The organism is Rudaea sp. 3F27F6 (assembly GCF_005503555.1).
Classification (GTDB): Bacteria; Pseudomonadota; Gammaproteobacteria; order Xanthomonadales; family Rhodanobacteraceae; genus Rudaea.
Genome location: NZ_SCNG01000005.1, coordinates 281,591 through 339,261, shown reverse-complemented (window position 1 = coordinate 339,261; position 57,671 = coordinate 281,591). Strand labels below are relative to the sequence as shown.

The following is a 57,671-nucleotide window of genomic DNA, read 5'->3' as shown; positions in this document are numbered from 1 at the left end:
GCGCGGGAATTGCTCGACTACCTCACCGAGCAGGGCAACCCCTGGGCGATCGCAACGAGTGGACGCATGGAAACCGCTGGGCACAATCTCGCCTCTCTCGGCATCGATCCAGCCAAGGTGCCCGTGGTCACGCGCGACCAGGTCAAATACGCCAAGCCCGACCCGGATCTGTTTCTCACCGCGGCCGAACGCCTCGGCGTCGACATCCGCGACTCGCTCATTCTCGGCGACAGCATCTGGGACATGATCGCGGCCAAGCGCGCGCGCGGCCTCGGCGTGGGCCTGCTTTCCGGCGGCTACGGTGAAGACGAACTCAGTAAGGCCGGCGCATTTCGTGTTTACGCCGATCCGGCCGACTTGCTTCTGCATATCGACGAGGTTGCGGCGCGGGCCTGATCGATTCGAGCCGGGACGCCCGGAGCGGAAGCCGTCGCTGAAAAGTGCGGCTGAGCATGGCCGCTCCCGAGGCTCGCGATCACAGAAGAAAGCGCGCAACAGCGTGATCGCGAACTGTTTCAAACGTGCGAACCCATTGCGCACCAGGACCGGGCAGCGCCCGATCGAGCGCGAGGCGCTTGATCTGCGATAGCCGCCGGTAATCTGCGGACCTTCTGGACTTGTTCAGAATCCCCGCAGATCGCATAAAATAAGCCCATGAAGTCCGAAACCGTCCGCTTGTTTCAGACCCTGCCGCATCCTTGCGGCTACTTCGCCGAGCGGACGGCGCAGAATCTCGTCATCGATCCTTCGGCGCCGCATCTGCCGCGCATGTACGCGCACGCGCTGACGCGCGGCTACCGTCGCGCCGGCGGCCATGTCTACCATCCGCAGTGTCCGCAATGCCGCGCCTGCGTGCCGGCGCGCATTCCGGTCGCGCAATTCAGTCCCGATCGCAGCCAGCGCCGCAACCTCAAGCGCAACGCCGACCTGGAATTGAGCGTGGTGCCCGCGCGTTACAGCCACGAATATTTTTCTCTGTACCGGCGCTATCTCGACGCGCGCCACGCGGGCGGCGGCATGGACAATCCCGATCCGCAGGACTTCACGCGCTTTCTCTACACCGCGTGGAGTCCGACGTCGTTTATCGAACTGCGCGATGCTGCCGGAGAACTGCTCGCCGTCGCGGTCACCGACATCACTACGACCGGCCTGTCCGCGGTCTACACGTTTTACGATCCTGCCCACGAAGCGCGCGGCATCGGCACGCATGCGATCCTGCGCCAGGTCGAGATCGCGCGCGAACGCGGGCTTCCGCACGTCTATCTCGGCTACTGGATCGAAGGCCACGCGAAGATGGATTACAAAGCGCGATTCCGCCCGCTGGAGCTGCTGACGGCGGAGGGCTGGAAAGTTTTGTCGTAAGGCTGCGGCGTTCGCGCGCCTCGCGCGAACACGCTCATCCGTTTCGCGCGGCGTTCTTTCTCTTTGCGATGCAGGAAAGCAGCGCGTGATAAATCGCGCTCCCAACGCGAATTCTATGTCTGCGCTGCAGGCGCCACGACCGGAGCGGGAGCGGGAGCGGGTGCCGCCACCGCCTTTTCGCGCACACCGAAACCGAAGCCGTGCTCGCTGTGCAGCGACACGACGAGTTTGATGAAGGCATGCGGCACCAGCAGTTCCGCTTCGACCGCACGGCCATCGGCGCTGCGCCCCTGCACGGTCAGGGTGAAGAACGGGCCGGCCGGATCGACCTCCGAACAGACGATATGCGGTCCAACCGCGGGCACGTCGGTCAGATACGGCTTGATCACCGGCCCAAGCGTTTCGATCGCCTGCGGAAATAGAAACACGGCGAAGCTGGTCGTATCGTTCATGCGGATTCCGGTCATTGCGATTCGTCCGCAGTATAGCGAAAGGGCGACGCACCAATATCGGGTCTAGTATGCTGCGCCTTCCCCGATCTCCGCGAACATCCATGCTGCATCGCCTCTTCGCTCTCCTCCTGCTTTCGCTCGCCTCCGTCGCCCAAGCGGCTCCGCCCGACGAAACCTGGATGAGCGTCCTGCTCGACGGCCGCAAGATCGGCCACATGCACACAACGCGCACCGTCGCCGGCGCCAGCGTGCGCACCGTGCAGACGATGCAGATCGAGATCGAACGTTCCGGCCTCAAGGTCGGCATGAGCACGAGCGAGACCGACGAGGAAACGTCCGACGGCAAACCGCTGCGCTTCGAGTCGCGCACAAAAATCTCCGGCATCGAAAGCGTGCAAACCGGCGTCATCCGCGCCGACGGCAAGCTCGAAGTGACGACCGAAGTCGGCGGCGCGAAGCAGACGCGCGTTATCGATTGGCCGCGCGGCGCGGTGCTCGCCGAAGGCCTGCGCCTCGCCGAAGAGAAGCACGGGCTCACGCCCGGCTCGCGCTACAAGACGCTCACGTTCCAGGCCGAGAATCTCGAAGCGGTCGAGGTCGACTCGCGCGTCGCCGATAAGCAGACGATCGAACTGCCCGACGGCAAGCACGAACTCGTGCGCATCGAACAGGTCATCGAACTCGGCGGCTCGCCGACGCGGACCGTGTCGTGGGTCGAGGCCGACTTCACGGTGCGCAAGCTGCTCGTGCCGATGATGGGCTACGAGCTGACCATGCTCGCATGCCCGCAGGCCTGCGCGACGGCGCCGAACCAGGCATCGGACATCCTCGTGCGCACCCTGCTCTCTTCGCCGCGCGCACTGAGCGCGGAAGAGCGCGCAAACGGCGTCAGCCTCGTCGTCAGCGCCACCGATGCGAGCGGCGAGCCGCTGCAGTTCGCCACGACCGACGAACAACAGGTTTCGAAGACCGGCGACAAGATCCAACTGCGCATCGCGCCGCTCGGCGCCGCGAACACGACGCCGGCGCGCGAAGCCAAGCCGACCTCCATCGACACACAGCCGAACGACTGGCTGCAAAGCGCAGCCCCCGAAGTCGTCAAACTCGCACACGACGGCGCGGGCGCAGTGAAGACGCCGGCCGCGCAGATGCAGAGCCTCGAAGACTTCGTGCGCAAATTCATCCGCAACAAAGACCTCAGCGTCGGCTACGCGTCGGCGCTCGAAGTCGCGAAGAACCCCGAAGGCGACTGCACCGAGCACGCCGTGCTGCTCGCCGCGCTCGGCCGCGTGCTCGGCATCCCGACGCGCGTCGTCGACGGCCTCGTCTACATCGACAGCTACGCCGGTAAATCCAACGTCTTCGTGCCGCACGCCTGGGCGCAGGCCTATGTCGACGGCCGCTGGCGCAGTTACGACGCCGCGCTGCAAGGTTTTGACGCAGGCCATATCGCGCTGTCGACAGGCAGCGGCGATCCGTGGCGGTTCTATGCCGGATTCAACACCCTCGGGCGCGTCCGCATCGATTCGATCGAGCCGCTGCGCCCCTGATCGGCATCAGGCCGGCACGCCGCGCGCACGCACCGGCGGCGGAAAGGCCAGCGCAATCGCCGCGGCGCCGAGGCCGACCATCGCCGATGCAATGAACAACCACGCGTAGCTGTCGTTGACGTCGTAGATCCAGCCGCCGACCAGCGGCCCCGCGGCCATGCCGAGGCTCGACAGCATGATCGCCGCACCGAATACCGTGCCGAGAATGCGCGGCCCGAAGTATTCGTGCGCGAGCACGGCGTAGAGCGGCATCACTCCGCCGTAAGTGCCGCCGAAAATCACCGCGAGCGCATAGAACTGATCGAGCCGGCTGGCGAAGAGATAGGCGGCGATCACCAGCGCTTGTATCGTCAACCCAGCGACCAACACCGGCTTGACCCCGAGCCGGTCGGCGAGCAGTCCGTACGCGAGCCGGCCGCCGAGTCCAGCCAATCCTTCAACGCTGTAGATGCTGACCGCGGCCATCGGCGCGATGCCGCAGGTCATCGCGTAGGTGACCATATGGAAGATCGGCCCAGAGTGCGCCATGCAGCAGGCGAAGAAGGTCAGGCCGAGCACGATGAACTGCGGCGAGCGCAGCGCGGCGAATATCGCGCTGCGCTGGTCCTGCCCGCCCGCGTCGTCAGTCGGTGCGGCGGCCGCAATGGCCGGCGCACGGCGCACCAGCAGGGTCGCCGGCAGCAGCAAAATCCAGGCGGCGATGCCGATCGTCAGCATTGCCGGGCGCCAACCGTGAGCGTCGATCAGCCAGCGCGCGAACGGCGACACCGTCATCGGCGCCACGCCGACACCGGCGGATACCAGGGCGACGGCGAGGCTGCGATGCGTGTCGAACCAGGCCATCGTGGTCGCGATCAGCGGCGCGAAGAACGTACTCGCGGCAACGCCGACAAGCACGCCGTAAGTCGCCTGAAACAACGGCAGTGACGTCGCCCGGCTCGCGAGCACAAGAGCGAGGCCGAGCAGCACCGCGCCGATCGTCACGACGATGCGCGCGCCGTAGCGGTCGCTCACCGCGCCCCAGACGAAACCGCCGAGGCCCATGACGAGAAAGTTCAGCGTCATCGCACTCGATATGCCCGCGCGCGACCACGCCGTCTCGGCCGCGATCGGTTCGAGAAACACCGCGAGCGAAAACATCGCGCCGAACGCGACGCAGGTCATCAGCGCGCCGGCGCCGACGATGACCCAACGATAGGAAGTGCTCATGCGTTTCTCCGGGAAAGAGCGGAAGCCGCCCCACTCTACAAACGTCCTGCATCCGAGCGGGAGCAACAAAGCCGTCGCGAAGATTCCGTCCCGACTCAACAATCAGACGACTCAGCGCGGCCCAATTCGACACGCGAGAGCTTCCAATCGTCGACGCCCAGTCTCTTTTTTACATTCAATAATCTCTTTTATTATTTGATTTTCATCAATTTTCTCCACTAACCAAAACCATTTTTCGATCGTCGTGAATACCTGTTGAATAATTGATATCTTTTTGATATCTTTTCCTCACCCACAGGAGAGACCACCATGAACGAGCGTTCCGTTTCCGCGCCATCCGGCATTCCCGCTTTGATCGGCTTGATCGTATTGCTGCTGGCCGATGTGGCCTGGCTGATCTATGGCGTTCAGGGCAAGAGCGTGTGGATCATCGTGGCCGCTATCCTGATCGCCTTCGCCCTGCTCATCTGTCTCTGCGGTTTCTTCACCGTGGCGCCGAACGAAGGCAAGGTGCTGCAATTCTTCGGCCGCTACGTCGGCACGGTGCGCGACCCAGGTCCGCGCTGGGCCAATCCGTTCTACTCGAAAACTAGCGTCTCGCTGCGCGTGCGCAACTTCGAATCGTCCAAACTCAAGGTCAACGATCTCGACGGCAATCCGATCGAGATCGCCGCGGTCGTCGTCTGGCAGGTGGTCGATACCGCCGAAGCGCTGTTCCAGGTCAACGACTACGAAGACTTCGTACACATCCAGAGCGAGTCCGCGCTGCGCCAGATGGCGCAGAGTTATCCGTACGATTCGCACGACTCGGGCGGCATCTCGCTGCGCAGCCACGGCAAGGAAGTCGCCGACCATCTGCAGAATGAAATCCAGGAACGCCTCGCCAGCGCCGGCGTCAAGGTGATCGAAGCGCGCATCACTCACCTCGCCTTCGCCCCCGAGATCGCTCAGGCGATGCTGCAGCGCCAGCAGGCCAGCGCGATCATCGCTGCGCGCACACGCATCGTTGAAGGCGCGGTGACGATGGTCGAGATGGCGCTCGACCAGTTGAAGTCGCGCGGCGTCGTGCAGCTCGACGAAGAACGCAAGGCGGCGATGGTGTCGAACCTGCTCGTCGTGCTCTGCGGCGAGCGCGGAACGCAGCCGATCGTCAATACCGGGACGCTATACAACTAAGCGGGGCGTGCCATGACGGACAAGCTCACCGAATTGATCGTGGCCAGCGCCGCCGGCATCGTGATGCTCATCCTCGCGATCGTGATTCGTGTGCGCGGGCCGCGCGGCCTCGTCCACGGCGTGGACTGGGAGCGGGTTTCCGATGTCCAGGGTCTCGGCCAGTTCGTGAGCATGATGGTCAGCGTCCTTGCGGCGCTGATCATCGCGCATGGCATCGCGCTCTACGCTTTTTTCCAAGATGATTCGAAGCGCAACATCGCCACCGTCCTTTTTGTGGTGTGCATTTGCCTCATCGTGCTCGCACTCCTGATCGGCAAACTGCGCTACCAGGACAAACCCGCCGCACGGAAAACCAATGGCCGCCGATAAGAAAGCCTATCCGCTGCGCATCAGCGCCGACGTGCTCGACGCCGTCCAGCGCTGGGCCGACGACGAACTGCGCAGCGTCAACGCGCAGATCGAGTACGTGCTGCGCGACGCGCTGCGCAAGGCAGGCCGCATGCGCAACAGCATTCCCCCGGTCGACGACAGCGAGGACAAGCAGCCGTGAGCGAAACAGTCGTGAACGAGATTGCGTTGAACGATAGGCCCGACCATCGCAATGGCGCAATCGCGCTGGTACTCGGCGCGAGCGGAGCGATTGCATCGCTGCTGGTCCTGCCCTATGCCCTCGCGATGACGCAGAAAGCGTGGCCGCCGATCGGAGGGATTCTGGTGACGTTCGGCGCCAATTTCGTCGTGATTGCCCTGCTTGCCTACATCGGTTTGCGCGCAGGACAACGTTTCGGATTGGACAGCCCGGCAATTCGTCGCTGGCTCGCCGGCGCCTCCGCCCCGCCGTCATCGCGGTGGATTCTGGCGATCGTCGTCGGAATTGTGGCTGCGGTCGCAGCCGGCCTGCTACAGGCAATACTGCCGCTGCCCGCGGACGCCATCGACGTGAGCCATATCCCCGCTTCGTGGAAGGGGCTGCTCGCGTCATTCTATGGCGGCATCGTCGAAGAAACGGCGTTCCGTCTGTTCCTCGTCTCCGCCCTCGTGTGGCTGGCGACGCGCATTCTGTCACCGCGCCCGTCGGTCTATTGGACGGCGATCGTCATCGCCGCGATCTTGTTCGGCGCGGCGCATCTGCCAAACTGGTCGGCCGTCTCGGAAGTACCGCTCAATCCGGCGATCGTCATCAGCATCATTTCAGCCAACGCCGTCTGCGGCATCGCGTTCGGCTGGCTGTTCTGCCGCTACGGTATCGAACACGCCATCGCTGCGCACTTCAGCACCGACATCGTGCTGCATGTGCTTCTGCCCCTGATCATGCCGCAAGGCTGAGCACGGCATTTGCCGCGCGATTCCCTATACTCCGATCGTCAATGAACCAGACCAGCGAAATCGATTTCGTCAGCGCCGCGTTCGCGCTCGGCGTGCCACGCGACTACGGCCGCGTGCGCGGACTGCGCCGCGTGCGCGAGCCGCGGCGGCTGGCGAGCATCGGCCGCGATACGCAAGGACGCGAACAGTACCTCGCCCCGCACGCGGCGCGCGCGTGGATGCGCATGCGCGAAGCCGCGGCGCAAGCCGGCGTCGAACTGGAAATCGTCTCCGCGTTTCGCGGCATCGAATACCAACTCGGCATCCTCAAACGCAAACTCGACCGCGGCCAGTCGATGCAGGAAATCCTGCGCGTCAGCGCCGCACCAGGCTACAGCGAGCACCACACCGGCCGCGCGCTCGACATCACCACACCCGGCTACACAGCACTCGAAGAAGAATTCGAACGTTCACCGGCGTTCGCGTGGCTGCGCAAGAACGCCGGGACATACAAATTCAGTTTGAGCTACCCGCGCGGCAATCCGCACGGCATCGCCTATGAGCCTTGGCATTGGTGTTGGCACGACAAACGCTGACGGCTTGGTTGAGGCGCGACTAGCGCGCATGGCATCTTGCGATCGCACGAAGTTTTTGCTCGTCATTCCCGCGGCTCTCAACAGCCGAAGGGCTGGTCAAGCGGGAATCCAGCCCTTGCTCTGCTTTGGTTTGTTTAAGAGCAGAGCTTCCACTCGTCCTACGGACGAGCGGGTTACTTTCTTTGCTTGCCCAAAGAAAGTAACCAAAGAAATGCACCCCGGGAGCCGCGCCCTCCGCGCTACGCGCTACGGGTTCGCGAGGTCATGCCGGGGTTCGCTCGATGGACATCCTGTCCATTCGCGAACTCGCGCGCATCCTGCGCGCGACCCTACGGGCGAATCCGTCATGCCCTCGCCGCGACTGACGGGGACCCGAGGTCAAAAGCCAGGTCAAAAGCAGAGCCGGGCACGACCAATTGCGCGCCCACGAAAGCAGAGGGCCTGCTTCTTGCTCTAGCTTCGGCGCGCACGATGCGCGCTGCCCTGGCTTCTCCGGGTCCCCATTACATTGCGGCGGCAGCGGACGATAAGGCCCGCAGGGTCGGCGCGATGGATCGCGCCGATTCCGCTATTGCACACGGATGTGCAATTAGCGGAACCCGGCCGATGTCGCGGACCCGGAGCGCAGGATGCGCGTAGGGCGCAATGTTCTGGGGGGTGTTTCTTTGGTGACTTTCTTTGCACAAGCAAAGAAAGTTACCCGCTCGTCCGCAGGACGAGCGGAAGCCTTTGCTTCTAGACCAACAAAAAAACCAAAGCAAAGTCGCTGGATTCCCGCCAAAAGCGTGCGGGAATGACGAGCGAAAGAAGCACAAATCAGCGCGTGCAAGCGTGCCTCAACACGACACCGCTCTTCGCCCCGGTGTATTTGCCCGCATCGATCGCCAGCTTGCCGTTGACGATCACGGTATCGATGCCCTCGGGCGCCGCGGTCGGATGGGTCCAGTCGGCGCGGTCCTGCACGCGGTCGTAGTCGAGCACGATCACGTCGGCGCGCAGACCTTCGCGCAGTTCGCCGCGATCGGCGAGGCCGAGGCGCGCGGCGGGCCATGAGCTCATCTTGCGCACGGCTTCTTCGAGCGTCAGCACGTGGCGCTTGCGTACGTATTCGGCGATGACGCGCGGGAACGTGCCATAGGCGCGCGGATGCGGCAGGCCGAGCGCGTCGACCTCGCCGAATTTTTCGGCGGCACTGGCATCGGTGCCCACGCTGGTCCAGGGCTGCTTCAGCGCGGTTTCGATGTCGGCTTCGTCCATCATGAAGTACAGCGCCATCGCGCGCTTCGGCAGCGCGTCGAGCAGGATGTCCCAGGCCGCGTCGGCCGGGTCCTTGTTCATCGCCTTGCCGATCTCGGCGAAACTCTTGCCGTGATACTGCGCGTACTTTTCGTTGAACGAGTTGGCGAGCACGACATGCTCCCAACCGCCTGCCGCTTCGACGAGGTTCGACCAGCCCGGCAGTGAACCGGCGGCGACTTCGCGTTTCAACTGCGCGCGTACCGCCGGATCGCGCAGCTTCTTCCATGCCTGCTCGGCGCCGTCGGCGAACAGATGATTCGGCACGGTGATGTCGATGCCGGTGCCGCCTGCGGTATACGGATACAGATCGCCGGCCACGTCGACGCCGCGCGCACGCGCCGCATTGATCTTGGCGATCGCTTCGGGCATCAGCTTGCCCCAGCCGGGCGCCCACGCCGCCTTCATGTGGAAGATCTCGACTTTGACGCCGCCCTTCTCGCCGATCGCGATGGCCTCGTCGATCGCGTCGAGCAGCTTGCCGCTCTCGTCACGCATATGGGTCGAGTAAAAACCGTTGCAGGCGCTCGCGACCTTGGCCATCGCGATGAGGTCGTCCGTGGTCTGGAAAGAGTCGGGCGGATAGATCAGGGCGCTCGCGATGCCGAAGGTGCCGTTCTTCATCGCCGTCGCGACGAGGCCCTTCATCGCCTCGAATTGCGCAGGCGTCGGCCTGGCCGCGCCATCGCCCATCACCTTCACGCGCGCCTGCGCGGCGCTGTAGTAAGTGCCGAAATTGACCGCGATGCCCTGCTTTTCAAGCTGGGTGAAGTACTCGGGAATCTTCTCCGCATCGACCGGCGTACCGCCCTCGCCCGCGATCAGGCTGGTGACGCCCATGCGCAGCTTGTTCTCGGCAGCGCCGTTCTTCAGCAGCACTTCGCCCGACTGGTCCATCATGTCGATCAGGCCGGGCGCGACGTACTTGCCGCTGGCATCGATTTCGCGCACGCCGGCCGCGTCGATCTTGCCGATGCGCGCGATGCGCCCGTCCTTGATCGCTACGTCGGCGCGTACGAAGGGATTGCCCGCGCCGTCGAGCACGCGGCCGTTGCGAATGACGATGTCGTAGACGGGCGTGGCAGCCGATGCGATGCCGAATGTCATCAGCGAACACGCGGCCATTACCAGGGACGACAAGATCATTCGTTTCATGTTTTCGCCTCTCAGGAAGATTTTTTCGGCGCGGCGTCGAGGGTTTCGATCGTCGCCGACGACGGCCGCGCGGTCGCCTGCAGGCGCTTGGCCGCGGCTTCGGCTTCGTGCAGGACGCGCAGGATGTTGCCGGCGGCGAGCTTGGCGAGATCGGCGTCGTTCCAGCCGCGACGCGCCAGCTCGACGAACAGCACCGGATACTTGTCGACGCCGTCGAGGCCCTGCGGCGTCGACGGAATGCCGTCGAAGTCGGAGCCGATGCCGACGCAGTCGATGCCGCAGACATCGCGGATATGTTCGATGTGGTCGGCCACCATCGCGATCGTCACCGGCGGCAGCGGATGCGCCTTATCCCATTCGGCCAGCGCGGCCTTGGCGCGATCGGGCTGGCCGATGTACAGGCCGGCGAACGGCGGCGCGTTGTTGCGCGTCTGCTCGGCGGCGCGGTCGGCCTCCCAGCGCGCGCGCTCGGCGGAAACGTACGGCGGTGCGAAGTTGACCATGACGATGCCGCGGTTTTTCTTCACCAGCGCGAGCACGTCGTCGGGTACATCGCGCGGATGATCGACCAGCGCGCGCGCACTCGAATGCGAAAACATCACCGGCGCGGTCGAGACGGCGAGTGCCGCCTTCATCGTTTCCGGCGAAACGTGGCTCAGATCGACGAGCATGCCGAGGCGGTTCATTTCGCCGACGACCGCACGGCCGAAGGCGGTCAGGCCGTGATGCTTCGGCGTGTCCGTCGCCGAGTCGGCCCAGTCGTTGTTCTGCGAATGGGTCAGGGTCATATAACGCACGCCGAGCGCGTACATCTGGCGCAGCGCGGGCAGCGAATTGCCGATTTGATGGCCGCCTTCAATGCCGATCAATGCACCGACGCGGCCGGCCTTGCGCGCATGCAGCAGATCGTCCGCCGTGCCGGCCATTTCCATGTCGGCCGGATAGCGCGAGACCATGTTGTGCACGATGTCGATCTGCTCCAGCGTGGTCTGCACCGCCGCGGCGCCGGTCAACGAAGACGGAATCCACACCGACCAGAACTGGCCGCCAACATGGCCCTTGCGCAGGCGCGGGATGTCGGTCATCAACGGCATCCAGTCTTCGGATGCATCCGCGGGGCGCGGCAGCTTCAGCGTGTCCGCGCGCAGGTCCACGCCGTCGGCATTGCCGAAGCGCTCGCGGATGCCCCACGGCAGATCGTTGTGGCCGTCGATCAGCGGCGTCGCCGCGAGCACGCGCTCGACCCGCGCGGCGAGCGCGGCGTCGGTTTCGGCGGCGGCCAGCGGAGCACAAGCCGCGACGGCGGCGCAGGCGGCGAAGGCGTACTGGATAGTCGAACGCAGAGTGTTGTTCATGGTGTCTCGCGGTTGGCCAGGAAGTGGAACCCATCCCGGTGTGTTCGCTTCGCACCGCGCACAGCGGCATGAAGCAAACGGGATCCCGGTCGGGTGCGCCTATTTTGACTTTTCCACGGGCGTAAACGACAGGTCCTGGTAGTCGTAGCTGAAATCGGCGATCGGCGACACCGGCTTCATCGTCACGCCGGTGATCTTGCCGTCGGCATCGAGGGCGAAGGTCACGTAGGCCGGCTCTATCGTCTTGTCGGTGAAGCGCGTGACGAAGCTGTCGTACTGCCAGTGGTCGAGCGCGCCGTTCATGCGCGGCGTCGATTTGAAATCGATCGAGAGCTTGCCTTTCGTCTGCGAGACTTCGATCTGGCCGTACCACGGATCGGCATAGGTGCCGACGTAGCGCGCGAGCGGCAGCGACGGACCGACCTTGGCCGGCTTGGCGGCGTCGGCCTTGTAGGCTTCGAGACCTTTCGCGGCGCGTTCCTTCAGATAGGCGCTGAACTTCGCCGGCCAATCGTTCGGCGGGAATCCGAGATAGTGGTCGTAGAGTTCGTAGAGCAGCCCGGCGTAGATGCCGCTGTCCTCGCTGTTGATCATGATCGCGAAGCCGACGTTCTTGCCCGGGATCAGCGCGACGATGGTCTGGAAGCCGAGCACCGCGCCGGAATGCTGCAGCACCTTGGTGCCGCGGTAGTCCTGCACGCCCCAGCCGAGCGCGTAGGTGCTGAAGTTCGGCACGGTCAGCTTGAGCGACTCGGGCCGCTTGCTCGTCGGCACGAATACTTCGGGCGTCCACATCTGCGCACTCTGCGCTTCGGAGAACAGCCGGCCCTCGCCTTCCGGCAGCTTGCCGCGGTTGAGCTGGATGATCAGCCAGCGCGCCATGTCGTTGGCGCTGACCGCGAGGCCGCCCGCCGGCGCGGCGTTGCGGCCGAGGCCGTCGCGCTCGTCGAGGCGCTCCTGCTTGCCGACGCCGCGCAGACCGCCGTCCATGCGCGCATGCGGATAGGCGCGGTCGGCGACGGTGAAGCGCACGTCGTCGTCGCTGGTCGAATGCAGCATGCCGGCCGGCTTGAACACGTCTTCGGCGACGAACTTCTCCCAGGTCTTGCCGCTGACCGCTTCGATCAACTGGCCCGCGACCATGTAGAGCACGTTGTCGTAGGCGAAGCCGTAGCGGAAGCTCGTCGCCGGTTTGAGATAGCGCAGGCGGCGCACGGACTCGGCGCGCGAGAGGCCCGCGCGCGGCACGAACAGCAGGTCGCCTTCGCCGAGGCCGAGGCCGCTGCGGTGTACGAGCAGATCGCGGATCGTGATCTCGCGCGTGACCCAGGGGTCGTACATGGCGAAATCGGGCATGTGGTCGATGACCTTGTCGTCCCAGCCGATCTTGCCGCGGTCGACGAGGACGGCGAGCGCGGCGCTCGTCACCGCCTTGCCGGTCGAGCCGGTCATGAAGATCGTGTCGGCATCGACGGCTTCGTTCAGGCCGAGCGCGCGCGTGCCGAATCCCTTGGCCATCGTCACCTTGCCGTCCTCGACGATGGCTACGGCCATGCCGGGCACGCCGACCTCCTTGCGCAGTTTTTCGACGCGCGCTTCGAAATCGGCGGGTGGCGCGGCAACGGCCGACGCAGCAAACAAGACAGCGAAAAGCGGGAAAAGGGATTTCTTCATAAATCCTCCACGACCACAGATGAAAGCGGGATCAAACGACGGCCACACGCAGAACGCCGGGAAAAGCGGAGAACACGCAAAGCAACGGCATCACAAAGGACTCTTCACGGCTTTTTCTCCGTGCCCTCCGTGCCCTCCGTGTTCTCCGTGGTGCAATCGTTTTCCTTCGATGCCGCGGCTGCGCCATAGTCGTGCGACGCCGAGCGTCATCACCGGCAAGACGTAGACGGCAAGGAAGATCGCCGCAAGCGCGCGATAACCCTTGGCGATCAATCCCACAAGACCGAAGCGATCGGCGAGCAGCATGCAGCCGACCAGCAGCACGAGGGCGATCGCGAGGCGCGAAGCGGCCGACAGCTCGACACCGTGGCGCACGCGCCAGGCCTTGTCGATGCGTTCGTTGATCGCGTGTACGGCGCCGGTGCCGCTTTCGAGCAGGGCGGCAAAGATCATGAACTGGAACAGCAGGTGGAACACCGGCAGATTCAATTTCTGCAGCAGAAAATCCGACGGCAGGGTCTCGTTCGCCACTTCGGGGTAATAGGCGACCATGCAGACAAAGAACAGCAGCGCCGGCACCATCGCGAGCGGACCGGCGATCGCACCGGCGATCACCGCGTCGCGCGTGCTGGTCAGATGGCGCAGGACCGGCAGGATGACCACGGCGCCGATGATGTTGTAGCTCGCGTAAGTCACGCCGCCGAGCGCCCAGCCGTCGGCGGAGGCCGGCACCGAGAAGCCGGCGAGGATGCGGTCGCCGAAACGCGTGATCGCGAGCACGACGAAGATCGCGTAGACCGCGTAGAGCAGAAACGACACGTACTTGAACAGGCGCTCGACCGACGTGTTGCCGAAGGTCGCGAACAGGGCGATGCCGGCCATCAGCGTAAGCGTACCGACGAGCTTGGGCAGGCCGAACATGGCTTCGCCGATCGCGCCCGCGGCCGCGCCGAACACGGCGAGGATCAACACCACGAACAAGACGTAGGCGATCTCGAACACGACCCAGCCCGGGCCGAGCAAGGCGCGCACGAAACTCAGATAGTCGCGCGCACCGACCAGGCGGGCGAAGGCGAACGTGGCAACGCACACCGCGCTCCAGATCAGGGTCGCGAGCGCCATCGCGGCGACGCCGCCCCACGGCCCGCTCGGCATAAAGAACTCGGCAAGCTCTCTGCCGGTCGCATAGCCGCCGCCGATGACCACGGCCTTGAAGGCGAACCCCGGCAACAGAAAACGCTGGAACCAGGAGGACATGATCGTATGCTCAGCCGTGTGTCGGAACGAGGGATGCGGTCGTCGCTGCGATGCTATCGAAGCGCTGCCGCTCGATGCGCCGCGCCGTGCGGTCGAGCGCAATCAGCATGGCCGCGGCAAGCAGCGCGATACAGGCGAGGACGAAGAAAAAAGCCGCGTGGCTCAGCGAACTCCACCAGCGGCCGACGAAACCCGCGCAGAGGCTGCCGGTGAAGATCGCGCAGAACCAGGCTGCGATCGTCGTCGCGCCGTAGCCGGCCGGTGCCAGCCGCGCGAACAATCCGAGACCGACCGGCAGGATATGCAATTCGCCGATCGTGAAGATGGCGAAATAGGCGACGAACCACAGCCAGTGCGCACGTCCCTGCCCCACCTCGAATGCCGCGAACGCAAGCAGCAGATACGCGCCCGCGACGATCACCGCGCCGAGCGCCATCTTCTGCATCGAAGTCGGCTCACGCTGCGTCTGCGCGCGCCGGCGCCAATACGCGAGCAGCGGCGGCGTGAGCAGGAACACGAGCAAGGGATTGAGCGACTGGAACCAGGTCATCGGTATCGTCGCGAAGCTCGTCGCGCGATCGACGCCGACGTCGGCCCACAACGGAACGGTGTTGCCGATCTGCTCATAGGCCGCGCGGAACACGGTCACCGACAGGCCGACCGCGAGCAGAAGCAGCAGGGTCGGCCGATACTCGGTCCAGGAGATTTTCGCTTTCTCGACGACGCGCACCACGCGCTCCTGCGCCGGCAGATATTTTCCGCCGAGCACGTAGATCGACAGTCCGGCCAGCATGCCGATTCCGGCCGCGCCGAAACCCCAATGCCAGCCGTAGAACTCGCCGAGCGTGCCGCAGACCAGCGGCGCGAGGAAACCGCCGAGATTGATGCCGACGTAGTAGACGTTGTAGGCCCAGCCGCGGCGCGCGTCGTCGGGTTTGTACAGGTCGTCGATCTGGCTCGGCAGGCTCGGCATGAACAGGCCGTTGCCGAGCGCGATCGTTGCGAGAGCAAGATAGAACGCGGGCTCGAACGCCATGAGGAAATGCCCGACGGCCATGATGCTGCCGCCGAGTATCACCGCGCGGCGCTTGCCGAGCCAGCGGTCGGCGATCATGCCGCCGAAGATCGGCGTGAAGTACGCGGTCGCCGTGTAGGCGCCGTAGATCAGCGACGCGCGCTCCTGTCCGATCAGCAGTTGCTTGGTCATGTAATAGACCAGCAGCGCGCGCATACCGTAGTAGGAGAAGATCTCCCACATCTCGGTCAGGAACAGGACGGTCAATCCGCGTGGCTGGCCGAACCAGGTGCGCTCGAGCGCGTTGGCGGTCGCGGTGCTCATGCGCGATGTGCGCTCAGCCCCAGAGTTCCGTGCCGCACCAGATCGTGCCGTCGGCGTAGCGCGCGCGCGGCTCGGGATCGTCGGCGATGAAGATCGGCCCGTCGAGGTCGACGAAGTCGCAGAGCTGGCCGAGCACGAAGCCCGGCGCCATCGCCAGGCTCGTGCCGGTCATGTTGCCGACCATCACGCCGAGGCCGAGTTCGCGCGCCTTGCGTGCCATCGCCAGGCCTTCGCTGAGTCCGCCGCACTTGTCGAGTTTGATGTTGACGATATTAAAGCGTCCGACCAGAGCGGGCACTTCGTCCAAGGTCAGCACGCTTTCGTCGGCCGCGATCGGAATCGGCGACACGTAGCCTTCGAGATCGGCCTCGCGTCCGCGCGCGAGCGGCTGTTCGAGCAGCGACACGCCGGCCGCAACGAGCCCGTGCACGAGCGCATCGAGTTCGGCGATCGCGTAGCCGCGGTTCGCATCGACGCCGATCCACGTCTCGGGCCGCGCCGCACGCACCGCGTTGACGCGCGCGAGATCGAGTTCGAGATCGCCGGTGAGTTTCAATTTGAGCGAACGCGCCTGCGCATAGCGGCGCGCGCCTTCGGCCATCGCCGCGGGTTCATCCGCGCCGAGCGTGAACGTCGTCAGCAGTGCCTTCGGCGGCGCTAGACCGGCAAGCTCGAATACGCTCTGGCCACTGCGCTTCGCATCGAGATCCCAGAGCGCGCAGTCGACCGCGTTGCGCGCGCCGCCGGCCGACATCAGCCGTTGCAGGCCGGCGCGGTCGAGGCCCGCCTCGATCTCGCCGCGGTGCGCTTCGATCGCGGCGACGAGACTCGCTGCCGTGTCGCCGAGATAGTAGACGCCAGCGGCCTCGCCGCGGCCACGATGCGCACCTTCTTCGATGGTGACGATGACGACGTCCTGTTTCTCGAACAGATAGCCCGAGATGCGGAACGGCGTGACAAAGCGCAGTTCCTTGATCTCGACGTGCAGCTTGCGTGAAGGCATCAGAAATCCACTCCGATATGCAGCAGGTTGAAGGCGAATGCGCCGTGCCGTTCGCGGCGATGCTTCGACAAACCCGGCGGCGATGCGCCTTGCCCGTCGAAGCACGAACGGCAATCCGCCGTGACGTTCGCCGTTCGATGTGCTCCGGGCGAACGGGTTTTGCTTAGCAACCGCAACGGCATCCCGCCTGCGCCGGTCATTGCGGCGCAAGCGGTCTACCGAGGGGCATCAGAAGTTCGTGCCGAAATGGATCAGCTTGAACGCGAGCGCGACCCAGAGGACGAAGAAGGCCGACAGCGCGAGCACGATGCTCCAGGTCTTCGCCGGCCAGCGGGGGTCGCCGCGCCAGACCGTGGCGAGATTCCACAGCATCACGAGGAAGCCGCCGATGAAGGCCACCGTGCCGAAAATTTCGGCGAACCAGAGCACGCCGTCGAAGCGCGAGCTGAAGTTGCTCAGGTCCTTCATCATCGTGGTGACGGTGAAAGCCCAGATGGCAATCGCGGCAACCACGGCGATCGCGGCGATCCTACTCCAGCGATATACGTTCAGCGATTTCGCGTCGAGCGCGAGCTTGGCGCCGTAGCGGCGGCGCACGATCGCGGTGATCGGCCAGAACAGACCGGTGAGCAGCAGCGCGCCGAGGCCGAGCGAGAACAACGGCATCAACCAGCCCGAATCGCGGTACCACTCGGGCCGGTCGAACACCATGAACGGCGATATCGTGTCGAAGCTCCAGCGCACCGGCTTGCCGTCGACCACCTTGGCGGCGAAGCGATCGTGGCTGTTCTTGTCGCGCCAGACGAACGGCGCGATCTCGACCCACTGGCGCGGCGCGCCGCCGAGCGTCTTGAACGGCGTGACGAGATTGCCTTTTTCGTCGACGCTGAGCGTGTTCTGGCCGATGAAGTCGGTGATCGCGAGGAAGTTCGACCGCGATCCGCGCGACACCGTCCACTTGCCGGCCATCAACTGCGCGTGTTCTTTCGCCGTCTTCTCGTCGACCTTGCCGTCGGGCGGCGCGACGTTCGGCAGATAGCGATCGGCGAAGTCCTGGAACAGTGCGCCGCGCAGCGGACCGACCGCGCCTTCCTTGCCGGCGCTGTTGAACGACACGTAGAAGCCGACGTTGTCTTTGAGGAACAGATGCAGCGAAGTGTGGAATACCTGGGTGTCGCCGAGATGCGCGATCACTTGGCGGCCGTTGAGGTTGGTCTCGAAGAAGCCGAGCTCCATGCGGTTGAGCGGCGGCAGCAGGGTCAGCGGACTGTTGTGCATCTTCTCGATCGTGTCGGCGCGCAGGATGCGGTTGCCGTTGTACTCGCCGCCGTTGAGATGGGCGATCATAAAGTGCGCCATGTCCTCGCCGGGCGACGCCAGCGAGCCGGCCGGCGCCGGGCCGACGTTCTCGAATTCGATCGGCGGCTCGGAGGCGCGCCGATAGCCCTTCGACATCAGCGGTGCGAGCGCCGCCGGCAGCGGCTGGCGGAACGTCGAGTGCTTCATGTCGAGCGGCGCGAAGAGATGCTTGTCGAGATAGTCGTCGAACGACTCGCCGGAGACACGCTGGACGATGTAGCCGGCCAGCGAGGTCGCATAGTTCGAATAGGCCGGCGTCGTGCCGGGCTCGAACACGCGCTCGGGCGTCCAGCGCTTGAGCAGGTCGTCGAACTTCGGCGGGTTCGGGCCGTAGGTCATGATCTCCTTGCCCTGCTCCTCGAATCCGCCGACGTGCTGCATGATCTGGCGCATGGTCAGCGGCTTGCCGTCGCGCGCAGGGATCTGGAAATCGAGATACTTGTTGACGTCGCCGTCGAGATCGATCTTGCCCTGCTCGACCTGCTGCATCACCGCGGTCCAGGTGAACAACTTCGACACCGAACCGGGGCGGAACAAGGTCAATTTCGGATCGACCGGCTTGCGCGCGTCGACGTCGGCGTAGCCGTAGCCGCGCGAAGTGACGATCTGCCCGTCCTTGACCACTGCGACGACCGCGCCGGCGATGTCGCCGGTCGCGAGCGCGTAAGGCATGTAGCCGTCGAGCCAGGCGTCGACGTCGGTCTTGGTCAGACCGGGCACCGAGTCGGCGACCGGCGGCGCGGTTGCCGCCGCCGCGGGCGGCGAAGTTTCGGTCGGTGCCTGCGCGGCTGCGAACAGCGTCGTCAACGCGGCGGAAACCGCGAGCAACCATTTTGCTTTTTTCATGATTTGTCCTCCCACGATCGCGAATTTTCTGTCATTCCCGCGAAAAACACGCGGGCAACGACGGGACTCTGCAACTTGTCGCCTTCCCTCTCGCTGCGGCCTTCAAGAAAGACAGGCCGCGACGAGCTTTTCGAATTCTTCCCCACCACGGATCGGGTCCGCCACCGGCATGCCGAGCCGCGCACTTTCGCGCGCGAGCCACTCGCGCGCCGCCGCTTCGTCGAGACGCGATGTGTTGGCGCTCACTCCCGCGCAGCGGATCGCGGCGTTCGTGCGTGCGCCGAGCCGGAGGTTGAGACTGATCGTGTCCTCGATGCTCGGCAGCGGATAACTTGGATACCCCATCATCTCCGTGCGGCCCGCTTCGTGACAGACCACGATCACGTCGGGCTGGCTGCCGTGCAGCAGGCCGAGCGAGACGCCCGCGTAGGCCGGATGGAACAGCGAGCCCTGCCCTTCGACCACGTCCCAGTGCGTCGGCGCCGCGTCGGGACTCAGCATCTCGGCGGCGCCCGCGCCGAAATCGGAAATCACCGCGTCCATCGGCATGCCCGAGCCGGCGATCAGAATGCCGGTCTGCCCGGTCGCGCGGAAATCGGCGTCAACGCCCTTCGCCGTGAACGCCTTGGCGATCGCGAGTGCGGTGTACTTTTTGCCGAGCGCACAATCGGTGCCGACAGTGAGCAGGCGCTTGCCGCTGCGCTTGCGCCCGCATGCGATCGGGATGTTCGGCGGCGGCACGCGCACATCGACGAGCTTGCGCCCGCAGCGCTCCGCGGCGGCCGCGAGTTGCGGTACGTCGGTCAGACGATGGTGCATGCCGCTGACCAGATCGAGTCCCGCTTCGAGCGCTTCGACCAGATGCGGAATCCAGCTCGCGCCGATCGCGCCGCCGATGCTGGCCACGCCGATGACGAGGCCGCGCGCGCCGCGCATGCGCGCCTCTTTCGGCGTCAGCCGCGGCAGGCCGGTGGTCACCGTCGCGGCATTCGTCGACCACTCGCCGAGACAGCGCTCGGGCGCCCAGTCGCGCAGGCCGAACGCGGTCTTGGCGAAACCGGGTTCGGTCGCGTCGCCGAGAAACAGCAAGTACGGCGACGGCAGCGGCTCGATCGAGGTATCGCGGGTAAGCGGATTGATCTGCATGATCTTGAACAGTCCTTCAGAGTTTCAGGTCGAAGCCGACGCCGACGATGCGCGGCTGCAGCGGTGTTCCGGACACCTGGGAAATCGCACCGGTGCCGCCGTTCTGGATCGGCGAGAGCGACACGTACACATTCTTGTTCGTAGCATTCTTGACGAAGAAGCGCACGGTCCAGCGGTCGTTGGCGATGTCGGCGTTGAGATCGACAGCGGCGTAGCTGTCCATCGGCAGCGCGAGCGGGCTGTGATTCACCATGGTGTAGCTGTCGCCGACGTAGCGCAGACCGCCGCCGACGCGCATGGTCCAGCTGCCGCTCAGCGGGAACGAGTAGTCGGCCGTCGCCGAGCCACTCCACTTCGGAATGAACGGCAGACGGTCGCCATCGAGTCCGCCGACCGCGGGAACGTTCTCGGTCAGCTTCGCGTCGGTGTAGGCGCCGTTCAAGCCGAGGCGCAGACCGTTGACCGGCGTGTACAGCGCGGAGAATTCGAGGCCCTTGCTGTTCGCCGTGCCGCCGTTGACCAGATAGGTCGCGACGTTGTTCGAGGCGCTGACCTGGATCTTCTTCCAGTCGATGTTGAACACCGCGGCGTCGAGAATCAGGCGATGATCGATCAGCGAGGTCTTCAGTCCGAATTCGTAGTTGGTCAGCGTGTCCGCGCCGACCGTCGCCGGCACGCCCGGCAGGACGACGTTCGGGCCGCCCGGCTGGTAGCCGGTCGCGACGCGCGCATACAGCATGGTGTCCGGAGTGAGATGCCAGCGCGGCCCGACCGACCAGGTGCGCACAGTCTCGGCCGAACTGCCCGGCGTGATCGTGGTCGGCAGGATCGATCCGCTGCTGATCTGGGTGAACTCCTGCTCGTTGCGCGCCCAGCGCAGGCCCGCGCCGATGTCGAACTTGTCGTTGAACTTCCAGGTGACGTTGCCGAACAGCGCGTATTCCTTGTAGCTCGACGGCAGCTGCGCAAGCGCGAGCGGATCGAGCCCGGGGATCGGCGTGCCGTCGAACTTCTCCGCGCTCGCACGCTGGTAGTTGCGGCTGGTTTCGTTGGTGTAGAACGTGCCGACCAGCCACTCGAAGCGGTCGTCGGATTTCGAGGCAAGGCGGAACTCCTGGGTCACCTTGTACAGATTCAGCTTGAGCCTGAAGTCCGACAGGCCGGGCGCTGGCTGGCCGAACGCCGGAAACAGCACGCCGTAAGTCATTGTGGCGTCCTGCACGCCGCGCTGGATCGTCTGCGAATAACTCGTCGCCGAAACGAAGTCGGCGAAGCCGGCGTCCCAGTTCACCGTGGCGGTGAAATAGTCGAGATCGCGCGTGGTCGGCTCGGGTACGTAATTGTTGTTGTAGCGCTTGCCGTAAATCGGCTGCAAGGTCAGCGGGTCGAGGGCGACGTTGGCATTGTTGTCGCCGTCGATCTTCTGTTTGATCGCGGCAAGCGAGATGGTCAGATCGTCGGTCGCTTTCCAGCGCAGTGCGACTCTTCCTGCGGTCTGCGAAAAACTGTTCTGGTCGCTCTCGCCGGTGCGGTGATTGTCGATGTAGCCCGGCGTGTTCTGCCGCGCGAGGCTGACGCTGAGGCCGAGCTGGCCCGGGATCAGCGGCGCGTTGAGGCTGGCCCGGGCGCCGACGCCGAGGCCACCCGAACCGTCGAGGCCGAACACGTCGCCGCCGACGCGCATGGAAAACTGATCGAGATCGGGCTGCCGGGTGACGTATTGGATCACGCCGCCGAGCGCACCCGCGCCCCACAGCGTGCCCTGCGGTCCGCGCAGTGCCTGGAAGCTCTCGACATCGTACGGCAGCAGATCGAGCACATTGCCGGCCGATCTCGCGTAGAACGAACTCGAACCGAGCGGCGTCTCGTCGATGTAAGTCGACACCGTCGCGTTCGATCCGAGCGGCGAGATGCCGCGCATCGCCACCGCGCCGAGCCCCGGCGTGCCGGACGTGATCATCTGCACGCCGGGCAGATAATTGACGTAGTCGGACAACTGCGTCGCATGCATCTGTTCGAGTTGCTCGCTGCCGATGACGCTGATCGAGATCGGCACGCTCTGCACGTCCTCGCTGCGCTTCTGCGCGGTGACGATGATCGGTGCGAGCGTGTTGTCGGGGTTGTTGCTGTCCGCCGGCTTGGTCACGTCGTCGGCCGCATGCGCGGCGACGGCGAGCAGCGCGAACGCGCTGACCAAGGTCGGTATGGCAAAGCGGGTCTTCGTCGCCATCACTTCTTCTCCTGCGTCGCATCGGTGGGCTTGCCGTCTTCGGGCTTCTTCTGCGGCGCGGGCGGTCGCGGCACCCACGATTCGGCGAGCAGGCGGCGGAAGTTACCGCCAAGCACGGCCTGGATATTGGCTTCGCTGTAACCGCGGCGCAGCAGCGCCTCGGTCAGGTCATAGACCTTGCGCGGATGGTCGAAACCTTCGGTGTCGATCTTGTCGCGGAACGCGTAGCTCGCCTTGTACGCCGCCTTGAGCTGCTTGTACTGGTCGGGCGGCATCTTGTCGTAGCCCATCAGGTCCGAGTCCGAACCGATACCGACGTGCTCGACGCCGACGAGCTTGGCTACGTGATCAATGTGGTCGACGATGTCTTCGATCGTGGTCGGGTCTTTGTCCTTGACGAACATGCGCACGCCGGTGATGCCCATGACGCCGCCCTTGGCCGCGAGCTTCTTGATCGCTTCGTCGGTTTTCAGGCGCGGATGGTTGTTGAGCGCGCGGCAGTTGGAATGAGTGATCGCGATCGGCCGCGGCGACAACTCGATCGCTTCGAGCGTGGTGCGGTCGCCGCTGTGCGAGACGTCGATCAGCATGCCGACCTCGTTCATCGCCTTGATGATTTCGACGCCGTAGTCGCTGATGCCGCCGTCGACGCGTTCGGTCGAACCGCTGCCGATCAGGTTCTGCGTGTTGTACGTGAGCTGCGCGCAGCGCAGACCGAGCTGGAAGAATTCCTTGACGTCCTTCACGCTGCGGAATTCGTCGGCGTTCTGCAGACCCATGATCACGGCGATCTTGCGCTGCGCCTTGGCCTTGTCGAGATCGGTGATGACGCCGACCTGGGTGAACACGTCCGTGTTGCGCGCGACGAAGCCGCTCCACGCCGCAAGGAAACTCAATGCGTCGTCATAGGCGCTCGCGCCGCCGACGCCGATCGAATTGTGGAAGCCGGTGATGCCGCAGGAGCGGAACATCTCCGCATCGGCCGCGGTGAGCGGCTCGGCGTAAGCCTCGGGGCGGAAGTCGAGCTTGAGCGGCGCGAGCATGTCGATCACGAGCGAGCGCTCGACGATGTCGGTTACTTTCTTCGGATACTTTTTTCGCTCCGGCGCAGCGGCAGTCGCGGAACGACCGAAGCGCGGAAGCATGAAACCGGTAACGGCGGCACCGGCGGCGGCTGCAAGCAGACGGCGACGGCTCATGGACAACGAGGCCTGGTGCGATGACATGTTCGTCTCCCAACGATACTGTCTCTTGTGAGGCCACTCTAGTCCCAATCGGAAAATTGTCAATAGAAATTTTCTAATCAGGACAAATATTGACGATACACGCTTGGAGCGTATGCTTCTCGCAGTGCCCAAAAAGCCGGCGCGGCCGCGGTTCCGATCGGACACCTGCCGCGACCTGCAGGCCACCCAAGGACAGCAATCAGGAAACAACATGGATTCGAACAATCGCCATCCGACGCTCGGCAGCGTCATGCGCTCGCTGCGCACGCGCAACGCATGGACGCTGAAGGAAATGAGCGAGCGCGTGGATATTCCCGTGTCGACTCTTTCCAAGGTCGAACACGACCGCCTCACCCTCACCTACGACAAGCTGCAGCAGCTCAGTCAGCGCCTCGGCATGCGCATGGCGGACTTGTTCGCCGATCCCGACGCGGCCGGCGAGTCCACGGTCACCGCGCGCCGTAGCATCGGCCACATCGAAGACGCGGTGCGCGTCAACACGAAGAACTACGACTATTACTATCTCTGCACCGAACTGCGGCGCAAACGCATGGTGCCGGCGATCACGCACATCCGCGCGAAGAACGTGCACGAATTCGGCGAACTCGTGCGCCACTCGGGCGAGGAATATCTTTACGTGCTGTCTGGCGCGATCAAGGTGCACACCGAGTTCTACGATCCGATCGTGCTCGGCGCGGGCGAGTCGATTTACATCGACAGCAATATGGGACACGCCTACGTCGCCGAGCAGTGCGACGAAGCCGTCGTGCTCGCGGTCATGTCGAGCGCGGACGAAGGACTGATGCAGTCACTGCTGACCTTGCACGGCGACAACGATGCCGTGCTGCACGACGCAACGAAATCCGCCGCCGCGCCGAAACGCAAATCGAAGCCCGCGGCAAAGCGCACCGGCAAATCGCGCGGCCGCTGAGGCCGCGCCACACAAGAGTCACGCAGGAATTGCACGCCGCCGTAGCGGCAGGCGGCGCAATGCCGCGATCGCTGCCCGATTCCTTTGAGGCCGCGCATTACGCGCGGCCCAACCGAACTTCACCGACTCACGCCGAAGCGACTCCGCTCGAATACGGCGGCGACAGAGCCTCGATTGCGGCGCTGTGCGCTTGCGTGCGGACTCGCCCCCTCAGCGTTCCGCGCCCGCTCAAAGTTTCACGTCGAAACCCACGCCGATCACGCGCGGCTGCAGCGGCGTCGCGCGCACGTCGACGATCGCGCCGGTCAGCGCACTGGTCAGCGGCGTCGCCGAAAGATACGCGCCCTTGTTCGTCAGGTTCTTCACGAACAGGCGCACGGTCCAGCGGTCGTTGGCGATGTCGGCATTGAGATCGACCGCCTCGTAGGCGCCCAATGGCAATGCGAGCGGACTATGCGTCACCGTGGTGACGCGCTCGCCGACGTAGCGCACGCCGCCGCCGATACGCGCAGTCCAACTGCCGTTGAGGGCGAAGGTGTAATCCGCCGTCGCCGAGCCGCTCCACTTCGGCGCGTAGGGCAGACGATCGCCGTCGAGGCCGCCGATCGAAGGCACGTTTTCCGACAAAGTCGCATCGGTGTAGGCCGCGGCGAAGCCAAGGCGCAGACCAGCGACCGGCGAATACACCGCCGATCCTTCGAAACCACGGCTGTTCGCCTTACCGCCGTTGACGGTGTAACTGAACCCGGCCTGCGTCGCGGTGACCTGGATCTTGCGCCAGTCGATGTTGTACACGGCCGCATCGAGAGTCAGGCGATGATCGAACAAATCCGTCTTCACGCCGGCCTCGTAGTTGGTCAGCGTATCGGCGGCGACCGTCGGCGGAATGCCTGGCAGCACCACATTCGGGCCGCCCGGCTGATAGCCGGTGGCGACGCGCGCATAGAGCATCGTGTCCGCACCGATGCGCCAGCGCGGCCCGATCGACCAGGTGCGCACGTTTTCCGCAGAGCTGCCGAGGCGGTCGGTCGACGGCAGCACGAGGCTGGTGCTGACCTGCCTGAATTCCTGCTCGTTGCGCGCCCAGCGCAGGCCCGCGGCGATGTCGAACTTCTCGCCGAACTTCCAGGTGACGTTGCCGAACAGCGCATATTCCTTGTAGCTCGACGGCAGTTGCGCAACGAACAAGGGATCGAGTCCAGCGACCGGAACGAGATCGGTATTCAGCGCGCCGGCGACCTGATAGTTGCGGCTGGTTTCATTGGTGTAGAACGTGCCGACCAGCCACTCGAAACGGTCGTCGGGTTTCGAGGTCAAGCGAAACTCCTGCGTCGTCTTGTACAGACGCAGATCCGCCTGAAACGGAACCACGCCGGGCGGCTGGCCGAACAGCCCAAACAGCATGCCGTACGACTTCGATCCGTCGACGACCGAGCTGAAACTCGTGCGCGAATAACTCGTCGCCGAGACAAAATCGGCGAAACCGGCGTCCCAGTTCACCGTCGCGCTTAAGTAGTCGAGATCGCGCCGGTTGCTCTCGGCGACGTAATTGTCGTTGCGCCACTTGCCGTAGAGCGGGCGCAGCGTGACCGGATCGAGCGCGACGTTGCTGTCGTTGTCGGCATCGACTTTCTGCTTGATCGCGCTGAGCGCGATGTCGAGATCGTCGCTCGCCTTCCAGCGCAGGGCGACGCGGCCGGCCGTCTGCGAGTAGCCGTTCTGGTCGTTGCCGCCGCGGCGCACGTTGTCGATGTAGCCCGGCGTATCCTGCCGCGCCGCGCTCGCGCTGAGCGCAAGCTGGCCCGGCACGAGCGGCAGATTGATCTGCGCGCGCGCGGTGACGCCGACATTGCCCGCACCGTCCACGCCGAACATGTCCATGCCCGCGCGCAGCGAGGTCTCGTCGAGATCGGGTTTGCGCGTCGTGTACTGGATCACGCCACCCAAGGCGCCGGCGCCCCAGAGCGTGCCCTGCGGACCGCGAAAAGCCTGGAAGCTCTCGACGTCGTACGGCAGCAGATCGAGGATATTGCCGGACGCGTGCGCGTAAAAGGAACTCGAACCGAGCGGCGTTTCGTCGATGTAGGTCGACACGGTCGAATTCGCGCCGAGCGGCGAGATGCCGCGCATCGCCACCGTGCCGGCACCGGGCGTGCCCGAGCTGATCACCTGCAAGCCCGGCATGTAGTTCGCGTAGTCGGCAAGCTGGGTCGCATGCATCTGTTCGAGGCGCTCGCTGCCGAGCACGCTGATCGAAATCGGCACGACCTGCACGTTCTCGCTGCGCTTTTGCGCGGTGACGATGATCGGGGCGAGCGCGTTCGCCTCGCTCTCGGCCGGCTTGTCCGCCGGTTCGGCGGCAAAGGCACAACTGGACAACAACGCGAGCACGCTGGCGATGGTCGGTATCTCAAAGCGGTTCGCTGAACGTTTCGTCATTTCCCCTCCTCTCTTTTTTTTCGGATGGCACGGCTGACGGCGCCCGGCGTGGCCGCCGCGGACGCCGGATTTGGATCGGGTTACGGAGAAGCGCCTGGTGCCTGCGATGGCGGCGCGGCCTCCTGCGTCGCGTGTTCGACGATCGGCAGGACTTGATCGGTCAGCACGCGCAGCATGCGTCCGGGTTCTTCGACGACGAGCACGTGCGCGGAATGCTCGAACACGTTCATCGATTTCGACGGCGCGTCGATTTCGCGTTCGAGCGCGATGACGTTGCCGACCGGCGTGATGAAGTCGTGGCGTCCCGAGACGAAGATCATCGGCACGTCGAAATGCGTGCCGAGCTTTTTGCGGAAATCCCAGTCCGCGATCGAGCGCAGCACAGGCAACAAAGTCTTTTCTTTGCCGCTGCCGACGAGCCTCGCGCCGATCTGGCCCAGCGACTGCGTCGGCGACAGCAACTGCCAGTTCAAAATGCGCCGCAAAAGATCGCCTTCGCTGCGCGCGTTGTACCAAAAGTGGCCGCGGCGCACCGCTTCGAGTTGGATGCGGTCGCCCCAGCCCGCGTATGCCACGGGATCGCTCGCCGGCGGCGCGGGCGGCAGTTTGTCGAGTGCGTCGACGAGCGCGGGATCGCTCGCGTCGTGCGCGTCCGCGAGCATGGCGGCGCGCGCGTCGGCGAAGATGGTCGACCAGTTCGTCACCTGGCCCAAGCCGACATAAGCGTGCAGCAGATCGGGGCGCTGCCGCGCCACGCCCGCGCCGATGATCGTGCCGAAAGACTGGCCGACGAGCACGATCTTGCGCTGACCGTAACGCTTCCGCAGTTGCTCGATCAGCTCGATCGCGTCGGCGACGAGTTGCTCCTCGGTAACCGGCGCCATCGTGTCGAGATCGATCGCCGAGCGGCCGAAGCCGCGCTGATCCCACTGCACGACGGTGAAAAAATCTTCCCAGGGTCTGGCGAAGACATAGGAGACATCGCTGATCACGCCGCCGGGACCGCCGTGCAGATACAGCAGCAGGGGCTGCCCGCGCGTCATCGCACGCACGCTGATCCATTGGCGCACGCCGCCGAGCGTGACGTACTCCTGCTCGGCGACGCCGTCCTCGGCGAAGATGCGCGTACTTCCCGCATTGACGTCGCGTATTTGCGCGCGCGCCCATAGCGCGCCGCCCAGCCAGACCGCGAACAGAACCAGCACCGCGGCCACGAACATCGATCCATAACGGATCAGCGATTTCAGTCGGATTCCCACTCCGTCCTCCCGTCGTTATCTGATACTTTTTTGTATCGCTAGAATTTTTTCTTGTTCTTCTGTATTTCTTGTTTTCGACGATATCATTGTTTATTTACGATACACAAGTGTATCATTAAATAAATTCGTCATCGCCGCACGAAACACGCGGCGACGCGTCTCTTTCCTGCAGCGGAACCCTCGATGCGCATCTACTACGGCGGCATTTCCAACGAGACCAATGCGTTCTCTCCGATCCCGTGCTCTGCCGTAGATTTCATCGAGACGGACTTCGGCCACGGCGCAGACGCTCGACGCAGCTTGTTCGGCCCTCTGCTCGACCGCGGCGCCGAGATCGTCGTCGGCCCGAATCTCATCGCCCAGCCCGCGGGACCGATCACCACCGCCTCGTGGATCGAGCTGCGCGAGGCACTGCTCGCCGATCTCGAAGCGCGGCAGCCGTTCGACGCCGTGCTGCTGAATCTGCACGGCGCGATGGCGACGCCCGATATCGAAGACTGCGAAGCCGATCTGCTTGCACGCGTGCGCGAGCGCATCGGCGCAGGCTCCTTCCTCGGCGCGGTGCTCGATCCGCACTGCCATCTCAGCGACGCCATGGTCGAACTCGCCGACGCGCTGGTCTGCTACAAGGAATATCCGCACACCGACATCGCCGAGAGCACGCACGCACTCGCCGCGCTGTGCGCGCGCCAGCTGGACGGCGGACGCCGCGCATCAGCAGCGATGTACGACTGCAAGCAACTCGATCTCTACCACACCACACGCGAGCCGATGCGCGCTTTCGTCTCCCGCCTGCGTGAACTCGAAACCGCGGGCGTGGCGCTGTCGATCTCGATCGCGCACGGCTTTCCGTGGGGCGACAGCACGAGCATCGGCACCAAGGTGCTGGTCTACACCGACGCGGCGCAGGACAACGGCGCAGCGCTCGCAGCGACGCTCGGAAACGAGCTGCGCGCACTGCGCGGAAAATGCACGCCGCCGCTGACCTCGATCGACGCGCTGCTCGCCGCGGCACGCGCAACGCAAGGACTCATCGTCGCCGCCGATCTCGCCGACAATCCCGGCGGCGGCGCGCCGGGCGATTCGACCTATGTGCTGAGCCGCCTGCTCGCCACGCCGCCGGGACCGTGCGCGATCGGCGCGCTCTGGGATCCGGTCGCGACCGCATTCGCTTTCAAGGCCGGCCTCGGCGCGACACTGCCGCTGCGCATCGGCGGCAAATGCTCGGCGCTGTCGGGCGCGCCGGTCGATCTCGTCGCCGAAGTGATCGGCCTGCGCCGCGACCTGCGCCAGACCGCGCCGGGCTACGGCGGCATCAGCGTGCCGACCGGCGACGTTGCCGGGCTGCGCGTCGGCGACGTCGAGATCGCGCTGTGCTCGGAGCGCACCCAGACTTTTTCCCCGGAAGTATTCGCGGCGGCCGGCATCGCGCTCGCCACGCGGCGGCTCGTCGTGGTCAAAAGTACACAACACTTCCACGCCGGCTTCGGCGCGCTTGCCGAGCAGATCTTCTACATCGACGCGCCGGGTACACTCGGCTTCGATTTTTCCGCGCTGCCGTATCGCCGCGCACCCAACGACCTCTGGCTGCGCGGAGCAACGCCATGAACCGGATACGTGATCTGCTGCTGCCGGCGACGGCGGCGATCGGCCTCTGCTGCGGCGTGAGCATCCTCTGCCTCACCCTGTTCACCTATCTCGCCGCGCCGATCGCGGCCGAATTTTCGATCGGCAAGGCGCAGGTGTCGGGCATGCTCACCGCGCATCTGGTCGCACTGATGTTCGCGCTGCCGCTCGCCGGCGCACTCGCCGATCGCTTCCGCCCGCTTCACGTCGTCATGGTCTCGGGTGCCGCGTTCGCGGCGACGCTGTGGCTGGCCTCGCTTGCGTCGTCGCCGACCGCTCTGTACTGCGCCTTCGCCGCGGCCGGCTTGTTCGGCGCAGGCACGGCGCCGATCACTTATGCGCGAGTCATCGTCGCACGCTATCACGCGCGCCGCGGCCTCGCGCTCGGCGTCGCCTTCACCGGCATCGGCCTCGCCGCGATCGTGCTGCCGCCGATCATCGCGCCGATCGCCGCGGCCGACGGCTGGCGCGCCGCGTTGCGCGCGATGGCCCTGCTGGCCATCGCCGCCGCACTGATCGGCGGCATGGGCCTCGGCGGCAGCGCTCCGCGCGTATCGGCCGCGTTCGCGCAGACGGACGACGACGGAATCGATCTCGCCGCAGCACTGCGCACGAAATTTTTCTGGATCATGGCCGGCGCCTTCCTGCTGCTCGGCGCCGCGCTGCTCGGCGTCGTCGCGCATCTGGCCGCGGCGTTCGGCGCATTCGGCCTCGGCACCGACGCCACGGTGCGCTTCCAACTCTTCTTCGGCATCGCCACGATCGTCGGCCGGCTGCTCGGCGGCGCTTCGATGGATTGGCTGCCGGCACGCCAGGTCGGTGCGATCGCCGCGCTCTGCGGTGCCGCGGGCGCGCTCGCAACCGGCACGCTGCAGGCCGCGGCGCCGGTCGCGCTGATCGGCTTCCTGCTCGGTTTTTGCTCGGGCGCGGAAAGCGACGTCGTCTCCTATCTGGTCAGCCGCCGCTTCGGTCCGAAGCACTTTGCGCGCATCTACGGCATTCAGGGCAGCCTGTTCATGCTCGGCGCCGCGCTCGGGCCGATCCTCGCCGCCGTACTCGCCGAGCGCCTCGGCTATGCCGCGATCTGGCTCGCCGCGTCCGCAGCCCTGATCGTCTCGGCCGCCGGCATCGCGCTATTGCGCAATCAGGCGCCGGAAAGAACCGCGTCGACCGCGCGCGCCGCGTAGGCGCGGTCGGGCGCGGTCTCGCCGAAGAACGCGCGGAAATACAGCGCGCCCGACAGCATCTCTATCGTCAGCGGAATATCGACGTCGGCGGACAGTTCGCCGCGCGCGATGCCGCGCTGCAGGACGCGCGTGGCGAGACGCCGGCGATCGAGCACGACGGCGAGGATGGCACGGCGAAACTCCGGCTCGACGTCCATTTCGGCGATCAGGAAACGCACGGCGCGGCCGAAGCGCGCGTCGGTGAGCAGCGCAGCCATGTTCGTCGCCATCTCGATCAGGTCGGAGCGCACGTTGCCGGTATCGGGCGCGATCGGATTTGCCTCGTGCGTCGCCGCTTCGATCGCCGCGACCACGGCTTGCGAGCAATTCTGCCAGCGCCGGTAGAACGTCGTGCGCGGCACGCCCGCGGCTTCGGCGATCTTCTCCACGGTGATGCCGCGCAGGCCATGCCGCAGCAATTGATCGAGCGCGGCCTGATGCAGGCGCTGTTCGAGTTCCGCGCTCTTCGGCCGCCCGCGCGAGGGTCTCGCGGTCTTGCTGCGGCGCGGCTTTGCCGTCTCTTTGCTCATGCTTGCCCGGCTACGCGATGGGTCGATGCGCAATGCTGGCATTCCGCGCGCGTGCTTGTCCACGCACGCGCCACGGCGCCGCGCGCGGCTACGCCGAATATTTCTCGCGCAGCAATTTCTTGTTGAGTTTGCCGACGCTGGTTTTTTCGATCGCCTCGACCACGAGCACGCGCGCGGGCACGGCATAGCGCGAGATCAGGCCTTGTTCGGCATAGCGCGACAGATGCGCCTTGATCTCGTCTTCGCCGACCGCCTGTCCCGCTCTCGCCACGACCAGTGCGAGCGGGCGCTCGCCCCAGCGTTCGTCCTTGATCGCGAACACGGCCGTTTCGGCGACCGCGGGATGCTGCGAGATCAGATCTTCGACCTGCACCGAAGACACCCATTCGCCGCCGGTCTTGATCACGTCCTTGATGCGGTCGGTGATCTTCAGATAGCCCTGATCGAAATTGCCGATGTCCTGCGTATGCAGATAACCGCCCTCCCACAGCGCCTCGGAAGCGTCGGCATTGTCGAGATAGCCTTGGGTCAGCCACGGCGCGCGCGCGACGACCTCGCCCGAGGTCTTGCCGTCTTCGGGCACGTCGCCCATGTCCGCGTCGACCGTGCGCAATTCGACGAGCGGAATCGGCGCGCCGCCCTTGCAACGGATCGCCAGTTCGCGTTCTTCGCTGACCTCGCCGAGATTCGGATGCACCTGCGCGAGCGCGAGCACTGGGCAAGTTTCCGACATGCCGTAGCCGCCGAACACGTCGATGCCGCGCGCACGCGCGGCTTGCGCCAGACCCACGGGCAACGCCGATCCGCCGATTACCGCCTTCCAGCGCGAAAGATCGACATCGGCCGCTTTCGGCGAAGACAAAATCATCTGCAGGATCGTCGGCACGCAATGCGAGAACGTCACCTGCTCGCGCACGATCAGATCGATCAGCGAATCCGGCAGGTAGCGGCCCGGATAAACCTGCTTCACGCCGAGCTGCAGCGCGATGTACGGCATGCCCCAGGCATGCACGTGGAACATCGGCGTGATCGGCATGTAGACGTCGCCGTTATGGAAGCGTTGGCCCGATGCCGGGCTGCACAGCGCAGCCATCGTCGCGATCGTATGCAGCACGAGCTGGCGATGACTGAAGTACACGCCCTTGGGCAGGCCGGTCGTGCCGGTCGTGTAGAACGTCGTCGCGCGCGTGTTCTCGTCGAAATCGGCGAAGGCGAAATCGGGCGACGCGTCGGCGAGCAGGCGTTCGTATTCGCCGGCGCACTTCGCCTGCGCGGGCAGCGCCTTGTCGTCGTCGCTGATCCAAATGAAATGCTCGACGGTTTCGAGCTTCGGCGCGATCTCTTCGAGCAGCGGCAGAAAGTCGCTGTTGACCAGGAGCACTTTCGGCCCGGCATGATTGATCGTGTAGAGAATCTGCTCTGACGACAAACGCACGTTCACCGTCAGCAGCACCACGCCCATCATCGGCACGGCGTAGAAACTTTCCAGGTAGCGATGGCTGTCCCAGTCCATCACGCCGACCGCATCGCCGTGAGCGACACCGAGCTTCGACAGCGCATCGGCAAGCCGGCCGACGCGTGCGCGCAATTCGCGGTAGGTGTAGCGCCGCAGTTCGCGGTAGACGATTTCCTGATCGGCGAAGCGGGTCAGCGGCGCGTTCCACAGCTGCTTGACGAGCAGCGGAAACGCATAGGCATTTGTAGCGGGTACGGCTCGATCCACTCTTCAGTCTCCCCATCAAAACGGTTCGACCTTAGCATGGATCGGCAAGGGCGAGGAACGCTTGAATTTCCCCGCCCTTGCTGCTGATTTTTCCGACTTTCGCGTTACGGATTGCCGACCGTCAGCGGGTGGTATTGGCCGACCAGCCAGAGCGGCAGCTGATCGACGTAATGTGGATCGCCGAGCACCGCGCTGTTGCCGCCGGGGATCACCTCGACCGCATTGATCGGCAGCGACATCTCGCCGACGAAGCGGCGACCCGGCGCGGTTGCGCCGCTGAACATGAAGTCGTTGACGCCGCTGACGCGCAGCGTGCCGCCGCCCGGATTGACCGTCTCCCAGCCGCTGTCGCGCGCAAGGCCCGGCAGATTCGCCGAGAGATCGGTGAACGGATACGGGCTGCCGGCACCGGGCACGTTGAACGGGCCGCCGAGCGGATGCTCGAGGACGAAGCGATGTAGCTGGCCCCAGTGATAGTCACCGAGATTGGTCGAGTTGGCGAAGGCCGGCGCGAACGCGTTGCTCGCGAGCTGGTTGAGGGAGTCTTTCAAGCTCTTGAGCAGCACATAGTCGCGCGCCGACGCCGCGTCGGGCGCGCCGCTGACGGCGAAGAAGTTCACCCCGGACACTCCCTTGCCGCCGAGTTGCGGGAATGCGTCGAGGAGGAACTTCACGCTGGTCCACGCGTCCTCGTCGCCGGGCAGGTAACTGCCGAGGCCGAGACCGGTCAGCGTGTTGTCTTCGATGTTCTTGATCGCATTGCTGCGCCACATGTAGTAGAGCGTCGCCGATACGCTGGGATCGGGACCCGCAGTGGCCGGCAGGAACAGTCCGAGCGGATTGTCGACGACGAGCGGACTGTCGTAGCCCTGCGTGAGCCCGGTCGGCGTGGCGAGATTCCAGCCGTTCAAATACCCCATCGCCTGCGCGACCGCCGGATCGTTGGCGAGCTGGCTCAACTGTGCCCATGAACTGCCCTGCGCGTTAGTGAACGCGGTCTGCAAATACGGCAGCACCAGTTCCGCGTCCGCGGGCTGGCGGTTGCGTTGCACGTTCTTGATATCGTCCGGCGTGAGCTTTTTGCCCGAGGCGATCAGCGCCGACAACAGCTTGCTGATGCGCGTGACGCGATAGACGCTGTAGTTGTAGTTGAGATAGTAGATGCCGCCGCCGGGCCGCTGCATCGAAAGCGGATTGTTGCCCGCGGCGATGCCGATCGGATCGTTGTTGGCGTTGGCGAAGAAACCGGCCGACGGATTGATGATGTGCGGCATCTCCGACGCCGGCATGATCTCGAACGGCGTCGCCTGGTTCGGCTGCGGATTCTGCACCGGCAGCCAGTCGTGATGCAGCGCGCCCGAACCGTCGCGCACGAGCCACGGCGGAATGCCGCCGCCCGGTCCGCCGTCCTGCTGCAGATCCTGGCGGATCGGATTTTCCGCACTGGTGAAATAAGCGATGTTGCCAGCGGTGTCGGCATAGGCGAAGTTCTGCGAACCGAAATCGAAGTAGGTCAGCGCGTTCTGGAAATCGCTCAGATTGTTCGCGCGGTTGATCTTCTTGAACGCCTTCAGCTCCATCGTCGGGCCGAAACCGGTATAGGCGATCGACAGACCGCTGTTGCCGTCGATCTGCACGACCGGGCCGTTGTTCCGCCGCGGCACGATCACGGTGACGCCGCCGTTGCTGAAGCCGATCGAATCGTCGCGTACGAGATTGTCGGTCTGCCCCTGCGTCATCTGGTTGACGTAGTAACTCTGGAACTGCCAGATCACCGGCTCCGCGGTGCCGTTGTGCACGATCGCGGTCGGCAGGCCGTAGGCGTTGGTCTGGAACGTCTCCTGGAAAAAGTCGGTGACGTCCATCGGGTTGACCGTCGAGCCCCAGCACACGTTCGTCGTGCAGCCCTGGATGATGCCCGGCGCGCCCGGCACGCTGACGCCGCTCGCGTTGAGCGGCTGCGAATACGCCGGATCGTTCGAAGTGATGTGCATCTCCATGAAGACCGGCGGCAGCGCGAGCGTGAGATGCGGATCGTTGGCGAGGATCGGCTTGCCCGACTGGGTGACGCTGCCCGACACAGCGAACTCGTTGCTGCCTTCGCGGCCGGCGCGCGAGCGCAGCGTCGGCGCGATCAGCGGATGGTTGGCGATTTTGTTGAGCCAGCCCTGCGCGAGCTTCACCGTCTGCGCCGAAATCTGCGCCGGCTGCACCGCTGCCGTCTGACCCGCCGCCTGCAGCGACGCCGTGGCCGACATGCCGGCGCTCGCCGCGCCCGGCTTGAATCCGGGGATCGTCACGGTCGAATCGGGCGGCGCGAAGCGGTGCGTGTCGCCGAAGTACAAGGCGACCGGATCGACCTTGGCTGCGGCGGCAGCCTTCTGGTACGCGGCGAAATTGATCGTGTTCTGGATCTTCGACGAATCGAACGAGAGTTGGTAGGCGAGGCCCTTGCCGACGCAGATCGTGTCGATCGGCGACCACGGCTCGGCCTTGCTCAAACTCAGCGCGCCGTACTCGGGCGGCAGCGACGGCGTCGTCTTGAGCCAGTAGTTCACTCCGTTCGCATAGGCTTGCAGCCAGCCGCGCGTGTCGTCGTCCATCGCCTGCCAGCTCGCTAGCGCCGCGCGGCGCAGGCCGAGCGTGCGCGACTGGATGTCGTTCGCGAGCGCCGGCTTGCCGACGAGTTCGGCGAGCGTGCCGCTGACTCCGCGGCGGGTGAAATCCATCTCGAAGAAACGCGCCTTGGCCTGCGCATAACCCTGCAGGAACGCGGCGTCGTTGTCGGTGGCCGCGGTGATCGTCGGCATGCCGAGAGCGTCGTAGACCAGGGTGCCCGGCGCCGACATGCCCGGCGCGGTGATCGTGTCGGCCAAGGCCTCGGCGCTGAAAAAGGCAAAAGTGGAGAAAGCAAAAAGTACAGAATGCGCAAGAACGCGCCGTACATGCGGTGCCGTCATATTCCCTCCGATTGCGAGCGTTTTATTGGTATCGAACGAACGTTTGATACGGAGTATGCGCCGCGCCTATCGCCGCGGGAAGCCGCGTGAACAAGTTTTAATTTTGCATCGAGGCAAACGTACCGAAGCTGTCAAAATTGTCGCAATCGAAAGTTTTTGTTACCGCCGTGTCAGAAAACCGCCCTCTTTCACGTACCCGCTGGAAGGATCTGCGGTAAAGTGGACAAGCCGACAGCGCCGCTCTGCGCGCGCGGCGGGGAATCCAGTACGGGGAACATGCGTCGGAACCGCGGGGATGCGGACGGCGCGGGTGGCTGGAGTGGTCTCGGAGCAACAGTGCGGGATCCGGGGCAGTGCGACAGTCTGTAATCGGGGTCGTCAAATCTTTTGGGGATAACAATGAAACGCAATGTTCGGCTCATCCCGTTCGGGATGTTCGTGGCTGCGCTGCTGTGCATTCTTCCGTCGGCGGCGCTTGCCGCCACGTCGTTCACCAACGCCACCGCCATCACGATCACCGACTGTCCAAATCCATGCCCGGCAAGCGGTCAAGCAGCGTCGCTGTATCCGTCGCCGATCACGGTGAGCGGCCAAAGCGGCGTGGTCCAGCGCGTATCGGTCACGCTCAATGGGCTCTCGCATGCCTTCCCGGCCGACATCGATATGCTTCTTGTCTCGCCGAGCGGGCGCAAGTCGGTGATCATGTCCGACTTCGGCGCCGGCTCGCCCGGTGTGTCGAACCTCACATTCACTCTCGACGACTATGCCGCGCGTCCTGTGCCGTCGACCGTCACCGGCAACACGGGCGTGCCGTTCGTCGCTGGAAACTATCGGCCGGCGAACTCGGGCACGACCGACTTGTTCCCAGCGCCCGCGCCGGCCGCGCCGTATACCTACACCTTGTCCGCGTTCAACGGCGAAAATCCGAACGGCACCTGGAGCCTCTACATCATCGACGACGCCAATCTCGACGGCGGCTCGATCAGCGGCGGCTGGACTCTGACCTTCGACACGCGTCCCGCCCCGCCCGGGCCGGGCGACATTCTGATCAGCGAATTCCGCACGCGCGGCGAAGGCACCACCCCGCCCGGCTCGGACGGATCGGCCGACGAGTTCATCGAGCTGTACAACAACACCGACCAATCGATCACGATCATCGACGCGGTGCCCGGCGCCGATCCGACCGGACCCAACGGTGCCGGCTGGCGTATCGCCGGAGCGCAGGGAGCTTCGGAAACGACCTTCCTCGTGATTCCGCAGACTCTCAGCACGGCCGGACCGCTCGCGATTCCGCCGCGCGGCTATTTCCTTATCTCGACGCAGCCGGCCTCGCCTTCGCCGGCCGGTAATACCTACAGTCTTTCGACCTACCCGACAGGCACCGGCATCACGGCGAGCGGCTCGGCGAACATTTCGGTCAATCCGGCATCGGCGACCGTCGGCTTTCTGCCCGACGACATCGGTCTCGCGATTTTCTCCACGGCTACGGCAACGAGCGCGCGGCGCCTGGACTCGGTCGGCTACAGCTCGGTCACCAACGCCGACTACAAGGAAGGCGCGGGACTCGCGCCGGCCGCCGGCATCACCACGTCCGGACAGCACAGTTGGGTGCGGCGCACCGTGCCCACCGGCTCGCCGCGCGCGGGATACCCGCAGGACACCGGCAACAACGCCGCGGACTTCGTCCTCGTCAGCACCACGGGCGGCATGATCGACGGCATCGCCTCGGTGCTCGGCGCGCCGGGTCCGCAGCGCGGGCCGACGATGACGGCATTCACCACGACCTCGGCGCCGATGCACACGGCCGATTCGATGACGTCGAGCGTGGTCGATCCCGCGCAGCCCGACAGCGCCGCGCCGAACCTCGTGCGCGATTCGACCGCGGTGACCAACGGGACCAGCGGCACGCTGAAGATCCGGCGCAAGTACACGAATTCTTCCGGGCAGGCCCTGATCGCCATGCGTTTCCGCATCGTCGGTCTGTCGACCCTGACCGGCGGCGCTGCGCCGGCTGGACAACTCGATCTGCGCGCACTCAACTCGCCGACGCAGACCATCACCCTGACCGACACGACGACGGTGACCGCGCAGGCACTGACCCTGCAGACGCCTGCCGCGCAGCCGCTCGGCGGCGGCCTCAATTCAAGCCTCGCCGAGGGCGTCATCACGACGACCGCGCCGCTCGCCAACGGCGCGAGCACCGTGGTCGAGTTCAACTTCGGCGTCAACACCGCGGGCAGCCTGCCCTATGCGATCACGATCATCGCCGAAGGCCTGCCGCAGAGCGGCGTCGGCGGCGTCTCCGCGATGGACACGTTCAGCGTGGTCAACGAAGCCGACCTCAGCATCACCAAGACCGACGGCGTGACCAACGCAATTCCGGGCGGCGCGACGACGTATACGATCACCGCATCGAACGCCGGCCCCTCCGCCGCGCCGGCCGCCACCGTGGCCGACACGTTCCCGGCCGCGCTGACCTGCACCTGGACCTGCGTCGGCGCGGGCGGCGGCACCTGCACGGCCTCCGGCTCGGGCAACATCAGCGACACGACCAACCTGCCGGCCGGCGCTTCGGTCACCTACACCGCGAGCTGCACCATTTCGGCAGCGGCCACGGGAACGCTGAGCAACACCGCGACGGTTTCCAGTGCGGTCACCGACCCGACTCCTGCCAACAACTCGGCGACCGACACCGACACGCTGACGCCGCAGGCCGATCTGGCGATCACCAACAGCGACGGCGTGACCTCGGTCACCGCCGGCAACAACACGACTTACACCCTCGTCGCGAGCAACGCCGGGCCGAGCAATGCGCCCGGTGCAACCGTCGCGGATACTTTCCCGGCGAGCTGCACGAGCGTCGCCTGGACCTGCAGCGGCGCCAGCGGCGGCACCTGCACAGCAAGCGGCAACGGCAATCTGAGCGACACGGTCAATCTGCCCGTCGGCGGCAGTGTCACCTACACCGCAATATGTGCGGTTTCGGCAGCAGCCAGCGGCACCCTGTCGAACACGGCTACGGTCACCGTCCCGGCCGGCGTCACCGATCTGACTCCAGGCAATAACAGTCAGACCGACACCACGACGATCCTCGCTCCGGGCGCGCTGACCATCACGCCGGCACCGCTCGCATTCGGCAACGTGCCGGTCGGCACGACCAGCGCCGCGCAGAACGTCACCCTCGCCAACACGGGCGGCACGTCGCTGCAGGTCACCGCATTGACTGCCGCCGTCGCGCCATTCGCGCAGTCCGGCGGCACTTGCGGCGCGCTGCCGATCACGATCGCCGCAGGCAGCTCGTGCACGATCGGCTACACCTTTGCTGCGGCCGCGGCCGGCCCCGCTTCGCAGAACCTGACCGTCACGACCAACGTCGGCGGCGGCACGATTGCGCTCAGCGGCACCGGCACGCAAGGCACGCTCGGCGTCGCGCCGGGCAGCCTCAGCTTCGGCTCGGTACCGGTCGGTACGACGAGCGCAGCGCAGTCCGTCACGTTGAGCAATACCGGCGCTGCCTCTTTGCAAGTGACCGCGGTGACTGCAGCCGCCGCGCCGTTCGCCCAATCGGGCGGAACCTGCGGTGCGCTGCCAATCACGATCGCCGCGGGCGCTTCGTGCACGATCGGCTACACCTACGCACCGACCGCAACGGGCGCGGCCTCACAAACGCTGACCGTTACGGCCAACGTGCCGGGCGGCGGCAGCGTCGCGCTCAGCGGTACCGGCACGCAAGGCACGCTCGGTATCGCGCCGGGCAGTGTCAGTTTCGGTTCGGTACCGGTCGGCACGACGAGCGCGGTTCAATCCGTCACCTTGAGCAACACCGGCGCGGCCTCTTTGCAGGTGACTGCAGTGACCGCAGCAGCCGCACCGTTCGCGCAATCGGGCGGCACCTGTGGTGTCCTGCCGATCACGATCGCCGCGGGCGCTTCGTGCACGATCGGCTACACCTACGCACCCACCGCAACGGGCGCGGCTTCGCAAACCTTGACGGTGACAGCCAACGTGCCGGGCGGCGGCAGCGTGGCGCTCAGCGGCACCGGCACGCAAGGCACTCTCGCCATCAGCCCGACCAGCATCAACTTCGGTCCGGTCACGGTCGGCTCGACCAGCCCGGTGCAGTTCGCCACGTTGAACAACAGCGGCACTGCAGCACTGCAAGTGACCGCGGTGACGCCTGCGACGACACCATTCGCACAATCGGGCGGCACCTGCGGCGCACTGCCGATCACGATCGCCACGGGCGCTTCGTGCACGATCGGCTACGTCTTCGCACCGACCTCGGCCAGCCCCGCGACCGCGAACGCACCCGTCGCCTCCGCAAGCGGCATAGCCGCGCCGAATGCCGCCGCACAGACCTACACGCAGACCATCACGATGACGACCAATGCAGGCTCGCTCAACCTTACGCTGACCGGCCAGGCGCAAGCCCTGATCCCGGCCGTGCCCGCGCCGCTCGGCGGTTGGTCGAGTCTCGCACTGCTTGTCTTGATCGGTCTGAGCGCGCTGTTCGTCTATCGGCGAAGCTGAGACGAGTCATTACTTTGAGTCGTATTGCGAAGCCCCCGGCGAACACCAGGGGCTTTTTTTATTAGCCGGCCGCGATTTCCTTTCTATCTTTGTCCCTGCGCAATCGACGCATTGGTAACGGTGAATCTGCTGACCAAGAATTCGCCAGTTTGAGTTATCAGAAATCGATGCGGGCGGGCACCTTTCGCCAACTGCTACTGATCCCGGCGAAGAGCAAAGCAGGCAACGGCCAGCGCTGACCACCCCGCAATCAAAGCAACCCCGCCGAACGGCGTGATCACGCCGACGAGGCGCGGAGCACCCAGAGCTAGCGCATAAAGGCTGCCGCTGAACAGCACAATGCCGATGGCGAACGCGAACGCGCTCACCCGGCGCCAGCGCGACGGCGGCAATGCAAGCGACACTGCGAGCAGCGCGAGCGCGTGCCAAAGCTGATATTCGACCGCGGTATGCCAGGTCCGCAGCGCGGCTTCGTCGAGCACGCCGCGCAGAGCATGGGCGCCGAACGCGCCGAGGACGACGCCGAGCGCGCCGAAGAGTGCACCGATTGCCGCAAATTCACGCATGGCTGCCTCGCAAAGGGATCATTGTTGCATCGTCATCTACGAATTGTTGCATTGGAGTGGCGGAACTTCGACGCTCGTGCATCGTGATCTGAAAACGGCGCCGCTTGCGGGGTAAGCAGGCGCTTTCGGGGTTATCCATTCACTGGGGAGATTCATGCATTCATCCGAGCCGGCGTTGCTGACCCGCGCGATCCGCGCCTGTCTTCTGACCACCCTGCTGCTGCCGGCGACGGCCGCGCTCGCGCGCGATGTCGAGTTCGATCTGCAAGGCGGCACGATCGAGGAAGTGCTGCCGGAATTCGCGCGCCAGGCCGGCGTACAGATCGTCGCGCCGGGCACGCCGTCGCGCAACGGCGCCAAGCTCGCACGCTTCAAGGGCTCGATGGATCCGCACGCGATGCTCGAACGTCTGCTCGCCGGCAGCGGCCTCGCGGTGATCGCCGACGACGGCCGCACGATCACGCTCGGCGCGGCCGCGCCGATGCGCACTTCGCTCGCCGCGACGCCGCTCGCCTCGGCCCAGGCGCAATCGTCCACCGAGCCCGTGCAGGCACAGACCACGCCCGCCGCGGCCGGCAAAGAGACGCACTCGCTCGGCGAAGTCACCGTCGTCGGCACGCAGATCAAAGGTTCGGCCGCCGCCGCGATCCTGCCGATCACGACCTTGGATGCGAAGCAGATCGAAGCGACCGGCGCGATTTCGGGCGACGATCTCTACCGCGCGATCCCGCAGATGGGCGACGTGAGTTTCACCGGAAACAACGGTGGCAACAGCTCGAACTATGCGCGCGGCGACATCGCCTCGGTCAATCTGCGCGGGCTCGGCCCCGGCAATACCCTGCTGCTGATCAACGGCCGGCGCACGGTCACGCATCCGACCAGCCAGGCCGACGACCAGCTCGTGCCGGTGCTGACCTACAACGCGAACGCGGTGCCGGTGCAGAATCTCGCGCGCGTTGAAGTGCTGCTCGACGGCGCCGCGGCGATCTATGGCACCGACGCGGTCGCCGGTGTGGTCAACAACGTCCTGCGCGACGACGTCGACGGCGGCAATATCTCGATCCAGCGCGGAGCCGGCGAAGGCACCGCATGGCGCGACACCTTGCTCAGCGGCGTCATCGGCAAGAACTTCGCGAATCAGAGCGGCAACGTCACTCTCGCCTACAGCTACTACACCACGACCGGGCTCAACTCGCTCGACCAGGGCTGGACCTCGACCTCCGATCGTCGCTTCGATTTCGTCAACACGCGCTTCGCCGGCGTCAACGCGCTCGACAATCGCCTGACCGCGAGCGAATGGGGCAACTTCGCCACGCCTGCGAGCGCCAAGCAGATCACCTCGAACGGCGTGCCCGTCACCACCGCCGCCGGCGCGTTCCACTCGCAGCCCGTCGCCGACGGCGGCTGTGCGGTCGGCATCGCGAGCGGCGTCTGCCTCGGCACCGGCACGCTGCAGACTTCGGGCAAGGACCGCGACACGCGCCAGGACGCGCAGGCGCGCTGGCCGATCTCGATCTCGCCCGACGTCAACCGCCTCAATCTGTTTCTGACCACGAAGTACGATTTCGAGAACGGCATCGGTTTCTTCAGCGAGACCGGCTACTACCGCTCCGAAGCCGATTCATTGCAGCCGCCGGTCAATTCGATCTCGTCGCTGCCGGTAACGATTCCAGCCTCGAATTATTGGAACCCGTTCGGCGCGGCAACCTTGCCGAACGGTAGTCCGAATCCGAACCGCCTGCCGGGGCTCAACATCCCCGCCGCCGGCCTGCCGGTGACGATGACGAGCTACCGCTTCGCCACGCCGACCCAGATCAATGTGGTCAACGATCAGTACCGCCTGCTCGCCGGCCTGCGCGGCAATCTGTTCGGCTTCGATTGGGAGAGCGCGGCCGTGTACTCGCGCGCTTCCGTGCGCGACGTGCAGGATCAGATCAGCCTCACCGCTTTCCAGAAAGCGCTCGCCGACTCGACGCCGAACGCATACAACCCGTTCGTTCCGGTCAACTCCGACGCGGCCTCGGCGCCGTTCCGCATCAAGGCGGTGCGCAAGAGCACCGACACGCTCGCGATGCTCGACTTCAAGGCGTCGCGTCCCGACGTCTTCAGTTACCGCGCGGGCGACGTCGGCGTCGCCTTCGGCCTGGAAGCACGGCGCGAAACACAGAACGACCGCCGCGATCCGCGCGTCAACGGCACCATTACCTACACCGACTCGGTCACCGGCATCAGCTATCCGAGCGATCTGTTCGGCGTCAGCCCGACGCCGGACACGCGCGGCTCGCGCACCGTCGCGAGCGCATTCGCAGAACTCTCGCTGCCGCTCGTCTCCAACGAGATGAACATCCCGCTCGTGCGCTCGCTCGATCTGCAGATCGCCGGACGCGCCGAGCACTACAGCGACTTCGGTTCGGTCGCCAAACCGAAGATCGCGCTCGGCTGGCAGATCGTCGAAGGCCTGCGCTTCCGTACCTCGTGGGCACAGGGCTTCCGCGCACCGAACCTCGAGCAGATCAACGCCAGCGTGGTCACGCGCTCGAACATCCGCACCGACTATATCCAGTGCGAAGCCGACCTGCGCCGCGGCGTGATCAATTCGTTCGCCAACTGCAACCAGAGTTCTTCGACCACCGCGCGTCGCTCGGGCAATCCCGATCTCAAACCCGAGACTTCGGAAAACTTCGGCGCAGGCTTCGTCTTCCAGCCGCAGTTCCTGCCCGAGTCGGCCGGCCGCGCGACGTTCTCGGTCGATTACTTCAAGTATCAGCAGAAAGGCATCATCGGCCTGTTCGGCGAAGGCAATGCGCTGATCCTCGACTACCTCGACCGCGTGCAGGGCACTTCGAATCCGAACGTGATACGTGCGGCGCCGACCGCGGACGACATCGCGCGCTACACCGGCACCGGCCTCGCGCCCGCGGGCAAGGTGCTCTACGTGCTCGACAAGTACGTCAACCTGCAGCCGCAGACCGTGCGCGGCATCGATTTCGGCATCAACTGGAAATCACCCGATACCGCGATCGGCCGCTTCGACCTCGCCCTCAACGGCACGCGCCTGATCGAGTTCTATCGCTCGCCCTCGCCCGAGATCGCCGCCCTGCTCGCCGCGCGCGCGGCCGGCACGATCAATCCGGGCACGTCGATCACCGGTGGCGGCGACCTGATCGGCCAGGGCGGCAAGCCAAAGATAAAATGGACCGGCAACCTCGTCTGGACCAAAGGCCCGCTGACCGCCGGCGCGAGCCTGCGCTACGTCAGTTCGTTCTACGACACCGGACTGATCGACAGCACCGGGCACAACTGGGAAATCGACTCGGCGCTGTACACCAACGTGTTCGCGCGCTACGACTTCGGCGACGCGCGCAGCGATCTGCTCTCGCGTACGTCGGTCAAGGTCGGCATCAACAATCTGCGCGACCGGCGCCCGCCGATCTCGTCCGACACGTTCGGCTACAACTCGCTCGTCTACACGCCGTATCCGCGCTACTACTATGTGACCTTGAGCAAGGGCTTTTGAGCATCAGCAGAATGAAAACCAGATGCTGCCAACGTACGCGCACCGTTTCCGCCGCGCCTCGGCGCGCGCGGTGCGCACGATGAGCGCCGTCTCCGACGATCGCGCGCTGTGGCTCGCGCGGCACGTGCTGCCGCACGAGCCGGGCCTACGCGACTGGCTCGTGCGGCGCGGCGCGCAGCGACAGGACGTGGACGACGTCGTGCAGGAGGTGTATGCCGTGCTCGCATCCCTGCATGACGTCGGCCACATTCGCGAGCCGCGCGCCTATTTGTACAAGACCGCGCAGTCGGTGATGCTGCAGTCGATGCGGCGCGCGCGCATCGTCGCGATCGAGATGTACTCCGAGTTCGAGCGGATCGATGTCGCCGACGAAGCGGCGACGCCCGAGCGCGCGATTTCCTCGCAACAGGAACTGCGCCTAGTCGGCCGCCTGATCGCACGCCTGCCCGCGCAATGCCGCGAAGCGTTCACCCTGCGCCGCGTCGAAGGGCTGTCGCAGCAGGAGATCGCCGCGCGCATGCGGCTCAGCGAGAACACTGTGGAAAAACACATCTGCAAGGGCATCCGCCTCTTGATGGAATCGATGAAATCCGCACCGGCCGCCGCCGCGAATCCCGCGCCGCGCCGTTTCGGCAAACGAGTAAGGCAACATGCAGACCCGCAATCCTGATCCGGGCATCGACGAGGCCGCCGCGGCCTGGGTCGCGCGCGAAGACCGCGCGCCGCTCGCCGACGCCGACATCGCCGAACGCGAGCGCTGGCTGCGCGCCGACTCGCGCCATCTCGGCGCGTATGCACGCGCGCGCGCCGTCTATGTGCGCACCGACCGCGCCGCCGCGCTTGCCGGCGGCGCACGCGAGCGACCGCATGGCGATGCCAGACGCTGGCTGCGCGCGCTCGGTGTCGCTGCAGCGCTCGCCGCGGGCGTCGCCGTCGTCGCGCTCGGCGTTCGTCACGCTGCGCATTCCGGCGCCGACTACGCAACGCGCAAAGGGGAAGTGCTGCGCGTGCCGCTGCCCGACGGCTCGACGATCACGCTCGATTCCGATTCCGCGGTCGACGTCGCCTTCGACGCCACGCGGCGCGGCGTGCGCCTCAAGCGCGGCGCGGCCGTGTTCGACGTTGCCAAGAACCGCGAGCTGCCTTTCGTCGTCGATGCCGCAGGGACGTCGGTAACCGCAGTCGGCACGAGCTTCCTCGTCTCGGTCGACCGCCAGAGCGAAGGTGAAACCGAAGTGCTCGTGCGCGAAGGCATCGTCGACGTCGCCGATGTCGGCGCAACGACACCGCCCGCGCGCCTGCCGGCAAACTTCAAGGCGTCGGCGCGCAAGGGCCACGCGATCGAAATCGCCCAGATTGCGCAGGACAGCGTCGCGCGCCAGCTCGCCTGGCGCGACGGCATGTTGTCTTTCAACGGCGACACGCTGCAGTACGCGGCCGACCAGTTCGCGCGCTACAGCGACGTGCACATCATCATCGACGAACCCGCACTGCGCGCGCGCCGCATCGTCGGCCTGTACTCGGCCAACGATCCGGTCGGCTTCGCCCACAGCGTCGCGAAAAGCCTCAACCTCGTCGCCGAGCGGCGCGGCAACAGCGTGCATCTGTTCGGCACGACGATGTCGGCGCAGGCCGCCGCAGCCCCTCCCGCCAATACCGCCGGCGCGACGCCGGAAAAGAGATAAGCCGATGCTTCCCGCTTCCCGTACCGTCGCCTGCGCCCTTGCCGCTGCGTTGCTCGCGTTTGCCTGCGCCGCGCCCTCGCCCGCCGTCGCGCCGACGGGCGACGCGCTGCTGATCGCCAACGCGACGATCTTCGACGGCACGACGCGCGCGCCGTACGCGGCCAGCGTGCTGATCGAGAACGGCCGCATCACTGCGATCGGCAACGCTCTGTCCACGCCGCGCGGCGCGCAGCGCATCGACGCCAAAGGCGCGGTGCTGCTGCCCGGCCTGATCGACGTGCACACGCATTGGAGTCCCGGCGGCTCGCCGGCGACGCTGCCGCAGATCGCCAATGCCTACCTCGCCGCGGGCGTCACCACAGTCAACGATTTCCACGAAGCGCCGGAAGCCTACGCGCCGCGGCGCGAGTGGCTGGCAACGATCGCCACGCCCGACGTGCGCTTCGCCGCGCGCATCTCGACGCCGCTAGGCCACGGTGCCGACTGGGGCGATGAGGCGACGACGCAGTGGGTCAACTCGCCGGCCGCCGCGCGCGCCGCGGTCGACGAGGTCGCCGCGTACAAGCCCGACCTGGTCAAGGCGTTCACCGACGGCTGGCGCTACAACAACGATCCCGACAACGTCAGCATGGGCGAGGACACGCTGACCGCGCTCGTCGCCGAAGCGCACGCGAAGGGCCTCGAAGTGTTCACCCACACGGTGACGCTCGAACGTGGCAAGCAGGCCGCGCGTGCCGGTGTCGACGCGCTCGCGCACAGCCTGCTCGACGCGCCGGTCGATGCCGAATTGATCGAGCTGATGCGCAAGCACGGCATGCGCATCACGCCGACGCTGGCGGTCTACGAACCGGTCAAGATGGATCACGCACCGCCGGCCGACGCGCAGGATCGCCGTGTCGCCCAGCGCCGGCGCAATTTCGCCACCGCGCTCGCCAACGTGCGCACTCTGCACGATGCCGGCATCACCGTCCTCGTCGGCACCGACGCGGGCATGCCCGGCACGCCGCACGGCCGCGCGACTTTGCGCGAACTCGAACTGCTCGTGCAGGCCGGCCTGACACCCGCCGACGCGCTGCGCGCAGGCACTGCGGCCAACGCCGCCGCGCTCGGTCTCGGCGATCGCGGCACGATCGAGGTCGGCAAGCGCGCCGATCTCGTCCTCGTCGCCGGCAAACCGTGGGACAACATCGCCGACATGCAGCGCATCGAGCGCGTCTTTATCGGCGGACGCCAGGTGCACGGTCCCGGCACGCGCCTGCCACCCGGCAACGCACAGACGGCGCTGCCGGCGAAGAAGATCGCCGCGGCATTGATCGACGACTTCGAGCAGGCATCGGGCCGCACCGCGCTCGACACCTTGCGCACCGACGAAGCGGACGGCGGCAACGACCGCACCGTGCAGGTGACCGAGATCGTCGCGCGCGAAGGCGAAGGCCATGCGCTGTCGATGCAGGCGCGGCTGTCGCACAAGCCGAAGGCTTATGCCGGCGTCATCTTCCCGCTGAGCCTGGGTTCGGTCGCGCCGGTCGATCTGCGCGTGTATCGCGGCATCCGCTTCGACATCCGCGGCGGCGACGGCAATGAGCGTATCGAATTGCGCGGACTCGAAGGCCGCCGCTGGTCGGCGCCGGTCAAGCTCGACAAGCAGTGGCGCAGCGTCGAGATTCCGTTCGCCGAACTCAAGGGCCTGGCGCCGTTCGGGCGCGAGCAACCCGTCGCGGTATGGACGGGCAACGATCTGCAGCAGGTCGTGTTCACCGCCGGCGGCAAGCCCGGCGAGAAAGTCTGGTTCGAGCTCGACAATCTGCGCTTCTACTGAGGCGCAGTGGAAAACGGATTTCTGCAACGCGGATCGAGGTGCAGCGAAAGCAAAGATCGCGGTTGAACAGAGAGAGCTCTTGCATAGCGGCGCGCAGTTTTCTGTGTTGCCGAACTCCGTCGCGCAGCCGCAACGGACATAACACTTTCAATCGCTCAATCGCGCAGCGCCGCTTCCTCACGGCCTTGCTGGCGAATCAGCGCCTCTTTGCGTGCCTCGTCGATCGACGCCATGACCGCGCCGACATCGGCCCTGCGCTCGTCGAAAACGAACTTGCCGGTCAACGGCGAATCCGGCAACAGCTCGCCTTTCTCGAACAGCGCCCACATTTCTTCGCCGTAGTGCGTGGCGGCAAGCTCGGGGGCGAAGCGCGCCAGCGTATCGCGCAGATTGTGCACGTCGCGCAGCAGCATCGTGCGCGCCGCGTTGTTGCCGGCGGCGCTGACCACTTGGGGGAAATCGATGATCACCGGCCCGTCGTGCGCGACGAGCACGTTGTATTCCGACAGATCGCCATGGACCAAACCGAGGCACAGCATCATCGCCACATCGCGCATCAGCGCGGCGTGAAACGCGAGCGCCTGCTGCGCCGTGAGTTCGACTTCGCCGAGGCGCGGCGCGTTGTGCCCGTCCGCGTCGACGAGCAAATCCATCAGCAGCACGCCATGAAAGAATCCGCGCGGCCGCGGCACGTGTACGCCGGCCTCGGCGAGCAGATAGAGCGCGTCGACTTCGGCGCTCTTCCATTCGGATTCCTGCTCGCGTCGACCGAACTTGCTGCCCTTGGCGATCGCCCGCGCCTGCCGGCTGCCGCGAAACTTGCGCCCCTCCTGGTACTGCACGCGCGCCTGGAAACTGCGCTGCGCCATGTCTTTGTATACCTTTGCGCACAGCGCATCGGCGCCGGAGCGAACGACGTACACCGACGCTTCCTTGCCGCTCTTGAGCGACCGCAACACCGCATCGATCACACCATCGTCGATCAACGGTTGCAGGCCTTTGGGAATCTTCATCGAATCGAAACTGCTCGCGCAAAAGTGGGCATTATCGGCGATCGGCGGCTTCCCTGCAGGGCAGCGGCGGCAGGCGCTGTTCTGCCGGGAGGGGAACCCGGCCGGAATCCAAGACTTGGAAGACTCGCGCGCCGGACCAATCAGGCCGCCTGCTCGACAAGCGTCCGCACTTCGGCAAGCCACGCTTCCCGCTGCGGCGACGAGCTGGCGGCCATCGGGCCATACATGCGCCGGATAACGCTGGAAACGCCGCACAGGCCGAATAGGCAGGCTTTCCACAGCGCATCGAGCGGGTCGCCAAACACCTGATGCTCTCTGTCGGCGGGCGTATTCGAAGTATTGAAGATCAGTGCGTGGCGCGCTTTGAGCAGGCCGACCGGTACGCCGTCGGGTCCGGTGTTCTTGGGATAGGCGTACGCGGTGCCGAGACGGAACACGCGATCGATCCAGCCCTTGAGGATCGCAGGCGGCTGCCCCCACCAATTCGGATGAAACACGAGGATCAGGTCGGCGCGAGCCAGCTCGGAACAGTAAAGCTCGACGAGCGCATCGGACGATGTAGTGTTGTCGCGCTCTCCTGTTCGCTGTACCGGATCGAACGCCTCGTCATACAAGTCGCGGTACGCAATCTCGTAACCGCGTTCGCGCAACGTGTTAACGGCGACGGCAGCCATCGCGTGAGCGAAGCTGCCGCGATTTGGACTTGCTATCACAATGAGTGCGAGCGTCATGCCGTCAATGCCTCGGTTCAGTGCGGCTGCCGCGAAGCGGGCGCATCGCCTTGAGCCGATTGTTGGATTTGCACGGGCCGAGCCAGGTCCGCGATTTGTTTGGTGAGTGCCTGGACGCTCGACTCGGTAACCGGCCCGGCCGCGCGCCAGACGATCTCATGCCCACTGTTCGTCAACACGAGATAGGCAAGGTCGGGCTCTGCGTAGGCAGTCATCGTTTTCCACTCCGAGGATTGCTTCGAGACGATGAGAAATCGATCGTGAAGACGCTCAGGCACGCCATTTCGAATGCCTCTCACCACAAACCCTCTCAGCAAACCGGGAATATCCTCGAGAACGGACACGCTGTAGACCGCAAGCGCGCCGGGCGCGGCCACGCTTTCTGCGCGGCGCGACCACGCTTCGGTCTGAGACCGAGAGGCTTCGGAAAAGCCGACGACGAGCAAGCACGGAATATGGGGAAGATCCGCGGGCAGCAAAACCGATTTTTCGGACAACGACTCTGTCGGCAGCGCCGGCATGACCGCAGCGGCCATCACCGCCCGCGATGCAAGCGCAAGGGCGCAAATCAGCAGCGTTGGCAGAAGTCGTTTCACAGCGGCCGGTGTAACGTTCGAGTTGAGCGATGCACAGTACCGGCATTCGCCGAATCGTTATGCGGCGACGTCGACAAACACAGTCTGTGCGCCAGCTTTTTCGCAAGTGATATTGACCGTGCGGCCGATCGCCCGCGTTCGATGCACCGTACCTGCCGGGATGACCACACTTTGCCACTCGCCAAGTTCGATGCGCTCCCCGTCCCTGATATCGATTTGCAAAGTTCCCGATACGACCAGGAATAGCTCGTCGGAATCCGGATGATGGTGCCAACGATACTCGCCCTCGAACACGGCCAAGCGCATGCAGTCGGTATTGACGTCGAGCAGAACCAGATTGCGGTAGGACTCGGCCACGGCGGCTTGTTCCGCGCGAATGTCGACGACCGCCAAAGCAGGATATTGGGCTTTCTCCGCTGAATATTCTTGCGCGGAAGGGAATCGAGATTTCATGCGAATACTCCCGCCGTAGCGAAACTGATTCTATCCGCGTGAACCGCGCCAAGATCCTGCCGTCGATCGGAACCGAGACCGCCGCTACGGCTGCTTGGCAGGCAAGAGCGGCGGCGCGGGTTTGCCGCCTTTCGTGCCCGCTGCGGACTTGGTTTCGAGCGGCTTCAGCAGCTCGTCGAGATTCTTATGGAAATTCGAGTAGGCGTACTGCGGCACCGTGTAAGTCCAGCCTTGCAGACGTTTGTTCAATTCTTCGGCGGCCTTGTTCGCCGCGGCGATCCGCTCAGAGCGATCCTTGGCCGGATCGGCGAACGACGCCGGTTTCGCGACTTCGCTTTCCGCCTTGGCGATCGCCGCGTCGTCGCCCTTCGCTTCGACGACTTTGAGCTTGGCCGCGGCGACGGCCGTGTCGTAAGCGGCTTTGTCTTTCGCCTGCGCGGAGCTGACCGCAGCGTCGAGTTGCGCCGCGTCGGTCGAGACGGCGAACTGTGCGCGCGACTTGCCTTCTTTCTCCCACGCGATCACGTCGACGACGAGGCCGTCGAAGCCGAGGTAGCGGGCCTTGTAACTCTGCTCGGATGCAGCCGCGTCCTTCGCTGCGGCGACGTCGTCGGCGCGCAGATTCGACAGACCCGAGCCGAGGCCGTTGGCGACGAAGTCCGAGACCAGTTCGCGGCCCTTCGGCACGTCAGCAACCTTGAAGTTGTCGTCGCTCGCCTGGTCTTTGTAGATGCTCAGAGTCTTGCCGTCGAGGCCGGTCAGCCGGACTTCCTTGATCTTTGCCGAGTCGACGTCGATCACGTCGTGGCGAATCCACGCGGCCGCATCTTTTTCCACCAGCAGGTTGCCGCTGGCGAGCAGGCTTTGCGCTTCGCCGTCGCGGCGCACGAAGGTGCCGCCTCCGCCCTGACCGTTGTAGAGGCCGACGATAAGCTTGAACGGCTGCTTGAGTCCGCCGAGCGTGACGAGGATGCTCTTCGCATCGGCAGCGCCGGTGTCCTCCACGCCGAGTTCGGCATAGCGCTTCGGATTCGCCGTCTTCGCGTCGAGCACCTTGGCGTCGGCGAGCTTGTACAGGTACTCGCGCAGCTTGGCGACGTCCGCCGGGTAGTTGGACTTCTCGCCGACCTGCCAGCCGTCGCCATTGCGCTTGAGGCTCACGTAGGTCTTGCCGGCCGCGCCGCTCAGGCTCAAGGCATCGACTTGATTGAGCTCGTCGCGCAGACCGGGCGCGAGCGGCTTGTCCTTGGCCGATTCCTCGCTGACCGGTGCGTTGGCCGAGTTGATCCAGACGGCCGCGCCGAGTGCGACAACAGCGGCAGCGGCGAGTGCGTAAAACGTCTTCGTATTCATCCCTTCATCCTCACGCGCGACGCCGACGCTTCAACCAGGCGAAGCCCAGGGCGAACAGAGTGATCAGCAGTGGCATCAGGCCGATGTTGATCAGCTTCAGACGCGTGCCGAGCGCTTCGATGCGGTCGTCGAGGCTGCGCCGCACTTGACGCAGCTCTTTGCGGATCGCGACTTTCTGATCCTGGAACTTGGTCAGCTCGGCTTTCTGCTCGGGCGAGAGAATCATCTCGTTTTCCTTGCTCTTGCCGCTCTGGAGTTCGGTCAGCTTGCGCTCCGTGTCGGACAGACGCTGCTGCAGCTCGCGCTCCTTGCCGCGGAAACTTTCCTCGGCGGCGCGGCGCATGTTGTCGACCGTGGTGAACGGGCGCTGCGAGGTCGCGCGGCCGCGGATCGAGATCAGGTCGGAGGAGCCGCCGAGGTTGTCGACCGAGTTGACGATGAAATCGCCGTTGTTGGCGAACGCATTCATGACCTGCTGGCCGAAGAACTGCTGCACCTGCACCCAGAGACGGTTGGTCAGCAGGTCAGTGTCGGCGACGAGGATGATCTCGCCCTGTGCCTGCGATTCGGCCAGATGGCCCGCGTCCTTACGCTCGGGAAACGCCGTGACGAACTTGCCTTCGAGGCGGCCGGCGACGACGAAAGGCTGGGTGCCGTCGGGCTTGTAGTCGACGAGCAGCAGGCTCGGATCGGAGAGGAATTTGACCCGGTCGGCCGGCACGGTCATCGCGTCGGCACTGGTCTGGATCAGCGGCGTCAGCTTGTTCTTCGACTCCTTCGCGAGTTGGAAGAAGCCGGCGGTGGAGACGTTGATGCTCTGCAACTGCGCCGTGGTCACGTCGATCGGATTGAGGTCGCGCTGGTTGAAGCCGAGGATCGCCGGATGGCGGATCGGCTGACCCTGCGGCGAGGTCACCTGCAGCGCGTGCTCGCGGTCGAGCACGATCTTCTTCACGTCGTAGTCGACGCCCCAGGCCTTGAACAGCTTCGGCAGGTCGGAGGAACGGTCGGCCATCATCGCCGCCTGCGGGTTGTTCGGGTCGGCGCCGGAATCGTCGCTCTCGGCGAGCGGGTCGACGAAGACGAGCAGATGGCCGCCGCGCAAAACGAACTGGTCGATCGCGTACTGCGCTTCGTCGGGCAGGTTCTTCGGCTGCACGACGACGAGGACGTTGATGTCCTTGTCGATCGCCTTCACCGACGCGGCGGTGAGCGTGCGCACTTCGAACAATTGCTCGAGCTGCGACTGGATCGCCCACGGCTGGCGCATCTGCCGCGTCTGCGCATCGAAGCCCGAGCCCATCGACAGTCCCGAGATCAGGCCGACGGCGGGCTTCTTCGCCATCGACAGCTCGTGGATCATCTTGGCGACGTCGTATTCGAGGAACGTCTCCTTGTTCGGGTTCGCGATCGGCATGACCGACTTGCCGTTGGTCGAGTTCGTGCCGACGATGCCGAGGAACAGGTTGGTCCCGCCCTGCCCCCACGGCAGCGCCTGCAGGCCGAGCGTCGTGGCGCGGTCCTCGTCTTCGGAGAACGGCAGCGGATCGATTGTCTGCACGCGCAGCTTGCCGCCCGCGCGCGCGGCCATCTCGGCGAGCATCTCGCGCACGCGCGGCGCGTAGTTGCGCAGCGCGGCAGCGTCGGGATTCGTGCTCTCGGCCGCAGACTTGTCGGAGAAGTACAGGCTCAGCGTGATCGGCTCCTCGATCGAGCCGAGGATGTTCTTGGTTCCCTGCGACAAGGTGTAGAGATGGTTTTCGGTCAGGTCGAGGCGCGCGCCGCGGAACAGCGTGTTGCTGACCAGGATCACGGCGACGAACAGCACCGCCAGGACCACGAGTGCGCCGAAGCTCAGGAGTTTGCGATTGGGATTCATCGTCATATTCCGGAATATTTCTCTTTCTCTGTCGTCATTCCAGCGAAAGCTGGAATGACGAGCAGAGCAATCAGTCGGCTTTCTTCAGATCGATCACGACCGCGCTCGCGTAGAGCCAGAACGCGATGGTCAACGCGAAGTAGACGAGATCGCGCAGGTCGATGACGCCCTTGGCGATCGCGGCGAAATGAGTCAAGAAACTCAGACCCGAGATCGCATCGACCATGCCCTGCGGTGCCCACGCGGTGAAAAAGTTCAGCACGAGCGGGAAACCGGCGAGCAGAAACAGGAAGCACACGACCACGGTCAGGATGAAGGCGACGACCTGGTTGCGCGTGCATGCCGAAATGCACGAGCCGATCGCGAGAAACGCGCCGGCCATGAGAAAGCTGCCGAGGTAGCTCGCGAAGATCACGCCGTTGTCGGGCGAACCGAGATAGTTCACGGTGATCCAGATCGGAAAGGTCAGCGCGAGCGCAATGCCGATAAAGGCCCACGCCGCGAGGAACTTGCCGACCACGGCCTGCCACATGGTGATCGGCAGGGTCAGCAGCAGCTCGATCGTGCCGCTCTTGCGTTCCTCCGACCACAAGCGCATGCCGACCGCCGGCACGAGGAACAGATACAGCCACGGGTGGAAGTTGAAGAACGGCAGCAGATCGGCCTGGCCGCGCTCGTAGAAATTGCCGATGTAGAACGTGAACGCGCCGGCGAGCAGCAGGAAGATCACGATGAACACATAGGCGACCGGCGTGGCGAAATAGCTCGCAAGCTCGCGCTTGAATACGGTGACGATGCTGCTCATGCGCGCGCCTCCTCAGGCATGTCTTCGCCGAGGTCGCCGTGCGTGATCGTACGGAATACTTCGTCCATGCGGCCGGATTCCAGTTGCAGTTCGCTGACCGGGATGCCCTGCGACTTCAGCAGTTCGCTGATTGGGCCGAAGATCTGCCGGCCGCGTTTCGGGATCGCGGTCAGGCGCTGGGTGACCTTGTCGTACTCGACCGCGGCGACGTCGGCGACGCGCGAGAGCACGTCCTTCGCTCCGGCGATATTGCTCGTCGTCAGCGATACGGCCTGGTGGTAGCGCGAACGCGCTTCGAGTTCCGCCGGCGTGGCGTCGGCGAGAATCTTGCCGCGCGCGATGATCACGGCGCGCGTGCACACCGCCTGCACTTCTTCGAGGATGTGCGTGGAGACGATGATGGTCTTGTCCTTGGCCATCGTGTTGATCAGGTTGCGCACCTCGAACTTCTGGTTCGGATCGAGACCGTCGGTCGGTTCGTCGAGAATCAGCACGGCCGGATCGTGGACGATCGCCTGGGCGAGCCCGACGCGGCGCTTGAAGCCCTTCGACAGCGTCTCGATCGACTGTTCGAGCACGTTGTGCAGATGCAGGCGCTCGATCACTTCTTCGACGCGCTGGCTGCGCTGGGCGCCGGGGATGCCGCGCGCTTCGGCGATGAAATTGAGGAACGCGCGCGTGGTCATTTCGCCGTAGCTCGGCGCGCCCTCGGGCAGATAGCCGGTGACCCGCTTCGCCGCGAGCGCGTCGTCGACGACGTCGTGGCCGCAGACGCTGGCGCTGCCTGCACTCGGGCCGAGAAAGCCCGCGATCATTTTCATTGTGGTGGATTTGCCGGCGCCGTTCGGTCCGAGAAAGCCGAGCACCTGTCCTGGCTCGACCTTGAAGGTGATGGCGTCGACGGCGGTAAGGTCGCCGTAGCGTCTGCTCAATTGCCGGGTTTCGATCATGCGCGAAGATCCCAAGTGATATTCAATTTTTCCCCGAGAGAACGCGGCCGGCTTGAACACGGCCGCGAGACAAATACCGCGGCGCCGTGAAAAAGTTCCGCGCCGCGCGGCGGATTTCGATCCGCCGGAAACGAAACAGCGCGGGCAGAGGTTCGCTCCGCCCGCGCTGCGTTGTACATCCTGCTTACTGCTGGACGGTGACCGGCAGCGATACCGTGAACGACTGGTTGTCCTCGGCCGCGTGCGCATCGGTCGTGGTCAGTTCGTCGTAGAAGCGTCCCGGACCGGTGCCGCTGTCGTCGAAGGCATAACCGTGGGTCAGCGCATAGGCCTTGAGCAGCAGGCGCGTCAGCGGCAACTGCGCCGGCGAGCCGGTGAACGAGGTTGTCAGCACCTTGCCGGCGTACGACTGCACGGCCTTGACCGGATCGGTCAGCTTGATGTCGTTGCGGCTGACCGGCAGGCAGACGTCGAACTCGTAGTTCTCGTCGCCCCAGTTCGAGGTCACCGTCATGCGCGGACCGGTCGTGTCGACCTGGACCTTCGGCGCCGCCGGGGCGGCCTTCTTCTTGCCCTTGCTGTCGGTCTCGGCCGGCGGCGCGTCGGCGGCGTTCGCCGGTTCGCCACGCTTGATGTCGGCTTGGATCTGGGTCAGCGCCTTGTCGGTCGCGTCGGCGACTTCGTCGAGCGAGCGCTTGGCCTGGGTGGAGACGCAGAGCAACGGCTGCGCGGCCACGTCCTTGACCTCGAACGTCGTGTCCTTGTAGTCCAGGTTCGGCACGGACGAGAGGTACTTTTCGAGGTCTTCGAGGTGCAGTTGGATCAACGTCGACGGCTCGCCGCCGACGTAGAGGCCGGAGTAGCGCGCCAGCAGATCCCAGCCGTAGTCGACGTCGTAGCCGAGCGTGACCTTGACCGTCTTGCCGTTCTCGGACGGCTCGAGGTCATACGTGAAGGTCTTGCCCGTGCCCTTCCAGTTGTTCTCGATCGCCCAGCGCACCTGCTTGTCCTGCACCGGATCGGGAATGATCGTGAGATTGCCGTTGCCGATCTTGCTGTCGCCCGAGCCGATCCAGTTGATCTTCGCCCCCGAACCGCGTTCCGGTCCGTAGAAATCGAAGCGCACCTTCAAATCGTAAGCGCGCAGCGGCGACGGCCAGGAGGGATAGGTGCGGTAGCCGTTCAACACGTCGTAAATCTGGCGCACCGGCGCGGAATAAACCTTGGACTTGTCGATGTGCCGGTGATTCGGCAGCGCAATCGCGAAGACCACCGCGAGGATAGCGACGATGATGAGGGCAACGAAAATCTCAAGCAGGCGAACCATCCGATCTCTCTCCAGTGTGGAACCGGCAAGCCGCGTCATTTCCCCGGCGCGACCGCGTGATAAAGACCCGGGGCGTGCGGAATCGGAACCGGGATTTTTCCCGTCCGCCCGCGTTCAGCCCGAGCGCTCCCGGAATGTTACTTGCAAATTCCGGCAATGGCTACGGCGACCGCAGCATTGTGTATGGGAGCGGGCATTCTGCCGGCGCCAGCCGCAA

General features: G+C 65.2%; 44 protein-coding genes (1 of these 44 cut by a window edge). 16 read left to right on the top strand and 28 right to left on the bottom strand.

What is annotated here, in order from left to right:
• Both FFS30_RS19165 and FFS30_RS19160 read left to right on the top strand, forming a co-directional pair.
• Nucleotides 1-396 carry the 3' portion of an HAD family hydrolase gene (locus tag FFS30_RS19165; RefSeq protein WP_137914797.1) on the top strand. Its footprint begins 282 nt before the window's first position, so the window shows 396 of its 678 coding nt (coding positions 283-678); its start codon lies beyond the left edge, outside the window; it ends in the stop codon at nt 394-396.
• A 258-nt stretch (nt 397-654) separates the two neighbouring features.
• Nucleotides 655-1,362, top strand: coding sequence for an arginyltransferase (locus FFS30_RS19160; protein ID WP_137914796.1), 708 nt, complete (start codon nt 655-657; stop codon nt 1,360-1,362).
• Nucleotides 1,363-1,475: 113 nt separating this feature from the next.
• Here FFS30_RS19160 and FFS30_RS19155 read toward each other — a convergent pair whose 3' ends face one another.
• Nucleotides 1,476-1,814 (bottom strand): hypothetical protein, encoded by a 339-nt coding sequence (locus FFS30_RS19155; RefSeq protein WP_137914795.1) that lies wholly within the window; start codon nt 1,812-1,814, stop codon nt 1,476-1,478.
• 101 nt (nt 1,815-1,915) lie between these two features.
• Between FFS30_RS19155 and FFS30_RS19150 the strand changes: the two genes are divergently transcribed.
• Nucleotides 1,916-3,364 (top strand): transglutaminase-like domain-containing protein, encoded by a 1,449-nt coding sequence (locus tag FFS30_RS19150; protein WP_171014738.1) that lies wholly within the window; start codon nt 1,916-1,918, stop codon nt 3,362-3,364.
• A 6-nt stretch (nt 3,365-3,370) separates the two neighbouring features.
• Here FFS30_RS19150 and FFS30_RS19145 read toward each other — a convergent pair whose 3' ends face one another.
• Nucleotides 3,371-4,573 (bottom strand): MFS transporter, encoded by a 1,203-nt coding sequence (locus tag FFS30_RS19145; RefSeq protein WP_137914793.1) that lies wholly within the window; start codon nt 4,571-4,573, stop codon nt 3,371-3,373.
• Between the two features lie 309 nt (nt 4,574-4,882).
• Here FFS30_RS19145 and FFS30_RS19140 point away from each other — a divergent pair, with 309 nt between their 5' ends.
• From FFS30_RS19140 to FFS30_RS19120, 5 genes are read left to right on the top strand one after another with little or no spacing between them, the layout of a single operon-like run.
• Nucleotides 4,883-5,749 carry an SPFH domain-containing protein gene (locus tag FFS30_RS19140; protein WP_137914792.1) on the top strand — a complete coding sequence of 289 codons (867 nt, stop codon included), beginning with the start codon at nt 4,883-4,885 and terminating at the stop codon, nt 5,747-5,749.
• A gap of 12 nt (nt 5,750-5,761) precedes the next feature.
• Nucleotides 5,762-6,118 carry a hypothetical protein gene (locus FFS30_RS19135; RefSeq protein ID WP_137914791.1) on the top strand — a complete coding sequence of 119 codons (357 nt, stop codon included), beginning with the start codon at nt 5,762-5,764 and terminating at the stop codon, nt 6,116-6,118.
• Nucleotides 6,105-6,299 carry an Arc family DNA-binding protein gene (locus FFS30_RS19130; protein ID WP_137914790.1) on the top strand — a complete coding sequence of 65 codons (195 nt, stop codon included), beginning with the start codon at nt 6,105-6,107 and terminating at the stop codon, nt 6,297-6,299. The genes FFS30_RS19135 and FFS30_RS19130 overlap by 14 nt, the downstream gene beginning before the upstream one ends.
• Complete coding sequence (locus FFS30_RS19125; protein ID WP_137914789.1) at nt 6,296-7,075, top strand: CPBP family intramembrane glutamic endopeptidase; 780 nt, start codon at nt 6,296-6,298, stop codon at nt 7,073-7,075. The genes FFS30_RS19130 and FFS30_RS19125 overlap by 4 nt, the downstream gene beginning before the upstream one ends.
• A gap of 41 nt (nt 7,076-7,116) precedes the next feature.
• Complete coding sequence (locus FFS30_RS19120) at nt 7,117-7,650, top strand: M15 family metallopeptidase (RefSeq protein WP_137914788.1); 534 nt, start codon at nt 7,117-7,119, stop codon at nt 7,648-7,650.
• A gap of 816 nt (nt 7,651-8,466) precedes the next feature.
• Here FFS30_RS19120 and FFS30_RS19115 read toward each other — a convergent pair.
• The 11 genes from FFS30_RS19115 to FFS30_RS19065 all read right to left on the bottom strand — a co-directional run bounded on the left by FFS30_RS19115 (nt 8,467) and on the right by FFS30_RS19065 (nt 23,509).
• A complete protein-coding gene (locus FFS30_RS19115; RefSeq protein WP_137914787.1) occupies nt 8,467-10,101 on the bottom strand; it encodes an amidohydrolase family protein in 1,635 nt (544 codons plus the stop codon).
• A gap of 11 nt (nt 10,102-10,112) precedes the next feature.
• Entirely contained in the window at nt 10,113-11,456 is a 1,344-nt protein-coding gene (locus FFS30_RS19110) for a dipeptidase (protein WP_137914786.1), read from the bottom strand.
• Between the two features lie 99 nt (nt 11,457-11,555).
• Nucleotides 11,556-13,130, bottom strand: a complete 1,575-nt coding sequence (locus FFS30_RS19105) for a serine hydrolase (RefSeq protein ID WP_137914785.1) — start codon at nt 13,128-13,130, stop codon at nt 11,556-11,558.
• Nucleotides 13,131-13,220: 90 nt separating this feature from the next.
• Nucleotides 13,221-14,387, bottom strand: a complete 1,167-nt coding sequence (locus tag FFS30_RS19100; RefSeq protein WP_212742520.1) for a hypothetical protein — start codon at nt 14,385-14,387, stop codon at nt 13,221-13,223.
• A 10-nt stretch (nt 14,388-14,397) separates the two neighbouring features.
• On the bottom strand, nt 14,398-15,726 hold the full coding sequence (locus FFS30_RS19095; RefSeq protein ID WP_137914784.1) for a peptide MFS transporter: 1,329 nt from the start codon (nt 15,724-15,726) through the stop codon (nt 14,398-14,400).
• A gap of 13 nt (nt 15,727-15,739) precedes the next feature.
• Nucleotides 15,740-16,729, bottom strand: a complete 990-nt coding sequence (locus FFS30_RS19090; RefSeq protein WP_137914783.1) for a dipeptide epimerase — start codon at nt 16,727-16,729, stop codon at nt 15,740-15,742.
• A complete protein-coding gene (locus tag FFS30_RS19085; RefSeq protein ID WP_137914782.1) occupies nt 16,729-16,929 on the bottom strand; it encodes a hypothetical protein in 201 nt (66 codons plus the stop codon). Before FFS30_RS19085 ends, FFS30_RS19090 begins: the two co-directional genes overlap by 1 nt.
• Nucleotides 16,930-16,957: 28 nt before the next feature.
• The gene (locus FFS30_RS19080; RefSeq protein WP_137914781.1) at nt 16,958-18,934 is read right to left on the bottom strand and encodes a serine hydrolase domain-containing protein; all 1,977 of its coding nucleotides are present in this window, start codon (nt 18,932-18,934) and stop codon (nt 16,958-16,960) included.
• A gap of 102 nt (nt 18,935-19,036) precedes the next feature.
• On the bottom strand, nt 19,037-20,080 hold the full coding sequence (locus tag FFS30_RS19075) for a DUF1611 domain-containing protein (RefSeq protein ID WP_137914780.1): 1,044 nt from the start codon (nt 20,078-20,080) through the stop codon (nt 19,037-19,039).
• Between the two features lie 16 nt (nt 20,081-20,096).
• Complete coding sequence (locus FFS30_RS19070) at nt 20,097-22,310, bottom strand: TonB-dependent receptor (protein WP_137914779.1); 2,214 nt, start codon at nt 22,308-22,310, stop codon at nt 20,097-20,099.
• Nucleotides 22,310-23,509, bottom strand: a complete 1,200-nt coding sequence (locus tag FFS30_RS19065) for a membrane dipeptidase (RefSeq protein ID WP_171014754.1) — start codon at nt 23,507-23,509, stop codon at nt 22,310-22,312. The genes FFS30_RS19070 and FFS30_RS19065 overlap by 1 nt, the downstream gene beginning before the upstream one ends.
• A 238-nt stretch (nt 23,510-23,747) precedes the next feature.
• On the opposite strand from FFS30_RS19065, the gene FFS30_RS19060 reads away from it, so the two are divergent.
• Nucleotides 23,748-24,467, top strand: a complete 720-nt coding sequence (locus FFS30_RS19060) for an XRE family transcriptional regulator (RefSeq protein ID WP_137914778.1) — start codon at nt 23,748-23,750, stop codon at nt 24,465-24,467.
• 228 nt (nt 24,468-24,695) lie between these two features.
• Here FFS30_RS19060 and FFS30_RS19055 read toward each other — a convergent pair whose 3' ends face one another.
• Both FFS30_RS19055 and FFS30_RS19050 read right to left on the bottom strand, forming a co-directional pair.
• Nucleotides 24,696-26,906, bottom strand: coding sequence for a TonB-dependent receptor (locus FFS30_RS19055; RefSeq protein ID WP_137914777.1), 2,211 nt, complete (start codon nt 26,904-26,906; stop codon nt 24,696-24,698).
• Nucleotides 26,907-26,986: 80 nt separating this feature from the next.
• A complete protein-coding gene (locus FFS30_RS19050) occupies nt 26,987-28,165 on the bottom strand; it encodes an alpha/beta fold hydrolase (protein WP_137914776.1) in 1,179 nt (392 codons plus the stop codon).
• A gap of 183 nt (nt 28,166-28,348) precedes the next feature.
• Here FFS30_RS19050 and FFS30_RS19045 point away from each other — a divergent pair, with 183 nt between their 5' ends.
• Both FFS30_RS19045 and FFS30_RS19040 read left to right on the top strand, forming a co-directional pair.
• Nucleotides 28,349-29,773 (top strand): M81 family metallopeptidase, encoded by a 1,425-nt coding sequence (locus FFS30_RS19045; protein WP_137914775.1) that lies wholly within the window; start codon nt 28,349-28,351, stop codon nt 29,771-29,773.
• Complete coding sequence (locus FFS30_RS19040) at nt 29,770-30,978, top strand: MFS transporter (protein WP_137914774.1); 1,209 nt, start codon at nt 29,770-29,772, stop codon at nt 30,976-30,978. Before FFS30_RS19045 ends, FFS30_RS19040 begins: the two co-directional genes overlap by 4 nt.
• On the opposite strand, the gene FFS30_RS19035 is transcribed toward FFS30_RS19040, so the two are convergent.
• From FFS30_RS19035 to FFS30_RS19025, 3 genes are all read right to left on the bottom strand, one after another.
• Nucleotides 30,936-31,547, bottom strand: a complete 612-nt coding sequence (locus FFS30_RS19035) for a TetR/AcrR family transcriptional regulator (RefSeq protein WP_171014737.1) — start codon at nt 31,545-31,547, stop codon at nt 30,936-30,938. The genes FFS30_RS19040 and FFS30_RS19035 overlap by 43 nt on opposite strands.
• An 88-nt stretch (nt 31,548-31,635) precedes the next feature.
• Nucleotides 31,636-33,270, bottom strand: coding sequence for a fatty acid--CoA ligase (locus FFS30_RS19030; RefSeq protein WP_137914772.1), 1,635 nt, complete (start codon nt 33,268-33,270; stop codon nt 31,636-31,638).
• Between the two features lie 104 nt (nt 33,271-33,374).
• Nucleotides 33,375-36,146 (bottom strand): penicillin acylase family protein, encoded by a 2,772-nt coding sequence (locus FFS30_RS19025; RefSeq protein WP_171014736.1) that lies wholly within the window; start codon nt 36,144-36,146, stop codon nt 33,375-33,377.
• Nucleotides 36,147-36,629: 483 nt separating this feature from the next.
• Here FFS30_RS19025 and FFS30_RS19020 point away from each other — a divergent pair, with 483 nt between their 5' ends.
• On the top strand, nt 36,630-40,760 hold the full coding sequence (locus FFS30_RS19020; RefSeq protein WP_137914770.1) for a choice-of-anchor D domain-containing protein: 4,131 nt from the start codon (nt 36,630-36,632) through the stop codon (nt 40,758-40,760).
• Nucleotides 40,761-40,954: 194 nt separating this feature from the next.
• Here the strand turns inward: FFS30_RS19020 and FFS30_RS19015 are convergent, their stop codons facing one another.
• Nucleotides 40,955-41,326, bottom strand: a complete 372-nt coding sequence (locus tag FFS30_RS19015) for a DUF423 domain-containing protein (RefSeq protein ID WP_137914769.1) — start codon at nt 41,324-41,326, stop codon at nt 40,955-40,957.
• A gap of 154 nt (nt 41,327-41,480) precedes the next feature.
• Here FFS30_RS19015 and FFS30_RS19010 point away from each other — a divergent pair, with 154 nt between their 5' ends.
• From FFS30_RS19010 to FFS30_RS18995, 4 genes are read left to right on the top strand one after another with little or no spacing between them, the layout of a single operon-like run.
• A complete protein-coding gene (locus FFS30_RS19010; RefSeq protein WP_137914768.1) occupies nt 41,481-44,843 on the top strand; it encodes a TonB-dependent receptor in 3,363 nt (1,120 codons plus the stop codon).
• 22 nt (nt 44,844-44,865) lie between these two features.
• Nucleotides 44,866-45,513: an RNA polymerase sigma factor gene (locus FFS30_RS19005; RefSeq protein ID WP_137914767.1), complete on the top strand. Its 648-nt coding sequence runs from the start codon at nt 44,866-44,868 to the stop codon at nt 45,511-45,513.
• Nucleotides 45,494-46,528 carry a FecR domain-containing protein gene (locus FFS30_RS19000; protein ID WP_137914766.1) on the top strand — a complete coding sequence of 345 codons (1,035 nt, stop codon included), beginning with the start codon at nt 45,494-45,496 and terminating at the stop codon, nt 46,526-46,528. Before FFS30_RS19005 ends, FFS30_RS19000 begins: the two co-directional genes overlap by 20 nt.
• A gap of 4 nt (nt 46,529-46,532) precedes the next feature.
• Nucleotides 46,533-48,347 carry an amidohydrolase family protein gene (locus tag FFS30_RS18995; RefSeq protein ID WP_137914765.1) on the top strand — a complete coding sequence of 605 codons (1,815 nt, stop codon included), beginning with the start codon at nt 46,533-46,535 and terminating at the stop codon, nt 48,345-48,347.
• Nucleotides 48,348-48,502: 155 nt separating this feature from the next.
• On the opposite strand, the gene FFS30_RS18990 is transcribed toward FFS30_RS18995, so the two are convergent.
• The 9 genes from FFS30_RS18990 to FFS30_RS18950 form a co-directional block, all read right to left on the bottom strand.
• Nucleotides 48,503-49,360, bottom strand: a complete 858-nt coding sequence (locus tag FFS30_RS18990) for a PA4780 family RIO1-like protein kinase (protein ID WP_137914764.1) — start codon at nt 49,358-49,360, stop codon at nt 48,503-48,505.
• A 140-nt stretch (nt 49,361-49,500) separates the two neighbouring features.
• Nucleotides 49,501-50,091 (bottom strand): NAD(P)H-dependent oxidoreductase, encoded by a 591-nt coding sequence (locus FFS30_RS18985; RefSeq protein WP_137914763.1) that lies wholly within the window; start codon nt 50,089-50,091, stop codon nt 49,501-49,503.
• 17 nt (nt 50,092-50,108) lie between these two features.
• Nucleotides 50,109-50,687, bottom strand: coding sequence for a hypothetical protein (locus FFS30_RS18980; RefSeq protein WP_137914762.1), 579 nt, complete (start codon nt 50,685-50,687; stop codon nt 50,109-50,111).
• Nucleotides 50,688-50,744: 57 nt separating this feature from the next.
• A complete protein-coding gene (locus tag FFS30_RS18975) occupies nt 50,745-51,140 on the bottom strand; it encodes a cupin domain-containing protein (RefSeq protein WP_137914761.1) in 396 nt (131 codons plus the stop codon).
• 84 nt (nt 51,141-51,224) lie between these two features.
• Entirely contained in the window at nt 51,225-52,493 is a 1,269-nt protein-coding gene (locus FFS30_RS18970; RefSeq protein WP_137914760.1) for a DUF4340 domain-containing protein, read from the bottom strand.
• Nucleotides 52,494-52,503: 10 nt separating this feature from the next.
• Entirely contained in the window at nt 52,504-54,372 is a 1,869-nt protein-coding gene (locus tag FFS30_RS18965) for a Gldg family protein (protein ID WP_137914759.1), read from the bottom strand.
• 70 nt (nt 54,373-54,442) lie between these two features.
• The gene (locus FFS30_RS18960) at nt 54,443-55,177 is read right to left on the bottom strand and encodes an ABC transporter permease subunit (protein WP_137914758.1); all 735 of its coding nucleotides are present in this window, start codon (nt 55,175-55,177) and stop codon (nt 54,443-54,445) included.
• Nucleotides 55,174-56,127, bottom strand: coding sequence for an ATP-binding cassette domain-containing protein (locus tag FFS30_RS18955; RefSeq protein ID WP_137914757.1), 954 nt, complete (start codon nt 56,125-56,127; stop codon nt 55,174-55,176). The genes FFS30_RS18960 and FFS30_RS18955 overlap by 4 nt, the downstream gene beginning before the upstream one ends.
• Before the next feature lie 184 nt (nt 56,128-56,311).
• Entirely contained in the window at nt 56,312-57,454 is a 1,143-nt protein-coding gene (locus FFS30_RS18950) for a hypothetical protein (RefSeq protein WP_137914756.1), read from the bottom strand.
• Between the last annotated feature and the right edge of the window lie 217 nt (nt 57,455-57,671).

Excerpts from the sequence above, each read along its gene's own strand:
- FFS30_RS19160 (WP_137914796.1), top strand. The coding sequence starts at position 655 with ATGAAGTCCGAAACCGTCCGCTTGTTTCAGACCCTGCCGCATCCTTGC.
- FFS30_RS19155 (WP_137914795.1), bottom strand. The coding sequence starts at position 1,814 with ATGAACGATACGACCAGCTTCGCCGTGTTTCTATTTCCGCAGGCGATC.
- FFS30_RS19150 (WP_171014738.1), top strand. The coding sequence starts at position 1,916 with ATGCTGCATCGCCTCTTCGCTCTCCTCCTGCTTTCGCTCGCCTCCGTC.
- FFS30_RS19145 (WP_137914793.1), bottom strand. The coding sequence starts at position 4,573 with ATGAGCACTTCCTATCGTTGGGTCATCGTCGGCGCCGGCGCGCTGATG.
- FFS30_RS19140 (WP_137914792.1), top strand. The coding sequence starts at position 4,883 with ATGAACGAGCGTTCCGTTTCCGCGCCATCCGGCATTCCCGCTTTGATC.
- FFS30_RS19135 (WP_137914791.1), top strand. The coding sequence starts at position 5,762 with ATGACGGACAAGCTCACCGAATTGATCGTGGCCAGCGCCGCCGGCATC.
- FFS30_RS19130 (WP_137914790.1), top strand. The coding sequence starts at position 6,105 with ATGGCCGCCGATAAGAAAGCCTATCCGCTGCGCATCAGCGCCGACGTG.
- FFS30_RS19120 (WP_137914788.1), top strand. The coding sequence starts at position 7,117 with ATGAACCAGACCAGCGAAATCGATTTCGTCAGCGCCGCGTTCGCGCTC.
- FFS30_RS19115 (WP_137914787.1), bottom strand. The coding sequence starts at position 10,101 with ATGAAACGAATGATCTTGTCGTCCCTGGTAATGGCCGCGTGTTCGCTG.
- FFS30_RS19110 (WP_137914786.1), bottom strand. The coding sequence starts at position 11,456 with ATGAACAACACTCTGCGTTCGACTATCCAGTACGCCTTCGCCGCCTGC.
- FFS30_RS19105 (WP_137914785.1), bottom strand. The coding sequence starts at position 13,130 with ATGAAGAAATCCCTTTTCCCGCTTTTCGCTGTCTTGTTTGCTGCGTCG.
- FFS30_RS19100 (WP_212742520.1), bottom strand. The coding sequence starts at position 14,387 with ATGTCCTCCTGGTTCCAGCGTTTTCTGTTGCCGGGGTTCGCCTTCAAG.
- FFS30_RS19095 (WP_137914784.1), bottom strand. The coding sequence starts at position 15,726 with ATGAGCACCGCGACCGCCAACGCGCTCGAGCGCACCTGGTTCGGCCAG.
- FFS30_RS19090 (WP_137914783.1), bottom strand. The coding sequence starts at position 16,729 with ATGCCTTCACGCAAGCTGCACGTCGAGATCAAGGAACTGCGCTTTGTC.
- FFS30_RS19085 (WP_137914782.1), bottom strand. The coding sequence starts at position 16,929 with ATGACCGGCGCAGGCGGGATGCCGTTGCGGTTGCTAAGCAAAACCCGT.
- FFS30_RS19080 (WP_137914781.1), bottom strand. The coding sequence starts at position 18,934 with ATGAAAAAAGCAAAATGGTTGCTCGCGGTTTCCGCCGCGTTGACGACG.
- FFS30_RS19075 (WP_137914780.1), bottom strand. The coding sequence starts at position 20,080 with ATGCAGATCAATCCGCTTACCCGCGATACCTCGATCGAGCCGCTGCCG.
- FFS30_RS19070 (WP_137914779.1), bottom strand. The coding sequence starts at position 22,310 with ATGGCGACGAAGACCCGCTTTGCCATACCGACCTTGGTCAGCGCGTTC.
- FFS30_RS19065 (WP_171014754.1), bottom strand. The coding sequence starts at position 23,509 with ATGAGCCGTCGCCGTCTGCTTGCAGCCGCCGCCGGTGCCGCCGTTACC.
- FFS30_RS19060 (WP_137914778.1), top strand. The coding sequence starts at position 23,748 with ATGGATTCGAACAATCGCCATCCGACGCTCGGCAGCGTCATGCGCTCG.
- FFS30_RS19055 (WP_137914777.1), bottom strand. The coding sequence starts at position 26,906 with ATGACGAAACGTTCAGCGAACCGCTTTGAGATACCGACCATCGCCAGC.
- FFS30_RS19045 (WP_137914775.1), top strand. The coding sequence starts at position 28,349 with ATGCGCATCTACTACGGCGGCATTTCCAACGAGACCAATGCGTTCTCT.
- FFS30_RS19040 (WP_137914774.1), top strand. The coding sequence starts at position 29,770 with ATGAACCGGATACGTGATCTGCTGCTGCCGGCGACGGCGGCGATCGGC.
- FFS30_RS19035 (WP_171014737.1), bottom strand. The coding sequence starts at position 31,547 with ATGAGCAAAGAGACGGCAAAGCCGCGCCGCAGCAAGACCGCGAGACCC.
- FFS30_RS19020 (WP_137914770.1), top strand. The coding sequence starts at position 36,630 with ATGAAACGCAATGTTCGGCTCATCCCGTTCGGGATGTTCGTGGCTGCG.
- FFS30_RS19015 (WP_137914769.1), bottom strand. The coding sequence starts at position 41,326 with ATGCGTGAATTTGCGGCAATCGGTGCACTCTTCGGCGCGCTCGGCGTC.
- FFS30_RS19010 (WP_137914768.1), top strand. The coding sequence starts at position 41,481 with ATGCATTCATCCGAGCCGGCGTTGCTGACCCGCGCGATCCGCGCCTGT.
- FFS30_RS19005 (WP_137914767.1), top strand. The coding sequence starts at position 44,866 with ATGCTGCCAACGTACGCGCACCGTTTCCGCCGCGCCTCGGCGCGCGCG.
- FFS30_RS19000 (WP_137914766.1), top strand. The coding sequence starts at position 45,494 with ATGCAGACCCGCAATCCTGATCCGGGCATCGACGAGGCCGCCGCGGCC.
- FFS30_RS18995 (WP_137914765.1), top strand. The coding sequence starts at position 46,533 with ATGCTTCCCGCTTCCCGTACCGTCGCCTGCGCCCTTGCCGCTGCGTTG.
- FFS30_RS18990 (WP_137914764.1), bottom strand. The coding sequence starts at position 49,360 with ATGAAGATTCCCAAAGGCCTGCAACCGTTGATCGACGATGGTGTGATC.
- FFS30_RS18985 (WP_137914763.1), bottom strand. The coding sequence starts at position 50,091 with ATGACGCTCGCACTCATTGTGATAGCAAGTCCAAATCGCGGCAGCTTC.
- FFS30_RS18975 (WP_137914761.1), bottom strand. The coding sequence starts at position 51,140 with ATGAAATCTCGATTCCCTTCCGCGCAAGAATATTCAGCGGAGAAAGCC.
- FFS30_RS18970 (WP_137914760.1), bottom strand. The coding sequence starts at position 52,493 with ATGAATACGAAGACGTTTTACGCACTCGCCGCTGCCGCTGTTGTCGCA.
- FFS30_RS18965 (WP_137914759.1), bottom strand. The coding sequence starts at position 54,372 with ATGAATCCCAATCGCAAACTCCTGAGCTTCGGCGCACTCGTGGTCCTG.
- FFS30_RS18960 (WP_137914758.1), bottom strand. The coding sequence starts at position 55,177 with ATGAGCAGCATCGTCACCGTATTCAAGCGCGAGCTTGCGAGCTATTTC.
- FFS30_RS18955 (WP_137914757.1), bottom strand. The coding sequence starts at position 56,127 with ATGATCGAAACCCGGCAATTGAGCAGACGCTACGGCGACCTTACCGCC.
- FFS30_RS18950 (WP_137914756.1), bottom strand. The coding sequence starts at position 57,454 with ATGGTTCGCCTGCTTGAGATTTTCGTTGCCCTCATCATCGTCGCTATC.